This window comes from Teichococcus coralli, assembly GCF_009829925.1.
In the GTDB taxonomy this organism is placed as follows: domain Bacteria; phylum Pseudomonadota; class Alphaproteobacteria; order Acetobacterales; family Acetobacteraceae; genus Pseudoroseomonas; species Pseudoroseomonas coralli.
Genome location: NZ_SNVJ01000009.1, coordinates 55406 through 111597, shown reverse-complemented (window position 1 = coordinate 111597; position 56192 = coordinate 55406). Strand labels below are relative to the sequence as shown.

General features: G+C 71.5%; 47 protein-coding genes and 1 pseudogene (2 of these 48 running past the window's edge). 18 read left to right on the top strand and 30 right to left on the bottom strand.

What is annotated here, in order from left to right:
* Window positions 1-607 carry the 3' portion of a Bug family tripartite tricarboxylate transporter substrate binding protein gene (locus E0493_RS12250; protein ID WP_160937238.1) on the top strand. It extends 371 nt beyond the left edge of the window, so the window shows 607 of its 978 coding nt (coding positions 372-978); its start codon lies beyond the left edge, outside the window; its stop codon occupies window positions 605-607.
* A gap of 25 nt (window positions 608-632) precedes the next feature.
* Window positions 633-1415, top strand: a complete 783-nt coding sequence (locus tag E0493_RS12245; protein ID WP_160937237.1) for an SDR family oxidoreductase — start codon at window positions 633-635, stop codon at window positions 1413-1415.
* On the opposite strand, the pseudogene E0493_RS12240 reads toward E0493_RS12245, so the two are convergent.
* From E0493_RS12240 to E0493_RS12225, 4 genes and pseudogenes are all read right to left on the bottom strand, one after another.
* Window positions 1412-2512, bottom strand: a pseudogene (locus tag E0493_RS12240) (IS630 family transposase). The gene E0493_RS12245 and the pseudogene E0493_RS12240 overlap by 4 nt on opposite strands.
* A 377-nt stretch (window positions 2513-2889) precedes the next feature.
* The gene (locus E0493_RS12235; RefSeq protein WP_160937236.1) at window positions 2890-4344 is read right to left on the bottom strand and encodes an amino acid permease; all 1455 of its coding nucleotides are present in this window, start codon (window positions 4342-4344) and stop codon (window positions 2890-2892) included.
* 108 nt (window positions 4345-4452) lie between these two features.
* A complete protein-coding gene (locus tag E0493_RS12230; protein WP_160937235.1) occupies window positions 4453-5190 on the bottom strand; it encodes a TerC family protein in 738 nt (245 codons plus the stop codon).
* Window positions 5190-6143, bottom strand: coding sequence for a lipid kinase (locus E0493_RS12225; RefSeq protein ID WP_235913737.1), 954 nt, complete (start codon window positions 6141-6143; stop codon window positions 5190-5192). The genes E0493_RS12230 and E0493_RS12225 overlap by 1 nt, the downstream gene beginning before the upstream one ends.
* Window positions 6144-6269: 126 nt before the next feature.
* On the opposite strand from E0493_RS12225, the gene E0493_RS12220 reads away from it, so the two are divergent.
* Together E0493_RS12220 and E0493_RS12215 are read left to right on the top strand one after the other, a co-directional pair.
* A complete protein-coding gene (locus E0493_RS12220; RefSeq protein ID WP_160937234.1) occupies window positions 6270-6989 on the top strand; it encodes a phosphatase PAP2 family protein in 720 nt (239 codons plus the stop codon).
* Between the two features lie 74 nt (window positions 6990-7063).
* The gene (locus E0493_RS12215; protein WP_160937233.1) at window positions 7064-7264 is read left to right on the top strand and encodes a hypothetical protein; all 201 of its coding nucleotides are present in this window, start codon (window positions 7064-7066) and stop codon (window positions 7262-7264) included.
* 30 nt (window positions 7265-7294) lie between these two features.
* Here E0493_RS12215 and E0493_RS12210 read toward each other — a convergent pair whose 3' ends face one another.
* Window positions 7295-8170, bottom strand: a complete 876-nt coding sequence (locus E0493_RS12210) for a LysR substrate-binding domain-containing protein (protein WP_160937232.1) — start codon at window positions 8168-8170, stop codon at window positions 7295-7297.
* A gap of 129 nt (window positions 8171-8299) precedes the next feature.
* Here E0493_RS12210 and E0493_RS12205 point away from each other — a divergent pair, with 129 nt between their 5' ends.
* The 5 genes from E0493_RS12205 (at window position 8300) to E0493_RS12185 (ending at window position 14639) form a co-directional block, all read left to right on the top strand.
* Complete coding sequence (locus E0493_RS12205; protein ID WP_160937231.1) at window positions 8300-9277, top strand: Bug family tripartite tricarboxylate transporter substrate binding protein; 978 nt, start codon at window positions 8300-8302, stop codon at window positions 9275-9277.
* 118 nt (window positions 9278-9395) lie between these two features.
* A complete protein-coding gene (locus tag E0493_RS12200) occupies window positions 9396-10394 on the top strand; it encodes a D-2-hydroxyacid dehydrogenase family protein (RefSeq protein ID WP_160937230.1) in 999 nt (332 codons plus the stop codon).
* Window positions 10391-11209 carry an enoyl-CoA hydratase/isomerase family protein gene (locus tag E0493_RS12195; protein ID WP_160937229.1) on the top strand — a complete coding sequence of 273 codons (819 nt, stop codon included), beginning with the start codon at window positions 10391-10393 and terminating at the stop codon, window positions 11207-11209. Before E0493_RS12200 ends, E0493_RS12195 begins: the two co-directional genes overlap by 4 nt.
* Window positions 11206-13305, top strand: coding sequence for an acetate--CoA ligase family protein (locus E0493_RS12190; protein ID WP_160937228.1), 2100 nt, complete (start codon window positions 11206-11208; stop codon window positions 13303-13305). Before E0493_RS12195 ends, E0493_RS12190 begins: the two co-directional genes overlap by 4 nt.
* On the top strand, window positions 13302-14639 hold the full coding sequence (locus E0493_RS12185; protein ID WP_160937227.1) for an MmgE/PrpD family protein: 1338 nt from the start codon (window positions 13302-13304) through the stop codon (window positions 14637-14639). Before E0493_RS12190 ends, E0493_RS12185 begins: the two co-directional genes overlap by 4 nt.
* Before the next feature lie 87 nt (window positions 14640-14726).
* On the opposite strand, the gene E0493_RS12180 is transcribed toward E0493_RS12185, so the two are convergent.
* The 6 genes from E0493_RS12180 to E0493_RS12155 all read right to left on the bottom strand — a co-directional run bounded on the left by E0493_RS12180 (window position 14727) and on the right by E0493_RS12155 (window position 22232).
* Window positions 14727-15443, bottom strand: coding sequence for a hypothetical protein (locus tag E0493_RS12180; protein ID WP_160937226.1), 717 nt, complete (start codon window positions 15441-15443; stop codon window positions 14727-14729).
* Window positions 15444-15515: 72 nt separating this feature from the next.
* Entirely contained in the window at window positions 15516-17480 is a 1965-nt protein-coding gene (locus E0493_RS12175) for a TRAP transporter permease (RefSeq protein ID WP_160937225.1), read from the bottom strand.
* A 98-nt stretch (window positions 17481-17578) separates the two neighbouring features.
* Window positions 17579-18733 carry a TAXI family TRAP transporter solute-binding subunit gene (locus E0493_RS12170; RefSeq protein WP_160937224.1) on the bottom strand — a complete coding sequence of 385 codons (1155 nt, stop codon included), beginning with the start codon at window positions 18731-18733 and terminating at the stop codon, window positions 17579-17581.
* Window positions 18734-18875: 142 nt separating this feature from the next.
* Entirely contained in the window at window positions 18876-19673 is a 798-nt protein-coding gene (locus tag E0493_RS12165; protein ID WP_160937223.1) for a hypothetical protein, read from the bottom strand.
* A 78-nt stretch (window positions 19674-19751) separates the two neighbouring features.
* Window positions 19752-21479 (bottom strand): acyl-CoA dehydrogenase family protein, encoded by a 1728-nt coding sequence (locus E0493_RS12160; RefSeq protein ID WP_160937222.1) that lies wholly within the window; start codon window positions 21477-21479, stop codon window positions 19752-19754.
* A gap of 87 nt (window positions 21480-21566) precedes the next feature.
* Complete coding sequence (locus tag E0493_RS12155; protein ID WP_160937221.1) at window positions 21567-22232, bottom strand: GntR family transcriptional regulator; 666 nt, start codon at window positions 22230-22232, stop codon at window positions 21567-21569.
* A gap of 141 nt (window positions 22233-22373) precedes the next feature.
* Between E0493_RS12155 and E0493_RS12150 the strand changes: the two genes are divergently transcribed.
* Genes E0493_RS12150 through E0493_RS12130 form a run of 5 tightly spaced genes read left to right on the top strand, consistent with a single transcriptional unit; the run spans window position 22374 to window position 28471 of the window.
* Window positions 22374-23495 carry an ABC transporter substrate-binding protein gene (locus tag E0493_RS12150; protein WP_160937220.1) on the top strand — a complete coding sequence of 374 codons (1122 nt, stop codon included), beginning with the start codon at window positions 22374-22376 and terminating at the stop codon, window positions 23493-23495.
* A gap of 4 nt (window positions 23496-23499) precedes the next feature.
* The gene (locus tag E0493_RS12145; protein WP_160937219.1) at window positions 23500-25230 is read left to right on the top strand and encodes an ABC transporter permease; all 1731 of its coding nucleotides are present in this window, start codon (window positions 23500-23502) and stop codon (window positions 25228-25230) included.
* On the top strand, window positions 25223-26329 hold the full coding sequence (locus E0493_RS12140; protein ID WP_160937218.1) for an ABC transporter ATP-binding protein: 1107 nt from the start codon (window positions 25223-25225) through the stop codon (window positions 26327-26329). The genes E0493_RS12145 and E0493_RS12140 overlap by 8 nt, the downstream gene beginning before the upstream one ends.
* Window positions 26316-27578 (top strand): CaiB/BaiF CoA transferase family protein, encoded by a 1263-nt coding sequence (locus E0493_RS12135; protein WP_160937217.1) that lies wholly within the window; start codon window positions 26316-26318, stop codon window positions 27576-27578. Before E0493_RS12140 ends, E0493_RS12135 begins: the two co-directional genes overlap by 14 nt.
* A complete protein-coding gene (locus tag E0493_RS12130) occupies window positions 27575-28471 on the top strand; it encodes an HpcH/HpaI aldolase/citrate lyase family protein (protein ID WP_160937216.1) in 897 nt (298 codons plus the stop codon). The genes E0493_RS12135 and E0493_RS12130 overlap by 4 nt, the downstream gene beginning before the upstream one ends.
* A gap of 112 nt (window positions 28472-28583) precedes the next feature.
* Here E0493_RS12130 and E0493_RS23370 read toward each other — a convergent pair whose 3' ends face one another.
* The 9 genes from E0493_RS23370 to E0493_RS12085 all read right to left on the bottom strand — a co-directional run bounded on the left by E0493_RS23370 (window position 28584) and on the right by E0493_RS12085 (window position 38402).
* The gene (locus tag E0493_RS23370; protein ID WP_235913736.1) at window positions 28584-29501 is read right to left on the bottom strand and encodes a peptidoglycan-binding domain-containing protein; all 918 of its coding nucleotides are present in this window, start codon (window positions 29499-29501) and stop codon (window positions 28584-28586) included.
* 299 nt (window positions 29502-29800) lie between these two features.
* Entirely contained in the window at window positions 29801-30898 is a 1098-nt protein-coding gene (locus tag E0493_RS12120; RefSeq protein ID WP_160937214.1) for a branched-chain amino acid aminotransferase, read from the bottom strand.
* A 151-nt stretch (window positions 30899-31049) separates the two neighbouring features.
* Complete coding sequence (locus tag E0493_RS12115) at window positions 31050-32288, bottom strand: mandelate racemase/muconate lactonizing enzyme family protein (protein WP_160937213.1); 1239 nt, start codon at window positions 32286-32288, stop codon at window positions 31050-31052.
* A gap of 35 nt (window positions 32289-32323) precedes the next feature.
* On the bottom strand, window positions 32324-33262 hold the full coding sequence (locus tag E0493_RS12110) for a 2-hydroxyacid dehydrogenase (RefSeq protein WP_160937212.1): 939 nt from the start codon (window positions 33260-33262) through the stop codon (window positions 32324-32326).
* 31 nt (window positions 33263-33293) lie between these two features.
* Entirely contained in the window at window positions 33294-34070 is a 777-nt protein-coding gene (locus E0493_RS12105; protein WP_202397092.1) for an SDR family NAD(P)-dependent oxidoreductase, read from the bottom strand.
* Window positions 34067-35182 carry an ABC transporter ATP-binding protein gene (locus E0493_RS12100; RefSeq protein ID WP_160937211.1) on the bottom strand — a complete coding sequence of 372 codons (1116 nt, stop codon included), beginning with the start codon at window positions 35180-35182 and terminating at the stop codon, window positions 34067-34069. The genes E0493_RS12105 and E0493_RS12100 overlap by 4 nt, the downstream gene beginning before the upstream one ends.
* A 54-nt stretch (window positions 35183-35236) precedes the next feature.
* Window positions 35237-36121, bottom strand: coding sequence for a carbohydrate ABC transporter permease (locus E0493_RS12095; RefSeq protein WP_202397091.1), 885 nt, complete (start codon window positions 36119-36121; stop codon window positions 35237-35239).
* Window positions 36114-37064 (bottom strand): carbohydrate ABC transporter permease, encoded by a 951-nt coding sequence (locus E0493_RS12090; RefSeq protein ID WP_160937209.1) that lies wholly within the window; start codon window positions 37062-37064, stop codon window positions 36114-36116. Before E0493_RS12090 ends, E0493_RS12095 begins: the two co-directional genes overlap by 8 nt.
* Before the next feature lie 57 nt (window positions 37065-37121).
* Window positions 37122-38402, bottom strand: coding sequence for an ABC transporter substrate-binding protein (locus E0493_RS12085; RefSeq protein WP_160937208.1), 1281 nt, complete (start codon window positions 38400-38402; stop codon window positions 37122-37124).
* Window positions 38403-38676: 274 nt separating this feature from the next.
* On the opposite strand from E0493_RS12085, the gene E0493_RS12080 reads away from it, so the two are divergent.
* Window positions 38677-39414: a GntR family transcriptional regulator gene (locus E0493_RS12080; protein WP_160937207.1), complete on the top strand. Its 738-nt coding sequence runs from the start codon at window positions 38677-38679 to the stop codon at window positions 39412-39414.
* A 106-nt stretch (window positions 39415-39520) separates the two neighbouring features.
* Here E0493_RS12080 and E0493_RS12075 read toward each other — a convergent pair whose 3' ends face one another.
* Window positions 39521-40636, bottom strand: a complete 1116-nt coding sequence (locus E0493_RS12075) for a Kelch repeat-containing protein (RefSeq protein ID WP_160937206.1) — start codon at window positions 40634-40636, stop codon at window positions 39521-39523.
* A 148-nt stretch (window positions 40637-40784) separates the two neighbouring features.
* On the opposite strand from E0493_RS12075, the gene E0493_RS12070 reads away from it, so the two are divergent.
* Window positions 40785-42431 (top strand): alpha-amylase family protein, encoded by a 1647-nt coding sequence (locus E0493_RS12070; protein WP_160937205.1) that lies wholly within the window; start codon window positions 40785-40787, stop codon window positions 42429-42431.
* Window positions 42432-42608: 177 nt separating this feature from the next.
* Here the strand turns inward: E0493_RS12070 and E0493_RS12065 are convergent, their stop codons facing one another.
* From E0493_RS12065 to E0493_RS12035, 7 genes are all read right to left on the bottom strand, one after another.
* Window positions 42609-43421, bottom strand: a complete 813-nt coding sequence (locus tag E0493_RS12065) for a transglutaminase-like domain-containing protein (protein ID WP_160937204.1) — start codon at window positions 43419-43421, stop codon at window positions 42609-42611.
* A gap of 150 nt (window positions 43422-43571) precedes the next feature.
* Window positions 43572-44636, bottom strand: a complete 1065-nt coding sequence (locus tag E0493_RS12060; protein WP_235913735.1) for a transglutaminase family protein — start codon at window positions 44634-44636, stop codon at window positions 43572-43574.
* A 205-nt stretch (window positions 44637-44841) separates the two neighbouring features.
* Window positions 44842-45768, bottom strand: a complete 927-nt coding sequence (locus E0493_RS12055; RefSeq protein WP_160937203.1) for a BKACE family enzyme — start codon at window positions 45766-45768, stop codon at window positions 44842-44844.
* A 3-nt stretch (window positions 45769-45771) separates the two neighbouring features.
* A complete protein-coding gene (locus E0493_RS12050) occupies window positions 45772-46692 on the bottom strand; it encodes a 3-hydroxyacyl-CoA dehydrogenase (RefSeq protein WP_160937202.1) in 921 nt (306 codons plus the stop codon).
* Between the two features lie 241 nt (window positions 46693-46933).
* Entirely contained in the window at window positions 46934-49441 is a 2508-nt protein-coding gene (locus tag E0493_RS12045) for a branched-chain amino acid ABC transporter ATP-binding protein/permease (RefSeq protein WP_160937201.1), read from the bottom strand.
* 17 nt (window positions 49442-49458) lie between these two features.
* Window positions 49459-50334, bottom strand: a complete 876-nt coding sequence (locus tag E0493_RS12040; protein ID WP_160937200.1) for a branched-chain amino acid ABC transporter permease — start codon at window positions 50332-50334, stop codon at window positions 49459-49461.
* Between the two features lie 90 nt (window positions 50335-50424).
* Complete coding sequence (locus E0493_RS12035) at window positions 50425-51663, bottom strand: ABC transporter substrate-binding protein (RefSeq protein ID WP_160937199.1); 1239 nt, start codon at window positions 51661-51663, stop codon at window positions 50425-50427.
* 125 nt (window positions 51664-51788) lie between these two features.
* Between E0493_RS12035 and E0493_RS12030 the strand changes: the two genes are divergently transcribed.
* Both E0493_RS12030 and E0493_RS12025 read left to right on the top strand, forming a co-directional pair.
* Complete coding sequence (locus E0493_RS12030; protein WP_160937198.1) at window positions 51789-52478, top strand: GntR family transcriptional regulator; 690 nt, start codon at window positions 51789-51791, stop codon at window positions 52476-52478.
* Between the two features lie 152 nt (window positions 52479-52630).
* Window positions 52631-53398, top strand: a complete 768-nt coding sequence (locus E0493_RS12025; protein WP_160937197.1) for an SDR family oxidoreductase — start codon at window positions 52631-52633, stop codon at window positions 53396-53398.
* A gap of 170 nt (window positions 53399-53568) precedes the next feature.
* On the opposite strand, the gene E0493_RS23730 is transcribed toward E0493_RS12025, so the two are convergent.
* Together E0493_RS23730 and bla are read right to left on the bottom strand one after the other, a co-directional pair.
* Entirely contained in the window at window positions 53569-55659 is a 2091-nt protein-coding gene (locus E0493_RS23730; RefSeq protein ID WP_268894115.1) for an ATP-binding protein, read from the bottom strand.
* 469 nt (window positions 55660-56128) lie between these two features.
* Window positions 56129-56192, bottom strand: partial view of a class A beta-lactamase gene (gene bla, locus E0493_RS12015; protein WP_160937195.1) — the end only. 842 nt of this gene lie beyond the right edge of the window; 64 of the gene's 906 nt are visible here — the last part of the coding sequence; its start codon lies beyond the right edge, outside the window — the gene reads right to left on this strand; it ends in the stop codon at window positions 56129-56131.

Below are 56192 nucleotides of genomic sequence, written 5' to 3'. Positions count from 1 at the left end.
CGCCGACGTGCTGAACATCCTCGTGGTCCCCGCCGACCGGCCCTGGAAGAGCCTGCCCGAGCTGATCGCGGCGGCGCGCGCCAGGCCGGGGGCGCTGAACTACTCCTCGTCCGGCATCGGCGGCGCCGGGCATCTGGGCGGCGCGCTGCTCGACCACCTCGCCGGCATCCAGACCGTGCACATCCCCTATCGCGGCGGCGGTCCGGCCATGACCGACCTGGTGAGCGGCAAGGTGGACTTCTCCTTCGCCACCGCCCCCACCGCCCTGCCGCTGATCGAGGCCGGCAAGATCCGCGCGCTGGCCGTGCCCACCGCCCGCCGCAGCACCCTGCTGCCCGACGTGCCCGCCGTGGCCGAGACGGTGCCCAGCTTCGAGGTGGCGAACTGGTATGCCATGCTCGGCCCGAAGGACCTGCCGAAGCCCATCGTCACCAGGCTCAGCGCCGCCCTGCAGGAATGCCTGCGCGAGCCGGCGCTGGCATCCGACCTGGCGCAGCACGGCGCCGAGGCGCGCCCGTCCACGCCCGAGGAACTGGCCGCCTTCCTGAGGAGCGAGACGGAGAAGTGGCGCCCGATCCTGAAATCCTCCGGCGCCAAGGCGGAATGAACGGCGAACTGAAAGCGAGCGAGCAATGGACCTGCAACTGAACGGCCGCGAGGCACTGGTGATCGGCGGCTCCTCCGGCATCGGCCTCGCCACGGCGGCGATGCTGCTGCGCGAGGGCGCGCGCGTGGCCATCGCCGCGCGCGACGCCGGCCGCCTCGCCGCCGCCGCCGAGCGCCTCGCCGCCGAAAGCGGCGCCATCCCCGAGACCGTCCGCTGCGACCAGGCGGATCCCGCCCAGGTGGCGGCGCTGGCCGCGCGCTACGAGGGGCGGCCGCTGCACGCCCTGGTCTGCGCCGCGGGCGGCAGCCACCGCTCCGCCTTCGAGGCGCTGACCGACGAGCAGTGGCTGGCGAACTACGAGCTCAACATCCTCGGCACGGTGCGCGCCGTGCGGGCCATGCTGCCCGCCCTGCGCCGCGCCGGCAACGCGCGGGTGGTGCTGCTTGGCGCCGTCTCCGCGCGCCAGCCGACGGCGCACCAGGTCGTCTCCAACACCCACAAGGCGGGCCTGCTCGCCCTGGCCAAGACGCTTTCCCTGGAGCTGGCGCCGGAAGGCATCGGGGTGAACAGCGTCTCGCCGGGCCGCGCGCTGACGCCGCTCTGGCAGAGTCGCGCCACCACCATGGCGCGGGACGAGGGCATCACCGAGGAGGCGGTGCTCCAGCGCGTCGCCGCCGACATCCCGATGGGCCGCCTCGGCGCGCCGGAGGAGGTGGCCGCCATGGTCGCCTTCCTGGCCGCGCCGGTCTCCGCCTATGTCACCGGGCAGGCCGTGGCGGTGGATGGCGGGCTGCAGCGCGGCGTCTAGTGTCCTGATTCCGTAGTTCCTCCGACCTGTTGGGAGCGGAGGCAGAAGCGCTGGACGGCGGCGAGAATGTCGTTGGCAGATTTGGTCCAGCGGAAGGGCTTGGGGTCGGCGTTATGGGCGTCGATGAAGGCGCGGATGTTGGCCTCAAGCTGGGCGGTGGAACGGTGGACGCCGCGCCGGAGCTGGCGTTCGGTCAGGAGGGCGAAGAAGCGCTCAACCTGGTTGATCCAGGACGCGCCGGTGGGCGTGAAGTGGACGTGCCAGCGGGGGCGCTTGGCGAGCCAGTCTCGGACCGGCTTGGTCTTGTGAGTGGCGTAGTTGTCCATGACGAGGTGAACGTCGAGGCTTGGCGGCACGGCGGTCTCGACCTAGTCCAGGAATTTCCGGAACTCGCTGGAGCGGTGCTTCGGGTAGCAGCGACCGATGACGGCGCCCGTGGCAACGTCGAGGGCGGCAAACAGGCTCGTGGTGCCGTGGCGGGTGTCGTCGTGCGTGCGGCGCTCGGCCTGGCCGGGGCGCATGGGCAGCAGGGGCTGGGTGCGGTCGAGCGCCTGGATCTGAGACTTCTCGTCCACACACAGCACCAAGGCGCGTTCGGGCGGGCTCATGTACAGCCCGATGATGTCACGCACCTTTTCAACAAAGAGCGGGTCGTTTGAGAGCTTGAAGGTCTCGCTCCGGTGCGGTTGCAATCCGAAGGCGCGCCAGATGCGGTGGATGGTCGACGGCGCATAGCCGACCGCCTTGGCCATGGAGCGCAACGACCAATGCGTGGCCCCGGCCGGGGGCATCTCGAGCGTCCGGCGGATGGTGTCGGCAATCTCGTCATCCCCGATCCGGCGCGGCGTGCCCGGTCTTGGCTCGTCGAGCAGTCCGTCCAGCCGATGCGCGGCGAAGCGGCGGCGCCACTTGCCGACCGTGTTCGCGTCGGCGCCAACCTCGGCGCAGATCACCTTGTTCTCCCGCCCTGCCGCCGCAGCCAGCACGATCCGAGCCCGCCGAGCCATCGCCTGACCGGTCTTGTGGGCCCGCGCCAGCGATTCCAGCTGCCGCCGTTCGGCCGCACTCAGCGCAATCGACACCGCAGGTTTGCCCATCGCCGCCTCCTACGACCATTCGCATGATCGTAGGAATTTCTCGATCAGGACACTAGAGCATTTTCCGTTCGCTCTGGCTCGCGGGAAATGCTCTAGCCGTTTGTTTTGACGAGCATCTTTACCCGTCCCGACGATGCCAGCGGAACGGGAGCTGCTCTAGCCGGAAGGGCGCCGGCGCGCGGCCGGACCCTCGACCGGCGGAGGCCCCCCCCCTGTTCACCCGGACGGGCAGCCGGATGGAACCCCGGCCCCGCGCCTCCGTCACCGGCCGATCAGGAGCAGATCCCGATCGGGCGGAATCATTCGATCGGGTGAAGATGCGCGTCAAAACAAATGGCTGGAGCGTTTGACGTGAGCCGAAGCGAGCGGAAACCGCTCTAGCGCGGCGGCTGCCGCAGCGCCGAATGGTGCCGGCCATAGAGGGCGTAGATCACCAGGCCGATGGCCATCCAGATCACCAGGCGCAGCCAGGTGTCGAGCGGCAGGCCCGCCATCAGCAACAGGCTGAAGCCGATGCCCAGGGCCGGCACGACGGGAACGCCCGGCGCCCGGAAGGGGCGCGCCATCTGCGGCTCCCGCCGGCGCAGGTAAAGCACCGCGCCACAGACCAGCACAAAGGCGAACAGCGTGCCGATGCTGACCATCTCGCCCAGGATGCCGATCGGCACCGCCGCGGCGATCGAGGCCACCACAAGGCCGATCATCATCTGGCTGGCCCAGGGCGTGCGCAGGCGGGGATGGATGCGCGCGAAGACGGGCGGCAGCAGCCCATCCCGCGCCATCGTGAGGAAAATGCGGGCCTGCCCGTAGAGCAGCACCAGGATCACCGTGGTCAGCCCGGCCAGCGCGCCGAGCTTGATGAGGCCGGAAAGCCAGCCCAGCCCGATCACGTCCACGCCCTTGGCGATCGGATCGGCCACGCTCAGCGCGGGATAGGGCACCAGGCCCGTGAGCACGCCTGCCACCAGCACGTAGAGCACCGTGCAGACGGCCAGCGAGCCGAGGATGCCAATCGGCATGTCGCGCTGCGGCGACGCCGTCTCCTGCGCCGCCGTCGAAATGGCGTCGAAGCCGATGAAGGCGAAGAACACGACGCCGGCGCCGCGCAGCACGCCGCTCCAGCCGAAATGGCCGAACTCGCCGGTGTTGGGCGGCAGGAAAGGATGCCAGTTGGCCGGCGTGACATAGGCCGCGCCGATGATGATGAAGAGCAGCACGACAGCGAGCTTCACCACCACCATCGCGTTGTTCAGCCGCGTCGACTCCCGCGTGCCGAGGATCAGCAGCGCCGTCAGCGCGAGCACGATCAGCGCCGCGGGGAGGTTGAGCAGCGCCACCGCTTCCGTGCCGTCGGCCAGCCGCACGGTGCTCCCGGCCGCCTGCGTCAGCACGGGCGGAAGATGCAGGCCGAGGCCGGCGAGCAGGCTGCCGACATAGCCGGACCAGCCGACCGCGACGGTGGCGGCCCCCATCGCGTATTCCAGGATGAGATCCCAGCCGATGATCCAGGCCATCAGCTCGCCGAGCGTCGCGTAGGTGTAGGTGTAGGAGCTGCCGCTGACGGGAATCATCGCCGCCAGTTCGGCGTAGCACAGCCCGACAAAGGCGCATGCGATGCCGCCGAGCACAAAGGAAAGCACCAGTGCCGGCCCGGCATACTGCGCGGCCGCGGTGCCGGTGAGCACGAAGATGCCGGCGCCGATGATGGCGCCGATGCCCAGCGCCGTGATGCTGAGTGGGCCGAGCGCCCGCCTCAACCCGACTTCGCCGGTATCGGCCGCCGCGATGATCTCGGGAATGCTCTTGCGTGCGGTATAGGCCGCCTTGTCCATCGGCAGACTTTCTGGTGCCGGGCCGGATGCCCGGCCGGGTAATGCCGCCCGGGCAGGCCCGGTTGCGTGGGCCGCGCCGCCGCAACCGGGCGCGGCACCGGCCCGGGCCTAGCCGGGCCGCCGCTTCGCCCGCCGCACCAGGATGTTGAGGCCCTCCACCAGCGCCGAGAAGGCCATCGCGGCATAGATGTAGCCTTTCGGCACATGCGCGCCGAAGCCTTCGGCGATCAGCGTCATGCCGATCATCAGCAGGAAGCCGAGCGCCAGCATCACCACCGTCGGGTTGGCCTGGATGAAGCGGGCCAGCGGATCGGCCGCCAGCAGCATCACCGCCACGGCCGCCAGCACCGCGACCACCATGATCGGCACGTGCGGCGTCATGCCCACCGCCGTGATGATGCTGTCGATCGAGAAAACGAGGTCCAGCGCCAGGATCTGCGCGATGGCGGCGCCGAAGCCGAGATGGGCGCCCCTGCCGGCGAACATGTCGCCCTCGGCCGGCGGGTCCACGTTGTGGTGGATCTCCTTGGTCGCCTTCCACACCAGGAACAGCCCGCCGGCGATCAGGATCAGGTCGCGCCAGGAGAAGCCATGCCCGAAGGCCTCGAAGACCGGCGCGGTCAGCCGCACGATGATGGCGATGGTGCCGAGCAGCGCCAGGCGCAGCACCAGCGCCAGTCCGATGCCGATCCGCCGCGCCCGCGCCTGCCGCGCCGCCGGCAGCTTGTTGGTGATGATGGAGATGAAGATCAGGTTGTCGATGCCGAGCACCACCTCCATCGCCACCAGCGTCGCCAGGGCGATCCAGGCCGCCGGATCAGCGGCCAGGACGAGCAACCCCTCCATCAGGCGGCCTCCATCCCCGGGATCACTGCGGGCGCATAAACCCGCGTGGCGCGTGGCAGCAGGCGGAAATGCGCGGGCGTATGGGTGTTGATCTCGCCATCGGTGTTCACCGGCATCGGCCTGCGGGTGCGCACCTCGCATTCGGTGGTGGGAAAGGCGCGCACGTCCCGCCACTGCCCATGCGTGCCCCGCCTGAGGTAGGGCACCAGCGCCAGCAGCCGCCAGCGATGGGTCAGCTCCAGGCTGTACACGTCGAGCTTGCCGTCATCCGGGCGCGCATCGCTTTGCACCGTCATGCCGCCCCCGTAGTGCCGCCCGTTGCCCACCGCCACCTGGATGGTCCGCACCTTTTCCGTCGCGCCGTCATGGGTGAGCCAGGCGGTGAAGGGGCGCACCTCCCGCAGCAGGCGGAACGCGGCCAAGGCGTAGCCCAGCTTGCCCCAGCGGCGCTTCTCCTCGCGCCCCAGCCGCTGCGCCAGCGTGGCGCTGAAGCCGATGCTGGCCACGTTGAAGAAGGGCTTTCCGTTCACCTCGCCGAGGTCGATGGTCCGCAGGTGCCCGGCGGCGATCACGCCGGCCGCCGCCGCCAGGTCGGGCTCGATGCCCAGGCTGCGCGCCAGGTCGTTGGCGGTGCCCAGGGGAAGGATGCCGAAGGGCAGGCCGGTCTCCATCAGCGCCGGCGCGGCGCCGTTCAACGTGCCGTCCCCGCCCCCCAGGATGACGGCGGCGAAGCCCTCCGCCGCGCGCGCGCGGATCACCTCGGCCGCGCCCTGCTCCGGCGAGCAGCGGTGCTCGACCAGCGTCCAGCCCGCGCCGCGCAACACCTCCAGCGCCTCCTCGAGGGCCGCGTTGCCGTTGCGCGCGCGCTCGTTGACCACCAGCAGCGCGCGGCGGCTGGCTCCCGCCGGCACCGGCTCCACCATGATGGCCGCGTCGCCTGCCCTGTCGTTCATGCCGCTCCCTTCTCCCGTCCCGCGGTCGCGCCGCTGTGAAACACGTGAAGTGCGGGAGAGATGCGGGCCACTTCGCAACCCCGGCAAGAAAGCTGCGTCTCTGCCTTGTTGCACTTGGAATCCGGCATGCTCCTTCCTTCCTTCCTCAAGGGCCTTGTCCATCGCTTCAGCTGGGGCCAGTTCGTCACCCTGGCCGCGCTGTCGGTCTGCGCCGGCGGCCTTTGGGCCTTCGCTGCCCTGGTGGACGAGACCTTGGAGGGCGAGACCCGCGCCTTCGACCAGGCCGTCCTGCTGGCGCTGCGCCATGCCGGCGACCCCTCCGAACCGCTCGGGCCGCTCTGGCTGAAGATCATGATGCGCGACTTCACGTCGCTCGGCAGCTACGCCGTGCTGCTGCTGATCGGGCTGCTGGCGCTGGGCTACATCCTGATGCTGCGGAAGTGGCTTTCCGCGCTGCTGCTGGTGATCTCCTTCGCCGGCAGCATGGTGCTGAACAACTTGCTGAAGCAGGGCTTCGACCGGCCGCGGCCCGAGCTGGTCTCGCATCTCGCGGACGTCTACACCGCCAGCTTCCCCAGCGGCCACGCCATGCTGTCCGCCACCTGCTACCTGACGCTCGGCACGCTGCTCGCCGGCGTGACGCGGTACCGGCGCCTCAAGGCCTACATCCTGGGCTGCGCCATCGCCATCGTCCTCGTCATCGGCATCAGCCGTGTCTATCTCGGCGTTCACTGGCCGACCGACGTGCTGGCCGGCTGGGCGCTCGGCGCCGCCTGGGCCATGGGCTGCTGGCTGCTGCTGCGCGCCTGGCTGGGCTACCGTGCGCTGCGGCAGCGGCGGGGCTGAGCCGGCGCGGGCGCAACCTGGAGGGGGAGGTGGAGGTTGCCCTGGGTGTCACCTCACGGAAACAGAGGGAGGCCATGCCCTACCTGATCAAGCTCATCTCCCCCAGCGGCGCCGTGCTCTACGGCGCCCGCCAGCAGGAAGGACAGCGCGCAGGGGTCAGCAGCGCCACCGCCGCGGAGCGGTTCGTTTCCCGCAAGGTCGCCGAGGAGGCGCTGTCGCAGCTCCGCCGCGAGCCCCGCTTCCAGGGCTATTCCTTCGCCGTGATCGAGCCCTGACGCGGCGGGCATAGAGCATCCCCTGCCGCGCTAGTCCCGCACCGCCTCCGCCAGCCAGTCCCGGAAGGCCAGCGCCGCGGGCCGCGGTGCCGGCGGCAGGATCAGCCAGTAGTGGTCGCCGCTCGGCACCGCGCCCGGCGCGGCGCCCTGGGCCATCGGCACCAGCCGGCGGCGCCGCACCTCCTCCGCCACGAAGGCTGGCGCGCAGATCACCGCCCCCAGCCCCTCCATCGCCGCCTGGATCGCCAGGCTGGTGCTCTCGAAGAGCAGCGGCGGCGTCGCGGCGCTCCGCCCCTGCGCCGCCAGCCAGATGCCCCAGTCCTGCGGGCGCACCCGGCTGCCCAGCAGCCGCATCTCGGCGAGGTCGCGCCGGTGCCGGGCCGGGCCGGCCAGCGCCGGCGCGGCGAAGGGCGCCACCAGCAGCGGCTGCAGCCGCAGCGCCCCGGGCGCCGGCGGACTCGCCGCCGCGGCGCTGCGCACCGCCGCATCCACCCCCTCGCGGGCGAAGTCCACCAGCGCCGTCGAGGTCGCCAGCTCCACCTCCAGCCCAGGATGGCGGGCCCGGAAGTCCGGCAGGCGCGGGATCAGCCAGCGCAGCGCCCAGGTGGTGTAGGCGCGGATGCGCAGCGGGGCCGGGCGCGCGTCCAGTGCCGCCGTCGCCGCCCGCAGCCGCGCGAAGGCGGCGAGCACCTCGCCCGCGTAGCGCTCGCCCGCCTCCGTCAGCGCCACCGCATTGGCGCCGCGCCGCAGCAGCGCGACGCCCAGCGTCGCCTCCAGTAGCCGCAGCCGCTTGCTGACGGCCGGCTGCGTCACGTTCAGCGCCGCCGCCGCCGCGGTCAGGCTGCCGGTCTCGGCGACCAGCGCGAAGGCGCGCAGCGCGCCGAGCGGGGGCAGGGTTTCCTCCATGGGCACAGACTAACCTGAGGTTGGGGTAGTGCAAGAATTTCTCCCTGGGCCGCCGGGGCACCCCGCCCCATCCTCCGCGCCACGCAAAAACCGGCCCGCCACGAGGCCGGCCCTCGGAGGAGTTCGCCCATGCGCCGCCGCACCGCCCTGATGCTGCCGTCCCTGCTGCTGCCCGCGCTCGCCGCCGGCAAGGCCCGCGCCGCCGGCTTCCCCGACCGCCCGCTGCACATGATCATCCCCTTCACCGCCGGCGGCAGCAACGACATCGTCGGCCGGCTGGTGGCCGAGCACATGTCCGACCGGCTGGGACAGACCATCGTGGTGGAGAACAAGGGCGGCGCCGGCGGCCTGATCGGCACCGACCTCGTCGCCAAGGCGGAGCCCGACGGCTACACCTTCCTGCTCGGCGGCAGCGGCAGCTTCCTGATCTCCTCGCTGGTGCAGCCCAACGTCCCCTACGACATCATCAAGGACTTCACGCCGATCGGCTTCATCGGCAACGCCCCGAACGTCATCACCGTGAACCCCAAGGTTCCCGTGCACGACATGAAGGAGCTGCAGGGCTATGCCGCCAAGGCGAAGCCGCCGATGTCCTTCGCCACGCCCGGCGTCGGCACCACCGGCCATGCGCTGGGCGCGATGATCGCGCAGGTGCTGGACGTGCCGATGGAGTTCATTCCCTATCGCGGCACCGGCCCGGCGCTGACCGACGTGCTGGCCGGCCGCGTGGACATGATCACCAACGCGGCGGCGCCGCTGAAGCCGCATATCGAGGACAAGCGGCTGCGCGCCATCGCCCTGGCGGCGCCGAAGCGCTCCGCCATCCTGCCCGACCTGCCTACCACGGTTGAGCAAGGCTTTCCCGGCGTGCAGTCCGCCACCTGGTACGCGCTGCTTGGCCCCGCCGGCATGCCGCCGGATCGCGTGAGCAGACTGCACGCCGCGCTCAACGAGACCCTGGCCGACCAGGTCGTGCAGAAGCGCATGATCGAGGAAGGCGTCGAGATCGAGCCGAGCCCCACCCCGGCCGACTTCGCGAAGTTCCTGCTGGAGGACCGCCAGCGCTGGAAGCAGGTGGTGGACCGCGCCGGCATGAAGGTCGAGTGACGGCGATGCGCCGGCTCCCGGCATCTGTTGGCGGGGTCAGGGGGGACCGCGGTGTTCCCGCGGGCACCCCGGCGGGGTCCAGGGCCGGCGCCCCTGGCCTGCCCTTGGAGGATCGCGCATGACCGCCCGCCCACCCCTCCGCCGCATCGCCTTGCTGGACGATTTCGGCGACGCCGCCCGCGCCTCCGCCGACTGGTCCGGCCTGCCGGTCGAGGTCTTCACCGACCACGTCACCGGCCCCGCGCTGGCCGAGCGCCTGCGCGGCTTCGACGCCGTGGTGCTGATCCGCGAGCGCAGCCCCTTTCCGGCCGAACTCGCCGAGGCCCTGCCCGACCTGCGCCTGGTGGTCACCACCGGCATGCGCAACCGCGTGCTGAACATGGACGCCTGCCAGGCGCGCGGCATCGCCGTCTGCGGCACGCCCTCCTCCGCGGCGCCGACGGTGGAACTGGCCTGGGGGCTGATCCTCGGCCTCGCCCGCCGCATCCCCGCACAGGAGAACGCGCTGCGCCAGGGCCATTGGCAGGCGCACCCGCCGGGACTGGAACTCGAAGGCGCCACGCTCGGCGTCGCCGGCCTCGGCCGCATCGGCGTGAAGGTGACGGCCATTGCGCTGGCCTTCGGCATGAAGGTGCTGGCCTGGAGCCCCAACATGACACCCGAGCGCGCCGCCGCCGCCGGCGCCGAGCTGGCCGGCAAGCTGGACCTCTTCGCCCGGTCGGACATCGTCAGCCTGCATCTCGGCCTCGGCCCCAGCACGCGGGGCATCGTCGGCGCGGCGGAGCTGGCGGCGATGCGGCCCGGCGCCCTTCTGGTGAACACCTCGCGCGGCGCGCTGGTGGACGAGGCCGCGCTGCTCGCCGCCCTGCACGAGGGCCGGCTCGGCGGCGCCGCCATCGACGTCTTCGAGCAGGAGCCGCTGCCCGCGGACCACCCGCTGCTGGCGGCGCCCAACACCCTGCTGACGCCGCATCTCGGCTACGTCTCGGCGCGCAACTTCCGCGCCTATTTCGAGGGCGCCACGGCCTGCCTGCGCGCCTGGAACGCCGGCGCCGCGCTGCCGAACCCGCTGAACGCGGCGGCCGGCGCCACAACCGCACAGGACCCCCACGCATGACTTCCGACCAGCCGGCGAGCGACACCATCCTGCTGAGCGTGGATGGCCCCGTCGCCACCCTGACGCTGAACCGCCCCGAGCGCCGCAACGCCATCGACGACGCCATGCGCGGCGACCTGATGGCCGTGCTGGACCGCGTCTCGCGCGACGACGCCATCCGCGCCGTGGTTGTCACCGGCGCCGGCAAGGGCTTCTGCGCCGGCGGCGACGTGCGCGGCATGAAGGAGCGCCTCGCCGCGCCGCATGGCCAGATCGCGCTGAACGGCTGGCGCCGGCAGCAGCGCACGCACCACGCCATCGCCATGCTGCACGCCCTGCCCAAGCCCACCATCGCGGCGGTGAACGGCGCCGCCACCGGCCTCGGCTGCGACGTCGCGCTGGCTTGCGACTTCGTCATGGCCGGCGCCTCCGCGCGCTTCGCCATGAGCTACGTGCAGCGCGGCCTGATCCCCGATGGCGGCGGCATGTACTTCCTGCCGCGCCGGGTCGGCCTCGCCCGCGCCAAGGAGCTGATCTTCACCGGCCGCACGCTGGAACCGGAGGAGGCGCTGAAGCTCGGCGTCGCCGACCGCGCCACCACTGACGCAAGCCTGCTCGACGACGCCCGCGCCTGGGCCGCCGAACTCAGCCAGGGCGCCCCCGCCTCGCTCGCCCTGGCCAAGTCCATCCTCGACCAGACCTTCGAGCTCTCCGTCGAGCAGGTCTTCGCCATGGGCAGCCAGGCGCAGGCGATCTGCTACAGCAGCCAGGAGCACCTGGACTCGGTCGCCGCCTTCCTCGCCCGCAGCGAGGCCAAAAAGGCCGGCCGCGCATGAACGCCGTCACCACCGACAGCAACGCGCTCCAGCGGCTGCTGCGCCCGCAGAGCGTCGCCGTCATCGGCGCCTCGGCCGACCCGTCCAAGATGACCGGCCGCCCCGTCGCCTATCTGCAGAAGCACGGCTTCTCCGGCGCCATCTGGCCGGTGAACCCGCGCGCGGCGGAGATCGGCGGCCTGCCCTGCTTCCCCGACGTCGCCTCCCTCCCCGGCGCGCCGGACGCCGCCATCGTGCTGCTCGGCCCCGAACGCGCCGAGGCCGCGGTGCGTGACCTCGCCGCCCACGGCTGCGCCGCCGCCATCGTGCTGGCCAGCGGCTATGGCGAGGCCTCGCCCGAGGGCGCCGCGCGTCAGGCGGCGCTGAAGCAGGCCGCCGGGACCATGCGCATCCTCGGCCCCAACACCATCGGCCTGGTCAACCTTTCCGATGCCATCACCCTCTCGGCGACCGGCGCGCTGGAGATCGGCGGCCTGCCGCGCGGGCGCCTCTCCGTCATCTCGCAGAGCGGCGGCATCCTGGGCTCGCTGCTCTCGCGCGCCGCCGACCGCGGCATCGGCCTCGCCAAGCTGATCGCCACCGGCAACGAGGCCGACCTCGACAGCACCGACTTCCTCGACGCCCTGCTGGACGACCCCGAGACCGACACCGTCGCCCTCTACCTCGAAGGGCTGCGCCGGCCGCAGGCCTTCCGCGTGGCGGCGCGGCGGGCGGCGGCGCTCGGCAAGTCGGTCGTGGTCTACAAGGTCGGCCGCTCGGAATCCGGCGCCCGCTCCGCCGCCTCGCACACCGGCGCCCTGGCCGGCGCTGACCGCGCCTATGACGCGCTGTTCCGCCAGTGCGGCGTGATCCGCGCCGAGAGCTTCAACGACCTGCTCGACATCCCCGCCGCCCTGGCCCCCGGCCGCCGCGCGCAGGGCAAGCGCGTCGCCGTGCTGACCTCCACCGGCGGCGCCGGCACCCTGCTGGCCGACAACCTTGGCCTCGCCGGCTTCGCTCTCCCCGTGCCCGCCGCCGCCACCGACGCCCGCCTCGCCGCGCTGCTCGACGGCGACCAGGCCGCGACCGGCCGCAACCCGGTGGACGTCACGCTCGCCGGCCTGCGCCCCGACCTGTTCCGCGGCGCCATCACCGCCCTGCTGGAAAGCCCGGAATACGACGCGCTGGTCACCGTCGTCGGCTCCTCCGCCCTGGCGCGGCCGGACATCGTCGCCGACGCCATGCTGGAATGCCAGCGCACCAGCGAGAAGCCGATCCTCGCCTATGTCAGCCCGCACGCACCGAATATCGTGCGGCTGCTGAACCAGCAGGGCATCGCCGCCTTCGCCACGCCGGAAAGCTGCGCCGCCGTGCTCACCGCCCTGCAGCCGCGCCCCCTGCCGGAAGAGTCCGCCCCCGCCGCCCCGCCGCCCGGCGCCGCCGAGATGCTCGCCGCCCTCCCCGCCGGCCCGCTGAACGAGGCCGAGAGCAAGGCGCTCTTCGCCGCCTTCGGCGTGCCCGTCGCGCGCGAGATCGCCGTGCCCGACGCCGCGGGCGCCGCCCAGGCCGCGCAGAGCCTCGGCGGCGAGCTGGTGCTCAAGATCCTGGCCCGCCACATCGCCCACAAGAGCGAGCTGGGCGGCGTGCGCGTCGGCCTGTCGCCGGAGGAGGTGCCGGCCGCCTGCGCCGCCATGCAGGCGCGCGTCGCGGAAGCCGGCCTGCCGCCCGCCGAGGGCTTCCTGGTACAGGAGCGCGTGCGCGGCGGCGTCGAGATGATCCTCGGCGTGCACCGCGACCCGCAGCTCGGCCCGATGCTGCTGCTCGGCCTCGGCGGCGTCACCGCCGAGCTGTTCGAGGACACCGCGCTGCGCCCCCTCCCCGTCACCCGCCCCGAGGTGGAGGCCATGCTGGAGGAGCTGCGCGCCATGAAGCTGCTGCGCGGCTTCCGTGGCGCCGCGCCGGCCGACATCCCGGCGCTGGTGGATGCGGTGCTGGCCTTCGCCGCCATGGCGATGGCGGCCGGCGAGCGCCTGCAGGAAGCGGAGGTGAACCCGCTCTTCGTGCTGCCCGCCGGCCAGGGCGTGCGCGCCGCCGACGGTCTGGCGGTGCTGGCATGAGCGCGGCGGCGAACCCCCTCCTGGCGCTCGCGGAGCACGCCGCCACCTGGCGCGCCCGCCCCCTGCCGCCGAACCTCGCGCACCACGCCCGCCGCGCCCTGGTGGACTGGTTCGCCGCCCTGCTCCCCGGCACCGGCCGCGCCCCGGCCAGCCTGATGGCCGTCGCCCTGGCCGCCGAGCGCGGCGAGGGCGGCGCCCTCTGCTACACCGACGGGAAGCGCGGCGCCCCGCGCCACGCCGCGCTGCTGAACGCCGCCGCCGCGCACACGGTGGAGTTCGACGACATCCACCGCGATTCCGGCCTGCATCCCGGTGCCCCCACGGTGGCCGCCGCCCTCGCCGTGGCGCAGGACCGCGGCCTGGCGATGGAGCACCTGCTCCGCGCCCTCGTCGCCGGCTACGAGGTCGGCTGCCGCATCGCCCTCGCCGTGCAGCCCAGCCACTACCGCCACTGGCACACCACCGGCACCGTCGGCACCTTTTCCGCCGCCACCGCCGGCGCGCTGCTGCTCGGCGCCAACGCGACACAGATGGGCAATGCCCTCGCCACCGCCGCCACCATGGCCGGCGGCCTCCAGCAGGCCTTCCGCGGCGAGGGCATGAGCAAGCCGCTGCACCCCGGCCACGCCGCCGATGCCGGCCTGCTCGCCGCCCGCCTCGCGGTGGCCGGCGTCACCGGCGCGCCCGACGTGCTGCACGGCCCGGTCGGCTTCGCGGCCGCCACCAGCGACAGCACCGGCGACTGGGCCAAGGCCCTGGACGGGCTGGACCGAGACTTCGCCATCGCCGCCATCACCTTCAAGAACCATGGCTGCTGCGGCCACATCTTCCCCGCGCTCGACGGGCTTGGCGCGCTGCGCGCCGCGCACGGCTTCGGCCCGGAGGATGTCGAAAGCATCCATGTCGGCGGCTACCGCGCCACGCAGGAACTCTGCGACCGGCCCAACGCCGCCACCGAGCAGGAAGCCCGCTTCAGCGTGCAGCACTGCGTCGCCGCGCTGCTGCACCTGGGCGGCGTGCGCCTCGCCGCCTTCACGCCCGAGGCCCTGGCCGACCCGACGCTGCGCGCCACCATGCCCAAGGTGAGCGTCAGCATCGCCCCCGATCTCGCCGACGCCTATCCCCGCCGCCGTGCCGCCTACCTGCGCGTGGCGCTCCGCGACGGCCGTGTGCTCACCCACACCCAGCCCAACCGCAAGGGCGATCCCGAGGACCCGCTCTCCGACGACGAGCTTTCCGGCAAGTTCCGCGAGCTGGTCACGCCGGTCCTGGGCGCGGCGGAGACGGAGGCGCGGTTGGATGCGCTTTGGCAGGGCACGGCGCTGCCGGGCTGAACGGGGGAAAAAGGCCGGGGGAAAGAATTCCCCCGGACCCCATCTTTTTTCTGTTCGTTTGCCAGGACTGGCGAAGCAGCCCAGCATCTACTCAGCCATGTTCCGCGTCAGGCCAAATGCGCGCAGCGGATCGGTGGGATCCAGCAGGATGACTCTGTTGAACGGCTCCCTTACCGAGAAAATTTCGCGGACAGTCTGCTGATCGTCCTCTCGCAGACCGGTGCCGATATAATCGGGCAGGATCAGCCACCAAGCCGGATACCTGCTGCGGAATGCCGCAATTTTATTGGCCTTCTCAAGGAGACGAAGCTCAAGATTCCGGATGATTTCGGCGACCACGACACCCCCAGACTGACTGTCGTCGTATCCTGCGGGGACAAAGAAATCGGCATGCTTCCCAGATGCCGGAAATACATCCAGCTCGAAGTTTTCGATTGTCCGCAATGAGAAGGCGCGGCGCTGATCATCCTGCATGAAGTTCTGTAGAATTCCTCCGAGCGTCGGACGCAGGTTTTTCCAGTCCGGGATGGGCCTAGAGAAATGCCATGAAACAAACCAACTTTGGCCTGAGGAAGGTCCAAGCGACGTGAGAAGCCTGTACATTCGGTCGCCAAGCGGAATGGCGGTCTCCTCAAGGCTCCTGTCCCTATCTCCCTGTCGGTATCGTTGACTCAGGCGCGTGACCTCAACGGCGACGTGCCCATCAAGCAGGAAGTCGGGTGGCACGTTGCCATCGGGTTCGTACAGAACATCGCTGGACAGCGAAGTCAGATAGCGGAAGGCCAATTTCTCATCCGGCTTCACGCACAATCATCCTTTCCGGAGGGTGGCCGCCTCTCTCCTACTGACAGAAAAAAGATGGGGGTCTGGGGGAATTCATTCCCCCGGCCTTCCCCCCGCCATGGGTGTCGCAACCGGCCGCAGCATCAGCGCCGCGACGATGGTCACACCCGCCAGGCCGATGCCGATCAGGTCCGTCACCCCCTCCGGCACCAGCAGCAGCAGCCCAGCGAGGCCGATGCCGGCGCGCGCCCAGGCCGGCAGCCGTCCCAGCCCGTAGAGGTGCCCCTCGAAGGCGGAGGCCAGCAGCAGGATGGCGGCCAGCGCCGTCGCCACCGCCTGCAGGATGACCGGCAGGTCGCCCTTCAGGATCAGCGCCGGCTGGAACACGAAGAGCACCGGCAGCAGCATCAGCAGCAGGCCGACGCGCAGCGCGGTGAAGCCGGTGACCATCGGGCTGGCCTTGGCGATGGAGGCGGCGGCGATCGCGGCCAGCGCCACCGGCGGCGTGATGAAGGAGACCACGCCCCAGTAGAGCACGTAGAGATGCGAGGCCATCGGGTCGAGCCCGGCCTGCACCAGCGCCGGCGCCAGCGTGATGGCCAGGAAGATGTAGCAGGCCGAGGCCGTCATCCCCATGCCCAGCACGAAGCTCGTCACCGCGCCGAAGAACAGCAGCAGCGGGATGCTGCCGCCGGCATAAAGCACCAGCTCGCGCGAGAAGGAGTTGGCCACCCCCGTGACCGAAAGCGCGCCGATGATCAGCCCGATGCCGGCAATCAGCGCGACGAGGTGCGCGACGGTCCGCCCCGCCTCCACCACCAGCCCGGCGAAGCGGCTCCAGTTGAACCCCGTCTGCTTCCGCCTGAGCACCGCGACGGCGAGCAGGAACAGCGCCACCCAGAAGGGCGCCTCCGCCTCGATGCGGAACATCAGCAGCATCAGCGTCAGCGCGACGATGGCGAGCAGGTAGTACCAGCCGCCCTTCAGCACCGGCAGCAGGGCCGGCACTTCCTCGCGCGGGACGCCGCGCAGGCCGTGGGACACGGCGTAAAGGTCGGTCTGCAGGAACAGCGCGAGGTAGTAGAGCACCGAGGGCAGCGCCGCGGCCACCACCACGTCGCCATAGGGCACGTTGAGGAAGTTGGCCATGATGAAGGCGGCGGCGCCCATCACCGGCGGCATCAGCGCGCCGCCCGTGGAGGCGCAGGCCTCCACCGCGCCTGCGTAGTGCGGCGCGTAGCCGCAGCGCTTCATGGTGGGGATGGTCAGCGTGCCGGTGGTCAGCACGTTGGAGGTCGGGCTGCCGGAGAGCATGCCGAACAGCGCGGAGGAAACGACGGCCACCTTGGCCGGCCCGCCGCGGCTGGTGCCCATCAAGGCCAGCGCGAAGTCCATGAAGAACCCGGCGCCGCCCGTCGCCGCCAGCACCACGCCGAAGATCAGGAAGCCGATCAGCGTGTCCGCCACCACCTGCATCGGGATGCCGATGACGCTCTCGGTGCCGAAGACATGCTCCTGGATGGTGGCCGGAAGGTCCAGCTCGACCCCCCAGAGGAAGCCCGGCATGTGCCCGGCGAAGAGGGGAAAGGCACCGAAGATCACGCAGGCCAGGAACAGGATGAGCTCGCCCGTGCGCCGCGTGCATTCCAGCACCAGCAGCACGAAGAGGCCGGCCAGTGCCGCCGCCCAGTCCGGCGCCGTGGCGCTCCAGCCGCGGAGCTGGATGGTCAGCGCCTCGCTGCCGAGCCAGATGCCGAGCGCCAGGATGGCGGCGGCCAGCCCCCAGTCGTACCACGGCACGCGCGCCTTCGCGCCCTTGCCGCCGGGGAAGGCGAGAAAGGCAAAGGCGCCGAACAGCCCGATCAGCGCGTAGTAGTAGGCCGTGCTGATCGGCCGGAAGCCGAAGAGCCCGAGGTTGAAGATCTGGTTCACCGCCATCAGCAGACCGATGGCGGAAAGGCCGAAGGCCGCCCAGAAGGCAGCGCCGCTGGCGAGCCGTCCGGCCTGCGCCTCGGGTTCCTGCGGTGGTGGCGGCGTATCGGGCAGAGCGGCGCCCATGCGGTTGGCTCCCGAGCGATGGCGGGGGCCGGGGCGGCACTGCCACCCCGGCGGAGTGGCCCGGCAGGGGTGGCGCCCCGCCCGGCCGCCTCCGGGCTTCAGAGCGACGCGATGGCCTTGGCGCGCACGGGCATCCAGGCCTTCTCGAAGGCCTCGCCGCTTTCCTTCCCGCCCGGACCGGCCATGAACTCCTTCCAGGCCGCCTGCAGCGCCTGGTGCCGCTTCAGCGTCTTGTCCTGCCACCCCTGGTGCGCGTCGGACCAGATGCCCGCCTTCTTCAGGTAGCGGATGGCACCCTCATGGAAGGCGGCATCCATGGGCGGCGTGCCGGCATCGCTCATCTTCCAGCGCGTCATGATGGCGCTGACGTCCTTGTAGAGGTCGAAACCCTGGTCAAGCGCCTGCATCATGGCGAAGACCTCGTCCGGGTCGGCGTCGGCGTTCACCGTCACCATGGGGTAGCGATAGCCCATGACGTTGACCGGGTTCTGCTCGGACATGCCGGCACCAATGGTTTCGGCGAAGGGATCGACGAACGGCACCGCCTTGCGCGCCGCCTCCCAGCCCTTGGCGTTGTTGGGGTCGAGCTGCACCCAGGAGATGCCGCGCGGGCTCGCCTCCAGCTCGCGCAGCACGGCCGCGGCGGGGGCGGCGCCGGCGGCATCCGCGCGGCCCTCGATCAGCGCGCGCAGGCTGGCGCCGTAGGAGGGGAACTGCACGATCTCCATGTCGTTGAGCGTCAGCCCGGCGAAGGCCAGGATCGGCTCGATCTTGATGTTGACCGAGGAGTTGGCGGGCACATAAGCCAGCCGCTTGCCCTTCAGGTCCTCCGGCTTGGTGATGCCGCTTTCCTTGGTGGCGGCGATGGAGAAGGCGTTCTTGCGGCCGCACAGGGCGCGGAAGTCCTGCGGCCCCCATTGCGGATCGGCGTACTCGTAAATGCCCTCGACGGCGAAGTAGAGCTCGTTGGCCAGCCAGGCATGGCTGGCGCGGCGCTGCTTCAGCGGCAGCACGCGGCCGATCGAGGTGCCGGAGGGCTGCAGCCGCACCCGCGTGCCATAGGCCTTGCCCATCGCGTCGGCAATGGCCGAGGCCTCGACATAGCCGGTGGAGCCGACGTCATAGACCGACCAGATCTGCGTCGCCGGCAGGTGCTCGATCTTCTTCGTCTGTGCGGCGGCGCTGCCGATCAGCGCCGGGCGCGCCAGCAGCGCGGCGCCGCCCAGGGCAAGACTCTGGCGTCGGGTAATCATTTCTGGACCGCTCCCCTTGTTACTTTTTTGCAAAGCTCTACCGGGCATCTGCGACAATCGTCGCCCCGCGCGGCAGGCTTCCGGATTGCGGCGCCCGTGTCAAACGCAAAGCAGCGCCGGGCGCGGCCGCGGCCGCCGCGCCTCAGCCCCGCCGGCTGGCCGCGCGCAGAAGCAGGCCGAGCACCGCCATCTCGGCGATCAACTGCCCCGCGAAGGTGTCGAGCGCCGCCAGCACGGCGCCCCGCTGCGCCGCCGGAAAATCCGGCGGCGGCCGCAGCGCCGGCAGCATCCGGCCGGACAGCGCGCGCGCCTCGGCCAGCAACGCGTCCCGCCCCTGCGGCAGGGTGCCGTCCGCCATCAGCGCGGCGCAGGTGGCGTGCAGCGGCGGCAGCAGGTCGGGCCAGAGCGCCAGGTGGCGATAGAGGCTCGGCACCGCCTCGGCAACGGCCGGTCCGTGCAGTGCGGCAAGCTCCCGGACCTGCGCCCGCACCGCCGGCGCCAGCCTCTCCAGCTGCGGCATGGGCGGGGTTGGCGGCAGCGGCGGCGGCGCGGGCGCGGCCTCCGGCGCCTCGCCCCCGCCCGCCGCCTCGCCGGCCAGGATCCGGCGCAACGCGGTCAGCAGTTGCAGGTTGGTGCAGTTGCCGCGGTTGTAGATCTCCACAACGGCCCGCGCCTCCTCCGGCAGCACCGGCAGGGCCGCGACGCCGCCGCCGCCTGCGCGGAGCGCCGCCGCCTCCAGCCGCGCGGTGCCCTCCGCCAGCAGCGCCGAGCCGGCCACCGGCCGCACCGCCGCCCAGGCCCAGGGCAGCACGCCAGGCAACGCCGCGAAGTGCCGCCAGATCAGGTTGACCACGGGAATGCCCGCCGTCGCGCGCAGTTCGGCATAGATGCGGGCAACCTCGCCACCCGCCTCCGCCTCGGCCACCTCGGGGAACGGCATGTCGGCATCTCCTCGCTGTTTGTTACGCGCCCTGCGCGAAGCGCTGTTTGTTACGCGCCCTGCGCGAAGCGCTGTTCGTTATGCGCCTTGCGCGAAGCGCGGCTGCCCCGCCGCCGGATCGGCCAGCAGCGCGGCCGGCAGCGGCATCGCCTCCTCCGCCGCCAAGGGGTCGCGCGGCAGCACGCGGTGGCGCATCACCATCCGCGCCAGCGCCAGCCGCGCCGCGCCGGGCTCGGGCGGCAGCCGCGCCGCCTCCCAGGCCATGGCGGCGGCGGCGGTGAGGTTGTAGAGCGCACTCGCCGCCTGCCGCGCCAGCGCCGCATCGCCCTCGGCGGCCTCAGCCAGCCGCAGCGCCCGCCGCAGGGCGGAAGGCAGTTCCGGCAGCGCCTGCGCCACGCCCTCCATTCCCTGCAGATGCCCCTCCAGCGCCGCCAGCGAGCCCTCGCGCCGCGCCGCGCGCAGCACGTCGAGCGCGACGATGTTGCTGGTACCCTCCCAGATGGAGCCGAGATGCGCGTCGCGCAGCAGCCGCGCGTCGGCGAATTCCTCGATGTAGCCGCAGCCGCCGCGCACCTCCATGGCATCGCCGGTGACGCTGCGCGCGTCGCGGCAGGCGCGGAACTTCAGCAGCGGCGTCAGGATGCGCAGCAGCGGATAGGCGCCCGCCTCGCCGCCATCGCTGCGCGTCAGCGCCGCCGCGGCCTGGAACACCATGCTGCGCGCCGCTTCCGCCCGCACCAGCATCTTGCAGAGTTGCCGCTGCATCAGAGGCATCTCGACAAGCCGCTTGCCGAAGGCGACGCGCCGATGGGCGATGAACAGCGCCTCCGTCACGGCGCGGCGCATCATGCCGGCGGCGCGCACGCCGTTGGAGAGGCGGGAGTTGTTCACCATGTCGGCCATCTGCCGCATGCCCGCGCCCGGCTCGCCCACCAGCCAGGCCGTGGCGCCCTCCAGCGCGATCTCGCCGCTGGCCATGGACCTGGTGCCCAGCTTGTCCTTCAGCCGGACGATCCGGTAGCTGTTGCGGCGCCCGTCCGGCAGGTCGCGCGGCAGCAGGAACAGCGAGACGCCCTTGATGCCCGGCGGCGCCTCCTCCGGCCGCGCCAGCACCATGGCCAGCGCCGCGTCCGGGTTGCTGCAGAACCACTTCTGCCCGCTCAGCGCCCAGCTTCCGTCCGGCTGCCGCGCGGCGGTCACGCCGGTGGCGGCGATGTCGCTCCCCGCGCCCTGCTCGGTCATGAACATCGCGCCCTGCGCCAGCGCGTCGAGGTCCTGCGTGGTCAGCGCCTCCCGGTAGCGCTCCACCAGCGCCTCGTCGCCGAAGCGGCGCAGCGTGCGGGTCAGGCTGTCGGTCATGCTGACCGGGCAGCAGAGCCCGAACTCGGCCTGCACGAACAGATAGGTCAGCGCATACTTCGCCGCCGCCGGCAGCGGCTCCGGCCAGCCCAGCACGCCGCCGCGATGCGACATCGCCGCCAGCCCGAACGTGCCGAAGGCCAGCTGCTCCATGGCGCGATAGGCCGGGTGGTAGGCGATGCGCTGCACGTCCTCGCCGCGCCGGGTGCGGTGGTGCAGCACCGGCGGGTTGCGGTCCGCCTCGGCCGCCAGCGCCGCCAGCTCGCCGCCCGCCAAGGCCCCGAGACGTGCCAGATGCGGTTCCAGATGCGCCCGCAACCCGGGCGGCAGATAAAGCCCGAGCAGCGCGCCCAGCATCGGATCGGCACGGTAGAGGTCGAGGCCGTGGCTGTCGGGAATGGCCTCCGCGCCCGCAGGCGGCGCGGCGGCGACGGGGCGCGGATGCATGGCGCGTCTCCTCGGGCGGTTTCCGGTCGCTCCCTGGCCACTCTTCGCGCGGCGGTCTGCGGGCGCGCCGGCACGATAGGCCGCCCCTCAGCGCGAGGCCACCCCCTCCCCTTCCGTGTCCAGCGCCGGATCATTCGCCGCCGAGCCCAGGATATGCACCCGCACGCTGGCCGCCAGCGCCGCCGCGTCGCGCGCCCGCAGCGCGGCCAGGATCTCGCGATGCCCCTCGGCGCTGCGCCGCAGCGCGCGCGCCGAGGGCCAGAGCACCAGCGGCCAGAGCCGGGCACGGTCACGCGTCTCCGTCGCCACCTCCACCAGCGCGCGGTTGGGCGCGAAGCCGTAGAGCGTGTCGTGGAAGTCGAGGTTGGTGGCGCTCTGCTCGGTCATGGTGCCCTCGGCCACCGCGCGGTCGAAGGCGTCCGCCTTGGCTTCCAGCAGGCGCAGCGCCGCCGCGTCGATATGCGGCAGCGCGCTCACCGCCGCCTCCGCCTCCAGCAGCGCGCGCACCTCCAGCATGGCGCGCAGCCGCGCCCGGTCCGGTGTCGCGACGCGGAAGCCGCGGTTCGGCACGTGCTCCACCGTCCCTCGCAGCGCCAGCTCCGCCAGTGCCGCGCGCACGTCGAAGCGCGTGGCGCCCAGCCGCTCCTCCAGGTCCACCTGCCGCAGCCACTCGCCCGAGCGATGGGCGCCGGCGCGGATGGCGGCCGCGATCTCGGCGGCGAGGTGGCGCTTGGGGCGGGCGGGTCGGGCCATGCGGTGATCGTTCCCCGGCTGAAAGGGGGTTGCGCCGGGGACGGACCCCGGCCTAGCGTATTGGCGCCAATAATTGCGCCAAAGCGCGCCGGGGTCGAGGCCTGAAAGCGCCGCCGGCCCTGACAGGGAAGGAAACGCAGCATGATCCGGATCGGTCGCCGCACCGCCTTGGCCATTCCTGGCCTGATCCTGGCGGACCGCGCCCTTGCCCAGGGAGCCGGTGCCCCCGCCAGCTACCCGCAGGGCTACCAGGACGTCGTCAGCGCGGGCGAGAGGGAGGGCAGCCTCCTCGTCTATTCCATCATGTCGGCCGAGAACTGGCGGCCGGTGCTGGAGGGCTTCAGCAAGCGCTACCCGAAGATCAAGGTCGAGACGCTGGACCTGCCGAACTCGCGGGAGGTTTTCGAGCGCTATCTCGCCGAGCGCGGCACCAACAGCCGCACCGCCGACCTGCTGGCCACCGCCGACCCCTCCGGCTGGATCGAGTTCCAGCGGCGCGGCGAGGTGCTGCCCTACGAATCCCCCGAGGCCGCCGCCTGGCCCGCCTGGTCCAAGCCCTGGCCCGGCGTCTATACCGTCTCCTCCGACCCGCTGGTCTTCATCTTCAACAAGATGCTGGTGCCGGAGGCGCAGCAGCCCAAGAGCTTCGCGCAGTTCGTGCAGCTCGCGCAGGAGAACAAGAGCCGCTGGCGCAACAAGATCACCAGCTACGGCGCGCACAACGGCGGCTTCGGCTACTCGGCCAATTTCGGCTTCGTGCAGAAGCACGGCGACCAGGCCTGGGAGTGGTTCAAGGAGCTCGCCCCCGTGCAGCCGCGCTGGGAGCGCTCCGGCGGCCCGATGACGGAGAAGGTCACCTCGGGCGAATACGTCGCCGGCTGGTTCGTCTCCGCCATCACCTTCTGGCCGCGCCTGGACGATCCGGCGCGCGCCCGCATCCTGGGCTGGAACTTCATGAATGACGGCCAGCTCGTCATCCTGCGCGGCATGGCCATCCCGAAGGGAGCGAAGAACGTCAACGCCGCCAAGCTGATGATCGACTACCTCGCCTCGCCCGAGGGCCAGGCCGCCTTCGGCCGCGGCGGCCTCACCCCGGCGCACCCCGCGGTCAAGCCCGGCAGCGGCATCCGCCACACCTACAGCTCCATCGCCGAGGCCGTCGGCGGCGAGCAGAACATCGCCTATATCGACTACAAGCCCGAGATGCTGGAGCAGTACCAGCCCTTCATCGAACGCTGGAAGCAGGTCTACGGGGTGAGCTGAGCCGATGGACGCCGCCCTGCCGCGGGCGGAGGCGGCGCCCGCCCCGCCGCCCGCCTTTCCGCGCGAAATCCCCATCCAGTACGGCACCGCGCTGCTGGTCCTTGTGCTGGTGATCGCGCCGCTGCTGCCGGTGCTGCTGCAATCGCTGCTCGACGGCGCCCTCTACGAGAAGCACTACAACCTCACCCTCGGCAACTTCCTCCGCCTCGCCCGCACCGACGGCTTCGGCCTGGTGCTGCTCAACACCGCCATCCTGGCCGGGCTCACCACGCTGGTGGCGCAGGGCGTCGGCACCGTGGCCGCCATCCTGTTCGGCCGCACCGACCTGCCCTTCTCCCGCCTGCTCGGCGAACTTTTCCTCTGGCCGCTCTACCTCTCGGCGCTGGTGCTCTCCTTCGGCTGGTACGCGGTCTATGGCCCCTCGGGCTACCTGACGCTGCTCTGGCCCACGGAGTGGCTCGGCGACGCGCCCTGGAACCTCTATTCCTTGGGCGGCATGGCGGCCATCGCCGGCGTCTCGCAGGCGCCGCTGGCCTACATCTACTGCCTCTCCTCGGCGACGCTCACCGACCCGACGCTGGAGGAGGCCGCGCGCGTCTCCGGCGCCGGAACCGGGCGCACGCTCTGGCGTGTCACCCTGCCGCTGATGAAGCCGGCCATCGCCTACAGCGCCGTGCTGAACTTCACCATCGGCCTGGAGCTGCTCTCGGTGCCGCTGATCTTCGGCGACCCCGCCGGCATCACCGTGCTCACCACCTTCCTGTTCAACAACGGCGTCTCCTCGCCGCGGCCGGACCATGGCCTCGTCGCCACCGCCGCCGCGCTGATGCTGGTGGTGGTCTGCTTCCTGGTCTGGCTGCAGAACCGCATGCTCGGCAACACGCGCCGCTTCATCACCCTCGGCGGCAAGGCGACCCGCCCCCGCCCCTTCCGCCTCGGCGCGCTGCGCTGGCCGCTCTTCGCCCTCACCGCGCTCTACATCCTCGCCACCGTCGTCGCGCCGATCGGCATGCTGGTGCTGCGCGCCTTCACCAGCTTCCTTTCGCCGATGATCCCGATCTCCGAGGTGCTGACCCTCGGCAATTTCGCCAGCATCTTCGACTATCCGGTCTATTCCCGCGCCGTCTGGAACTCCTTCGTGGTCAGCCTGGTCGGCGGCGCGCTGGCGACGGCGCTGATCGGCCTCGTCGCCGTCATCGTCCACCGTTCGGAGTTCCGCTTCCGCGGCGCGCTGCATTATCTCGCGCTGTTCCCGCGCGCGGTGCCTGGCGTCGTGGCCGGCATCGGCTTCTTCTACGCCTTCGCCCTGTTGCCGGGGCTGGGGGCCATCCGCAACTCCATCTGGATCCTGGTGATCGCCTTCACCATGCGCTTCATCCCGACCGGCATCGGCGCCGTGGCGCCCATGCTGCTGCAGGTGAGCCCGGATCTCGACCGCGCCGCCCGCGTGCAGGGCGCCGACTGGTGGACCACCAGCCGCCGCATCGTCCTGCCGCTGATGCGCCCGGCGCTGGTCGGCTGCTTCACCGTCCTCTTCATCTCCTTCTTCAAGGAGTACTCCACGGCGATCTTCCTCTTCGCGCCCGGCAGCGAGGTCATCGGCACCGCGCTGCTGCAACAATGGGTGCAGGGCGAGGTCGGCATGGTCGCGGCGCTCGCCACCATCCAGGTGGCGGTGATCGCCGTCTGCGTCGCCGCCGTGCGCGGCCTCTTCGGGGTGAAACTGCATGGCTGACCTCCTCATCGAGGGCCTGACCAAGCGCTTCGGCGGCGTCACCGCCGTGGACAATGTCAGCCTCCACGTCGCCGACGGCGAGTTCGTCACCCTGCTCGGCCCTTCCGGCTGCGGCAAGTCCACCACCCTTGCCGCCGTGGCTGGCCTGGACCGCGCCGATGGCGGCCGCATCCAGGTGGGCGACACCGTCTATTTCGACGCCGCGCGCGGCCTCTACCGCCCGCCCGAGGCGCGCAGCTGCGGCCTCGTCTTCCAGAGCTACGCGCTCTGGCCGCACATGACGGTGGCCGACAACGTCGCCTTCCCCCTCACCCTCCGCAAGGTTCCCGGCCCCGAGCGCAAGCGCCGCATCGAGGAGGTGCTGGCCCTGGTGGAAATGGAACGCTACGCCGCCCGCTACCCGCACGAACTCTCGGGTGGCCAGCAGCAGCGCGTCGCCCTCGCCCGCACGCTGGTCTATCACCCCGCCATCCTGCTGCTCGACGAGCCGCTCTCCAACCTCGACGCCAAGCTGCGCGACCGCGCCCGCGCCTGGCTCGGCGAGCTGCGCACCCGCCTCAGGCTCACCACCATCTACGTCACCCACGACCAGATCGAGGCGCTGGCGCTCTCCGACCGCATCGTGGTGATGAACGGCGGCCGCATTGCCCAGGTCGGCGCGCCGCAGGAGATCTACGACCATCCCGCCGACCCCTTCGTGGCCGACTTCATCGGCACCACCAACTTCCTCCCCGCCCGCGTGCTCACCGGCGCGCCGGAGGGCGGCAAGGCGGTGCTGGAACTGGCCGACGGCCAGCGCCTGGAGGTGCGGGCCGAGCGCCCCGCCACCGCCGGCAGCCGCGTCACCCTGGCCTACCGCCCGGAGCAGATGCGGATCGCCGCAGAGGGGGCGACTGGCGCCACCGATGGCGGCGCCGTGCTGCGGACGCGGATCACCAGCCGCGCCTATGTCGGCGGCCTCTGGCAGGTCGGGCTCGACCTCGCCGGCGCGCCGCTGCGCCTGGAGACCCGCCAGCCCCCGCGCGGCGAGGAGTTGCACCTGTGGCTGCCCCAGGCGGGCGGCATCCTGTTCCGAGGAGGCGCCGATGCCGCCGCTTGACACCCCCGGCGAGGGCCTGCCCCGCGCCGACTACACCCCCGGCGTCCGTGGCCCGCTCTCCGGCGTGCGCGTGCTCGACCTCTCGCGCCTGGTCGCCGGCAACACGCTGACCCAGCACCTCGCCGATTTCGGCGCCACGGTGGACAAGGTGGAGCCGCGCGACGGCGACACCCTGCGTGGCTGGCGCGTCAAGGGCGTCGAGACCGCCTGGAAGGTGCATGGCCGTGGCAAGCGCAGCCTCTGCCTCGACTTCCGCCACCAGGACGCCATTCCGCTGATCCGCCGCCTCGTCCCCGGCGCCGCCATGCTGGTGGAGAGCTTCCGCCCCGGCACGCTGGAGGCCATGGGCCTCGCCCCCGAGGAGCTGCTGCGCCTGGAGCCGCGCCTCGTCATCGTCCGCATCTCCGGCTGGGGCCAGGACGGCCCCTATTCCCGCCGCCCCGGCTTCGGCACGCTGGTCGAGGGCTTCGCCGGCTTCGCCGAGATGAACGGCTTCGCCGACCGCGAGCCGGTGCTGCCGCCGATGTACCTGGCCGACACCATCGCCGGCCTCACCGGCGCCTTCGCCGCCATGGCGGCGCTCCGCGAGGTGGAGGTCAACGGCGGCCAGGGCCAGGTGATCGACCTGCCCCTGCTCGACCCGCTGTTCACAGCCCTCGGGCCGCAGGCGGCCAACTACCGCCTCACCGGCAAGACCAAGCCGCGCACCGGCAGCCGCTCCACCGGCGCCGCGCCGCGCAACGTCTACCGCACCTCGGACGATGGCTGGGTCTGCCTCTCCGCCTCCACCCAGGGCATGGCCGAGCGCGTGCTGCGCTCGATCGGCCGCGCCGACCTGGTGGACGACCCGCGCTTCCGAACCAACGAGCAGCGCGTCGCGCATGGCGAGGAGCTCGACGCCATCATCGGCGCCTTCGTCGGCCAGCGCACGCTCGCCGAGAACGTCGCCTTCTTCGAGGAGGCCGAGGTCACCATCGGCCCGGTCAACGACATCACCCGCTTCATGGCCGACCGCCACGTCAGGGCCCGCGCCCTGCTCGCCGAGTACCCGGACGAGGACATGGGCCGGTTCCCCATGCACGCCGTCTCCTCGCGCCTCTCCGGCACGCCCGGCGCCATTCGCGCCCCGGCGCCGCGCCTCGGCCAGCACAGCCGCGAGATCCTTTCCGGCCAGGGCCTCACCGAGGCCGAGATCGAGGCGGCGCTCGCCTCCGGCCTTGTTTCCGCGCCCCAGGAGGCCACCCCATGAAGCCCGCCCCGCACCCCGTTTGGCGCTCCGGCCTCTTCGTCCCCGTCAACGTCGAGCGCTTCCTGGCCAAGGCCGGCGAGCGCGGCGCCGATGCCATCCAGCTCGACCTGGAGGACAGCATCGCCCCCGCCGACAAGCCCGAGGCCCGGCGCAAGGTGGAGGCGGCCGTCGAGCGCCTGCGCCGCGAGGCGCGCTCGGACATCCTGGTGCGCATCAACCAGCCGCTCGACGATGCGGTGCGCGACCTGGAGGCCGCCGTGCTGCCCGGCGTCGCCGCCATCATGGTCACCAAGGTCGAGGGGCCCGACCATCTCCGCCTGCTGGACGAGCTGGTCTCCCGGCTGGAGCAGAAGCGCGGCCTCCCGGAGGGCGGCATCCGCTTCCTCGGCCTGATCGAGGCGCCCGGGCCGCTCGCCCAGGCCCATGCCATCGCCCGCGCCACGCCGCGCCTGGTCGGCCTCTCGCTGGGGGCCGAGGATTACGCCACCGCCATCGGCGGCGAGCCCACGCCCGAGGTGCTGCTGATGCCCAAGCAGCAGATCCTGCAGGCCGCCACCGCCGCCGGCCTCATGCCCATGGGCACCATCTCGACCGTGGCCGACTATTCCGACATCCCCGCCTATACCGAGGTGGTGCGCCGCTCGGCGGCCTTCGGCTTCGTCGGCGCCTCGGCCATCCATCCCGCGCAGATCCCGGCGCTGAACGCCGGCTTCAGCCCCTCGCCCGAGGCCGTGGCCCGCGCCGAGCGCATCGTCGCCGCCGACCGCGAGGCCGCCGCCCAGGGGCGCGGCTCCTTCGCGCTGGACGGCAAGATGATCGACATCCCCATCGTCCAGCGGGCGGAAAGGCTGCTGGCCCGGGCGAGGGCCATCGCGGCGCGGGAAGGAAAGTAGGATCGCTGCGGCGAAACTGGCTGCCCGCCTGAAGCGGGCAAGCGCGCATCTGCGCGGACCAGGCGGTTCCTTCCTCAGGAAAAAGCACGGCCTAGTCGGCGCAGATGCCGGCTCAGGGCACCTTCACCTTCTCCGCGGCGAGGCGCGTCAGGATGCGCAGCATCGGACTTCCCTTCGGACTGCCGGTGACGGGCAGCCCGTTCGCCTTTTCGAAGCCCTCGATAGCTCCCCGCGTCATCGGCCCAACCACGCCGTCGCTCTTTCCAGGATCATGGCCCGCCGCCCGGAGATAGTCCTGGAGCATGCGGTAGTTTCCCTTCTGCACCTCGACCACGAGCTGGTTGTACATATCGTCCGCGAGCTGCTTCCGCTTCTCCTCATCCCGATTGAAGATCATCGTGTAGCCGCTCTGCCCGGCTTCCATGATCTTCTTGGCAGCCTCCGCGGCATCCCCCGTCACGACCAGGATGGTGCCGATCGCACCCACGGCAACGCTTGCGACCTTGATGCGGTGCCGTACCTTCGTGGAGCCGGGGTGGACTTCGACCACCTCAAAGGAAAGATAGGACGTTCCTGCCGTGTAGCGGCTGGTGAACGGGTTCTGCCAGAAAAGCCGCAGCTCCTCCTCCGTGATGCGGAAGACGCGGTGCGTCTGGTCTAAGAAGACGAACGGGGCCGAAGCTTCGCCCCGCAATGTGCTTTCCACAGCAGCGCTGAGAAGCCCATCGAGGCGGTGGACGATCGTGGCGACGAGGCCAAGCTCCAGGGCGATGCGGCCGGTCGAATGCGCCACATCAGCGACGTGCGAGCCCGCGGCGAATTCCTGCCCGCGCCGGACCGCGAATTGCAGCGTATAGCCATGCTCAAGCTCGACATCGACCGGCATCTCCGGCGAAAACCACGCAGCCGGGCTCTGCGGCATGAAGAGCCTGTCCGCAAGCTGCGAGGCATCGACGACCAGATCGACGGTTCCGGGAAGCGCGATAGCATCGCTGGCCAGGTTTGCGGTCGCCCCATGGCTCTCACCCATCGTGTCCTCCCAGATCAGCGACGCCTGTTTGTTTTGATTCCGAATCAATACTGTGGCGGCTCTCCGCCTGCAACATCCGCGGCCACTGGCGGCATCGGCTTTCCTTCGCGCTGCCGGCGAGGTGCCTTCATCGCCGTGACGCGCGCGGCTGGCAGGAGCGCCACGTACAGCCCGCGCCTCGGGCGATCCCGGGGATCGAGGCGAGGCTCGGGCCATGAAAAAAGCCCGGGAAGAACATCTCCCCGGGTCCAATCTTGCTGCTGCGCGGCCGCGGGCCGCCGCGTCGGCCAGTCCGGCCCTCAGGCCGTGACCGGCGCCTTGACCACGCTGGTCCAGCCATGCGGGTCCGGCGCACGGCCGTACTGGATGGCGGTGATGGCGTCATAGAGCTTCTGCGTCAGCGCCCCGGTCTGGCCCTGGCCGATGCGGATCGTCTCGCCCTTGTAGCCCAGCTCGCCCACCGGCGAGACCACCGCCGCCGTGCCCGTGCCCCACATCTCGCGCAGGGTGCCGTCGCGCCCGGCCTGCATCACCTCGTCGATGCTGACCTTGCGCTCGGACACCTTGTGGCCCCAGTCGCGCAGGAGCTGCAGGATGGAGTTGCGGGTCACGCCGTCCAGGATGGTGCCGGCCAGCGGCGGGGTGATCACCTCGTCGCCGATCCGCATCATGATGTTCATGGTGCCGACCTCGTCGATCCACTTCCGCTCGACGCCATCCAGCCACAGCACCTGCGTGTAGCCGGCGCGCTCGGCCTCCTGCTGCGCCGAGAGCGAGGCCGCGTAGTTGGCCGCCGTCTTGGCCTCGCCGAGCCCGCCCTGCACCGCGCGCACATGCGTGTCGGTGGCCAGGATGCGCACCGGCTTCACGCCTTCCTTGTAGTAGGCGCCCACCGGCGAGCAGATGACGAAGTAGGTGTAGCTGTGCGCCGGGTGCACGCCGAGCATCACGTCCGTCGCGATCACCGTCGGGCGGATGTAGAGCGAGGTGCCGGGCGACGAGGGCACCCACGCATGGTCGGCCGCGACAATTGCTTCGAAGGAGCGGCGCACCAGGCCAGGGTCCATCTCGGGGATGCAGAGCGCGCGGGCGGACTTGTTCAGCCGCTCCGCATGCCGCTGGGCGCGGAACAGGCGAATGGCGCCGTCGGCGCCGCGAAAGGCCTTCAGCCCGTCAAAGATCGCCTGGCCGTAGTGCAGCACCGAGGTCGCGGGGTCGAGCGTCAGCGGGCCGTAGGGCACCACGCGCGGGTCGTGCCAACCCTTCCCCTCGATGTAGTCCATGACGAACATATGGTCGGTGAAGACCTTGCCGAAGGAGAGCGAGGCATCCGCCGGCCGCGTGTTGGGGGTACGGGTCCGGGTCAGGCTGATCGGCGTTTCGCTGGGTGCGGTCATGGCGCTTTCGCTCGCAGTTTTGTTGCGCGTTGCCCCCATCCTACCGCAATAGCCGTTCGCCTTGGAGCCCTCGCACTTAACATTCCACCCATGCGCCCTGGTTCTGATAGGTCAGCCTTGCTGCCGGTTGCCGGCGTCCGGGACGCACCTGTCACCGCGGCGGGGAGCCCGGGGGAGCAGTGGGCGGCGGCGCCCCCTGGCCGACATCCTGGTGCCGCGGCGGCCGCGCCTTCACCGCGGCCTCGTTCACCTCGATCCCCCAGCCCGGCCCCTGGGGCAGCAGCATCATGCCGTCCTCGATCACCGGCGCGCCGGTGAAGAACTCGTCCCGCCAGGCCACGCTGTCGATGTCGATCTCCATCACCCGGAAGTTCGGCACCGCCGCGCAGAAATGCGCGCTCATGACGCTGGAGAGATGCCCGTAGAAGTTGTGCGGCGCGACGTTCATCTCATAGACATCGGCCATGGCGGCGATCTTCAGCGACTCCCAGAAGCCGTTCCAGACCACGTCGATGATCGCCACGTCCATCGCATAGGCCTCGAAGAACGGCTTGAAGTCGCGCCGCTCGCAGAGGGTCTCGCAGGAGGCCACCGGGCAGGGCGCCGCGCGACGGATCAGCGCCAGCGAGGCCGCGTCATGCGTGTCCACCTCCAGCCAGGCGAGGTTCACCGGCGCCAGCGCCTCGGCGATGCGGATTGCCCCCTCGGTCTTGAAGTGGAAGTTGATGTCCAGCATCACGCCCATCTCCGGCCCGGCGCCCTCGCGCAGGGCCATGGCCGTGTCATGGGCGGCGCGCAACACGCGCGGCTCCCAGTTCAGTTCCGGAAAGCCCGGCCCGTGCCCGAAGCCGGGCCGGTAGCTCGCCAGCCCGCCCTTGCCGTCCGGCATCAGCGTGTTGGTCTTGAGCCCACGGAAGCCGCGCCGCCGCACCTCCTCCCCGAGCCGCGAAAGGTCCTCGTAGCTGCGCACCTGCGGCACGCCGGTCATCGCCTCCGGCCAGCGCGCGCGGTAGCTGCCGCAATGCGACCAGTAGACCGGGATGCGCTCCCGCACCGCGCCCCCGAACAGGGCGTGAACCGGCACCCCCAGCGCCTTGCCCTTGATGTCGAGCAGCGCGTTCTCGATCGCCGCCAGGGCCTGCCGGTTCAGCCCGCCGCGCGACTGCACGGTCTTCACGTGCAGCGTGCGGCCGATCCACTCCACCCGCATCGGGTCCATGCCGATGATGGCGGGCGCCAGCGCCTCGATCACCTGGGTGAGCCCGGCGCTGCCGAAGTCCTGGTTGTACTCCGACCAGCCCACGACCCCGTCGGCGGTGGTGATCTTGAGGAAGGAGAAGGTCCGCCATCCCGCATCGCAGGACATGGTCTCCACGCGCTCGATCCTCATGGCGTTCCTCCCCCTTTCCCGTTGTTGCGCCGGGCTCAGACCACGGCGGTCGGCGGCTCCCGCCCGTCGAAATGCGCCGCCAGGTTGGCCAGCACCAGCTCGCCCATGGCGATCCGCGTCTCGAAGGTGGCGCTGGCGCGGTGCGGCTGCAGCACGACGTTGTCCATCCGCCACAGCGCCTCCGGCACCTTGGGCTCGTCCACGAAGACGTCGAGCCCCGCCCCGGCGATCCGCTTGCCCTCCAGCGCCGCCACCAGCGCCGGCTCGTCCACGATGCTGCCACGCGCCACGTTGATCAGGATGCCCTCGGGCCCGAGCGCCTCCAGCACCGCCGCGTTGACCACCCCGCGGGACTGCGGGCCGCCGGCCGCCGCCACCACCAGGATCTCCGCCCATTCCGCCAGCGCCGCGAGATCGGGCACCCGCCGGTAGTGCACGCCCGGGATTTCCGTCACGTCGGTATAAGCGATGGGCATGCCGAAGCCCTCCGCCCGCTTCGCGACGGCGCGCCCGATCCGCCCCAGCCCGACGATGCCGAGCTTCTTCCCCGTCACCTTGCGCGCCAGCGGCAGCCCCTGCCGCCCCCAGAGCCCCTGCCGCACGTAGCGGTCGGACTGGCAGATCTGCCGCGAGGTCGCCAGCAGCAGCGCCATGGCCATGTCCGCCACGTCGTCGGTCAGCACGTTGGGCGTGGTGGTGACGCGGATGCCCTGGGCGCGCGCGTAGTCGAGATCCACCGCGTCGGTGCCGATGCCGTTCACCGCGACGATGCCGAGATGCGGCAGCCGCTCCATCAGCGCCCGGCTGGCCCCCGTGACGCCTCCCGTCACGATGCCGCGAACGCGGGGCCCGACCTCCGCCAGGAAGGCTTCCTTGTCCCCGGCCTGGGCCAGGCGATGCACGGTGTAGTCGGCATCCAGCCGCGACTCCAGTTCCGGCATCATCGCGCCGATCAGCAGCACCTCAGGCTTCATCGCTCATTTCCTTCCCATGACCCGTGGCGACTCAGCGCGAGCCGCCATTGACCATGAAGCATTGCTTGGTGATCAGCCGGCTGTCATCCGAGGCGAGGAACAGCGCGAGCCGGGCGATCTCCTCCGGCTCGATGGCATCGGGAATGCATTGCCGCGCCCGCATCTCGGTGATCCGCCGCGCGTCCTGGAACCACAGCGCCCGCTGCCGCGGCGTGATCACCATGCCCGGCGCGATGGCGTTCACCCGGATGCGGTCCGGCCCGACCTGCCGCGCCAGGGAGTTGGTGAAGCCCACCACCGCCGCCTTGGCCGCGCTGTAGGCCTGCATCTCCGCCGCCCCGTTCATCCAGGCGACGGAGGACATGTTGATGATCGAGCCCCCGCCCAGCTCCCGCATCTGCGGCACCACCGCCTGCGCGGCGAAGAAGGCATGGCGGAAGTTCACCGCCATCATCCAGTCGAAGCTCTCCTCCGTCACCTCGGCGAAGTCCTGCCGCTGGTCGTTGGCGGCGTTGTTCACCAGCACGGCGGCCGGCCCGCGCGCCTCGCGGATGCGCGCCATGGCCGCCTTCAGCGCCGGGATGTCGGTCAGGTCGCAGGGCACGAAGAGCGGCTCCGCCGCCCCCTCGGCGGCGAGCGCCTCGGCCAGCGCCGCCCCCTCCTCCGCCTGCCGGTCCAGGAAGGCCACGCGCGCCCCCTGCCCGGCGAAGCCGCGCACGAAGGCGGCGCCGATGCCGCTCGCCCCGCCCGTCACGATGACGAGCCTTCCCTCGATCCCCGCGTAGCGCGAGGCGCTCACCCCCGTCATGCGATCAACTGCTCCGTCGCTGGGTCGAAAAGGCAGATGCGGCGCGTGTCCACCGCGAAGCGCGCGGCGCCGCCCACCACGGGGCGCACATCCGGTGCCACCCGGCCGAGCACCGGCTCGCCGCCGAGCCGCATCATGACGATGGTCTCCGCCCCGGTCGGCTCGGTCATCTCCACCGGCGCCTCCAGGGTGGAGAAGCTGCCCTCCTCCGCCCCGAAGCGCCGGCCGGCCTCGGCGATCGCCTCCGGCCGGATGCCCAGCACCACCTCGCGGTTCCGCCAGCCCGGCGGCGGCCCGCCCTCGGCCGGCAAGGTCAGGCGAATCTCGTCCGGCCGCCCGGCGCCGATCACCGCCACCGGCCGCTCACCCCCCACCAGCCGCGCGGCCACCGTGTTCATCGGCGGCGCCCCCATGAACCGCGCGACGAACAGGTTGGCCGGCCGGTTATAGACCGTGTCCGGATCGGCGAACTGCTGCACCGCGCCCTGGTGCATCACCGCGATGCGCGTGGCCATCGTCATCGCCTCGATCTGGTCATGCGTCACATAGACCATGGTGGCGCCGATGCGCCGGTGGAGCTGCTTGATCTCCATCCGCATCTCGACGCGCAGCTTGGCGTCGAGGTTGGAGAGCGGCTCGTCGAACAGGAACAGCAGCGGGTCGCGCACCAGCGCGCGTCCCATCGCCACGCGCTGCCGCTGCCCGCCCGAGAGCTGCGCGGGCTTGCGCTCCAGCAGCGCCTCGATCTGCAACAGCCGCGCCGTGCGCGCCAGGGCCTCGGCCTGCTGCCGCTTCGGCACGCCGCGGCACTCCATGCCGAAGGTGATGTTCTGCCGCACCGTCATGGTCGGGTAGAGCGCGTAGGACTGGAACACCATGGCGATGTCCCGGTCCTTGGGCGGCACCCGCGTCACCACCCGCCCGGCGATCTCGACATCCCCCGCATCCGGCTGCTCCAGCCCGGCGACGATGTTGAGCAGCGTGGACTTGCCGCAGCCCGAGGGCCCGACCAGCACGATGAACTCGCCGCTCTCGGCCGCGATGTCGATGCCCTTCAGCACCTCCTGCGCCCCGAACCGCTTTCGCACCCCCCGGATCACCAGCGCGGACATCCGGCTTCCTCCTGTTCTCTGGTGGACCGATTCACGGCAGCGCCGACCGGGCCACTACTTCACCGCGCCGGCTGTCAGCCCACGCAGGAAGTACTTTCCCCCAAACAGATAAACCAGCAGCGTCGGCAGCGCGGCGAGCAGCACCGCCGCGCTCTGCACCCCGTATTGCGGCGCCTCGCTGACCGAGACGCTGAGCGCGATCAGCGCCGCCGTCACCGGCTGCTGCGGGCCGGAGGTGAAGGTCACGCCGTAGAGGAACTCGTTCCAAATATGCGTGAACTGCCAGATCACCGTGACGATCAGGATCGGCGGCGAGAGCGGCAGCACGATGCGCCAGAAGATGCGGAAATACCCGGCGCCGTCGATCCGCGCCGCCTTCAGCAGCTCGGCGGGGATGGCGACGTAGTAGTTGCGGCAGAACAGCGTGGTGAAGCTGATGCCCTGCACCACATGGATCAGCACCAGGCCGGAGATGCTGTTGGTCAGCCCGAGCTCGCGCAGCACCAGCACCCAGGGGATCAGCTTCATCTGCTCCGGCAGAAAAACGCCGAGCGTCACCAGCCCGAACACCCAGTTGTCGCCGCGGAAGCGCCACAGCGCGACCGAATAGCCGTTCAGCGCGCCGAGCAGCGTTGAGATGATGGTCGCCGGCACCACCAGCAGGAAGGAGTTCCACATGTAGGGCGCGATGCCGGCGCAGGTCTGCGCGATGCAGTAGCTGCCCCAGGCGCGGCTGAAATTGTCGAACGCCAGCTCGCGCGGCCAGCCGATGACGGAGGTGGCGCCGATATCCTGCGCCGTGCGCACCGAGTTCAGCACCACCACCACCAGCGGCGCGAGGTAGAAGACCGCGAACACCGCCAGCACGGCATAGACCACCCCGCGCCCGAGCGGGTTGCGCGCCCCCGGCGCCAGGGCGGCCGCCTTCGCCTCAGCCATGCCGCGCCTCCCGGCGCTTGCGCCAGCGCGCATAGGCGAAATAGGGCAGCAGCACGACGAGGAGCGAGAGCAGCAGCATCACCGCCGCCGCCGCGCCGCGCCCGAGCAGCCCGCGCTGGAACATCAGGTCATAAACCACGAGCGTCGGCAGTTGCGTCGCCAGCCCCGGCCCGCCGCCGGTCAGCGCCCGCACCAGGTCGAAGGTCTTGATGGCGAATTGCAGCAGGATCACCAGCACGGCGATGAAGATCGGCCCGATGCAGGGCAGCACCACCCGCCGGTAGATCCGCCACGGCCCGGCGCCGTCGATCTGCGCCGCCCTATAGAGGTCGGCATCCACCGAGCGGATGCCGGCCAGGAACAGCGCCATGGCGAAGCCCGAGGCCTGCCAGGCGCCCGCGATGACGATGGTGTAGATCGCCATCTCCCGGTCCACCAGCCAGTCGAAGCGGAAGCCCGCCCAGCCGAAGCCGCGCACCAGGTGCTGGATGCCGATGCCCGGGTTGAGCAGCCAGGCCCAGACCGTGCCGGTGACGACGAAGGAAACCGCCATCGGGTAGAGGAAGATGGTGCGGAACAGGTTCTCCGCGCGGATGCGCTGGTCGATCAGCACCGCCAGCAGCAGGCCGAGCGCCGTGGTCAGCAGCACGAAGCCGCAGCCGTAGATCACCAGGTTGCTGTAGGCGATCTTCCAGTTCCGCGAGTTCAGCACCGAGACGTAGTTCTGCACCCCCACCCAGTCGTATTCCGGCAGCAGGGTGGAGGGCGTGAAGGAAATCCAGGTGGTGTAGGCGGTGAAGCTCACCACGTGCAGCACGCTGACCAGCAGCGGCGGCCAGAGCACCAGATGCGGCGCAAGGCGGCCGAGCCAGCCACGCCAGCGCGCCGGCGCCGGGCGTGCCAAGGGTGGCACCCCGGCCACGGCGGCGGTGCCGGCCGGCATCGCCGCCTCCCCCAGGCCGGGGCGAGGCGGCAGGGAATCGGCCTCCGCCCGCATGGCTCAGCGCGCGCTTTCCACCGCCTCGGCCAGCCGCTGCCGGCCCTGCTCGGGCGTCACGGCCTTGTTGTGCACGTACTCCGTCAGCACGTCGATCATCGCGGCGGTGAGCTGGTTGGACTGCGCCATGTTGTGCGCCAGGCTGAGCACCGCCTGATTGGCCTTCACCGACTCGTTCAGCGAGCGCGCCGCCTCCCGCTGCCCTTCCGACCAGCCCTCGCCCGAAAGGTCCATGTCCGTCCGCACGGGGATGGAGCCGGTGGTCTTCGAGTACATCTCCTGCACCCGCTTGCTCATCACCAGCTTGGCGAACAGCTTCTGTCCGGCCTGCAGGTCCGGCTCCTTGCTGCGCCAGAAGATGAAGGCGTCGGCGTTCAGCACGAAGGCGGGCTTGCCGTTGTCCACCGGCGCCTGGCCGATCATGTAGTCGCCCGCGTCGAAGCCGTTGTGCCGGATCACGCCCTGCGCCCAGCCGCCCATCATCAGCATGCCCATCTCGCCCTTGATGAAGCGCGGCAGGAACACGCTGTAGTGCTGCCCGGCGACGGCCGGGTCCATCCAGTTGGCGAAGCGGCGCAGCTGCTGGAAGGCGGCCAGCACCTCCGGCCCGCGCAGCGCGTCGTCGTCCAGCTCCATGATGGCCTTGCGGTAGGCGGCGGGGCTGATGCCGGCCAGCGCGATCTCGAACTTCATGCCGTCATCCCAGCGGATGCCGCCATTGGCCACGGGCGTGATGCCCTCCGCCTGCATCTTGCCGGCCAGCGCGTTGAACGCCTCCCAGGTGGTCGGCAGCTCGGTGGCGCCCACCCTGGCCATCGCCTTGCTGGAGACGAAAAGCGTGTTGGTGCGGTAGATCTGCAGCGGCAGCGCGATCCACTTGCCCTGCGGCTTGTGCAGCTTCGCCAGGTCCGGCGCCACCACCTCCTCGTAGCCGGCGGCCTTCACCTCCTCCGTCAGGTCCACCGTCGGCGCGATGCGCGACCAGGCGGCGATCTCCGGCCCCTTGAGCTGCGAGGCCGCCGGCGGGTTGCCGGCCAGGATGTCGGCGCGCAGCTTGTTCATCATCTCCGTGGTGAAGCCCGGCACCGGGCTGTGCTGCCAGACGCCGCCCTCCTGCTCGAAGACGCGGCCGAGCGCGGTGATGGCGGCGCCGTCGCTGCCTGCGCTCCATTGCGAGATCAGCGTCAGGCGCGGCTTCACGCTTCCCTGGGCGCGCGCGAGGTGCGGCGCGGCGAGCAAGCTGGCGGCACCCGCCATCAGGCCGCGGCGGTCAATGGTGAACATGCTTCCCTCCCCTTCGGCCGACCTGCCTCGCGGCCGGCGGTGCTGGTCACGCGGAGCGGCCCGCCGGCGGGCGGGCCTCGGGGTGTCACGTCCCGGAGGTGTTTCTGGTCATGGCCGTCTCGTCTCCCTGGCGGCCCCGTGGCGTCGCCGCGCCGGGGCTGGTCCTTGTTTCTTGTTTCGTTGCGAGGTAGATTTGATCATATCGACAATCGGGTCAAGGCCGGAATGACCCCGCCCGGGGGTGGCCCCTGGCCCGCGCAGCAAGGACGCTCCCGTGCCCAGCGCGCCCCTGCCCGACGCCGCGGAAGCCGACCCCGCCCTTGGCCGCACCATCTACCAGCGCGTCCATGAGCGGCTGCGCAACGACATCCTCGCCGGCCGCATCCCCCCCGGTGGCCGGCTGAAGATCGCCGAGCTCGCGCGGCTGTATGGCCTCAGCCAGATGCCGGTGCGCGAGGCGCTGCAGCAGCTCCAGGGCGAGGGGCTGGTCATCCTTTCCCCCAACCGGGGCGCCCGCGTGCGGGCGATGGACGCCGCCTTCATCCGCAGCCTGTTCGACATCCGCGAGGCGCTGGAAGGCTTTCTCACCCGCCAGGCCGCCACGCGCGTCACGCCCGCGGTGATCGAGCAGCTGCGCGGCATCCAGCGCCGCTACGACGCGGCGGTGGAATCCGGCGAGCTGCGGGCCTGCAGCGCGCTGAACCGCGCCTTCCACGAGGCCATCCTGCGCGCCGCCGGCAACGCGGAAGCGATCCGCCTGCTCAACCAGCACACCGCGCTGATCATCGCACTGCGCGGCCGCGCCGGCTACGCGCCCGGCCGCCTCGCCGCCATCCGGCAGGAGCACTGGGCGCTGGTCGAGGCGCTGGCACGTGGCGACGGCGCGGCGGCGCAGCGCATCCACGCCGCCCATGTCCGCCGCGCCGCCGCGGACATGCTGGCCATGTTGCGCGCGACCGCACCGGCCGGCTGCGATGCCACCCCGACTGCACGGCGCGCGGCGGGCGGATGAACGCGTCGCGGCCGCCGGCGAGGGGAGGTGCGTGGAGGAGCATCCTGTCAGAACGCCGCGCCGACCTCCGACGCGCCCGCTGGTTCCGCGGCGGCGATGCCGACCCTCAGCCCAGCGTGAAGGCCTCGTGCACCGCCGACTGCACGGCGCCGCCGAGCACCGCGCCACCGCCCGCCACATGCACCCAGTCGCCGATCGCCACCGCCGCCACCGCGTGGCGCGGCGTCGGCATCGGCGCATGGCTCATCCAGGTGTCGGCTTGTGGATCATAGCTTTCCATCTGCCCATAGACGCGCGCCTCCACCGTCCGCCCGCCCTCGATGATGCCGCCCTCGCCCCCCATGCAGAAGAAGCGGTCGCGATAAGCAACCATGCCGTGCCCCGAGCGCGGCGTCGGCAGCGGCGCCCGCTCCTCCCAGGTGTCGCGCTGCGGCAGGTAAACATGGTGCAGCCCGGTGTTGTACTGGAAGGTGTTGAACCGCCCGCCGGCGACATGGATGCCCCCCTCATGCGTCACGCAGCCGACATGATCGCGCGCGCCGGGCAGCGGCCGCCGCAATGCCCATTTGTCGGCCGCCGGGTCGTAGACCTCGTGCCAGCCGATGCTCGCCCGCTCGCTCGCGGGGTCGGTGGCGCCGCCGATCAGGTGCAGCGCGTCGCCCAGCATCACCGCCGCCGCCGCGCCGCGCGGCCGGGGCAGCGGCGCGATGGCCCGCCAGCGGTCCTCCGCCACGTCATAGGCGAAGGCCTTGTCGTCGCAGGCCCGGTTCTGCTCGACGAAGCCGCCCAGCGCATAAACCACGCCGCGATGCGCCACCACCGCCACATGGTTGGCCCCGCGCGGCAGCGGCGCCGCATCGTACCAGCGGTCCTGCGCGGGGTCATAGACGGTGTGATAGGCGCGGTTGACCCGCCCCTCCCCATAGCCGCCCACCACGTGCATGCGTCCCTCCCAGGCGGCGGCCCAGGCCATCTCGCTGCGCGGGATCGGCATCTCGGCACGGCCTTCCCAGCGCCCCGGCGGCCCCGGCGGCGCCGGGCTCGCGATCACCCGCTGCGCCTCCTGCTGCTGCGTCAGGTGGTGCGGCGCGCCGCCCTGCGGCAGGGAATGGAAGCGATCCGGCGAGGGCGGCAGCGGCCGCAGCCCCGGCTGCTGGGCATGGCTCGCCGCCGGCGCCCCCAGCAGGGCGGCCCCGGCACCAAGCAGATGGCGGCGCCTCATCTCGTCTCCCTCCCGCAACGGACGTGCCGACGCTAGCGCAGCGGGCGGGCCGGAGGGAAACCCTCTTTTCCCGCCTTCTTCTCCCGCTCCGACAACGCTTGCGCCGCTCAGGCGCTATAGCGGTTGCACAGGCAGGGAGCCGCCCCCGATGCTCAATCTCTGGTACAAGAACGCCGTCATCTATTGCCTCGACGTCGAGACCTTCATCGACTCGAACGGCGATGGCGTGGGCGACTTCCGTGGCCTGGCCGACCGCCTCGACCATATCGAGGCGCTCGGCGCCACCTGCCTCTGGCTGCTCCCCTTCCATCCTTCCCCGAACCGCGACAACGGCTACGACATCACCGACTACTACAACGTCGATCCGCGCCTCGGCACGCTGGGCGACATGGTGGAGTTCATGCAGGCGGCCCAGGACCGCGGCCTGCGCGTCATCGTCGATCTCGTGGTCAACCACACCTCGATCGACCATCCCTGGTTCCAGGAAGCGCGGCGGGACCGCAACTCGCCACGCCGCGACTGGTACGTCTGGTCCGACACCAAGCCCAAGGACGCCGACAAGGGCATGGTCTTTCCCGGCGTGCAGGAAAGCACCTGGACCTACGACAAGGTGGCCGGCGCCTGGTACATGCACCGCTTCCTCAAGCACCAGCCCGACCTCAACATCACCAACCCCGCGGTGCGCGAGGAGATCCAGCGCATCATGGGGTTCTGGCTGCAGATGGGCGCCTCCGGCTTCCGCATCGACGCCGTGCCCTTCCTGATCGAGTACCGCGACCAGCAGGCGCCGAAGGGGCGGCGGGACCCGCACCGCTACCTCAACGAGATGCGCGAGTTCCTGTCCTGGCGGCAGGCCGAGGCCATGCTGCTCGCCGAGGCCAACATCCCGGACAAGGAGGTGGACGAGTATTTCGGCGACAACGACCGCCTGCACATGATCTTCAACTTCCTGCTCAACCAGAACACCTTCCTGGCGCTGGCGCGCAAGACCGCCGCTCCGGTCACGGAACGGCTGAAGGCGGCGCCGCCGCTTCCGCCTTCGGCGCAATGGGCCACCTTCCTGCGCAACCATGACGAGGTGGACCTCGGCCGCCTCTCCGACGAGGAACGCCAGGAGGTCTTCGCCGCCTTCGGCCCCGAGCCGGGCATGCAGCTCTACAACCGCGGCATCCGCCGCCGCCTCGCGCCGATGCTCGGCGGCGACCCGCGCCGGCTGGCCATGGCCTACAGCCTGATGTTCTCCCTGCCCGGCACGCCGGTCATCTGGTACGGCGACGAGATCGGCATGGGCGAGGAGCTTTCCCTGCCGGATCGCCAGCCCGTCCGCACGCCGATGCAATGGAGCGACGAGGCCAATGCCGGCTTCTCCGACGCACCGGCCAGGCGGCTGGTGCGCCCCATCGTCACCGGCGGCACCTTCGGGCACAAGCGCGTCAACGTCACGCAGCAGCAGCAGCAACCGGATTCCCTGCTGCAGCACATGCAGCGGCTCACCCGCATCCGCCGCGCCTGCCCGGAGATCGGCTGGGGGCAGTACGAGGTGCTGCCCAGCAAGGAAGAGGGCATCCTGCTGCTGCGCTACGCCTGGCGGAACAACGCCCTGCTGATCGCCCACAACTTCAGCGACCGGGCGCTCTCCACGCCGCTCCGGCTGGGCAAGGACATCTCGCGCGTCGTGCCGCTGCTCAGCAGCGACGGCGACAACCTTGTGGGCACCACGCTCGACCTCGACGCCCCGCTGGAGCTGGAGCCCTACGGCTTCCGCTGGTTCCGCCTCGGTCCGCAGCGTCGCTGACGCGCGGGAGGGGCGGCGAACCGCGCCCCTCCCCTAGTCTCGGAAGCCCATCCGGCCGCCGCCTTCCGGCTCGCGCGCGGGCCTGCCGCCGGGCTCCGCCGCGGCGGACACCCGGCCAGCGCGAGCGATGCCGAAGGCCGCCCGCGGCGGTCGCGGGCGGGGCGCGGCGCGCCGGCCTCAGCCGCCGGCCAGCTCGTCCGTCACCACCTCGAACCGCGCCAGGGTGCTGGCGCCGAAGCTGGTGGAGAGCGCCACATCCGTCGCGTCCCGCCCCGTGGCCATCAGGATGCGGCCGATGCGCGGCGTGTTGTGCCGCGCGTCGAAGGTGTGCCAGCGGCCGCCCAGATAAGCCTCGAACCAGGCGCTGAAATCCATCGGATAGGGCACGGCGGGCACGCCGATGTCGCCGAGGTAGCCGGTGCAGTAGCGCGCCGGGATGTTCATGCAACGGCACAGCGTGATGGCCAGGTGCGCGAAGTCCCGGCACACGCCCACCCGGCAGGTGAAGCCGTCCGAGGCGGAGCGGGTGCGGTCCGCCCGCTGGTAGTCGAAGGTCAGATGGTTGTGCGCGAAGTCGCAGATCGCCTGGACCCGGCCCCAGCCGGGCGGCGTGCCGGCAAACTGCGCCCAGGCGAAGTCGGCCAGCTTGTCCGTGTCGCAGTAGCGGCTGCCCAGGAGGTAGACCAGCACCTCGTCCGGCAGGTCCTGCACCTCGTGCTGCACGGCATCCGGGGCCACGGCGTCGGGCAGGCCGCTGTCCTGGACATCGAACTGCGTGGAGATCGTGGTCACCCCGGGCGGCGCCATGATGCGGGTGCAGATGTTGCCGAAACTGTCCTGGTGGCTGCGCGGCTGCACGGGACGGTCGAAGTGCAGCGCCTCGTCGGTCAGCAGGTCGCGGGTGCGCGAGGGGTGCAGGCTGAGATACAGCAGCATCGGCGTGGGCTGGGGGCAGTCATAGGCGAGGGTAAAGCCTGCGCGGATCTTCATCGCCTCTCTGGATCGCCTTTCTGGGGGCGCCATGGAGCGCCGGCTGGATGTGGGAGCGTTTCTTGTCGCAGCGCAACGCTCCCCCCGGCCGCGTGGTTGCTGCACTGCCGCAATCTTCGGGCAAGGACGATGGAAACGTGAAGAAGGCGCTCAGCCCGCCTTGCCGGCCTCCCGGCGCCGCGAGCCCGGCGGCGCGGCTCCCGGCGATGCCGGGGGAAGCGGCAGGCGCGCCGCCGGACCGCCAGGCGTGGAGGCCGTCTCCGCCGCCGCTTCCGGCAGCGTCTCCGGCAGCATCTCCGGCAGCGTCTCCGGCAGCGTCTCCGTCACTGGGCCGGGCGCGCCGCCCTCGGTGGTGACGTTGACCTGAACCCGCATGCCGAGGCCATCCTCCGCCGCGCCGTGATAGCTGCCGTGGAGCGGCACCGCCTGCTCCGGCGTGCGCGCGACGGCCACCCGGATCAGGTCGCGGTTGCCGACGATGCCGTTGGTCGGGTCGAACTCCACCCAGCCGGCACCGGGCAGGTAAACCTGGCACCAGGCATGGGTCGAGCCGCCGCCGAGCGTGGTGGAGCCGTCGCGGTCCGGCACATAGACATAGCCGGTGACGAAGCGGGCGGCGAAGCCCAGGTGGCGCACCGCCTCCATCATCAGCAGCGCGAAGTCGCGGCAGGTGCCGCGCCGCAGCTGCAGCGTCTGCAGCGGCGACTGGGTGCCGGGCTCGGTGCGGCGGCCATAGGAGAAGCTCTCGCGGATGGCGTAGCACAGCGTCATCAGCAGGTGGCCGGTCTCGGTCGGGCGGCCGGGGCGGACGAACCGCCGCGCCCAGCGCGCCACCTCGCCCGCCGCGTCCGGATGGTGCGGCGCCATGGTGCGCATCAGGTCCGGCAGGTCCTCGGGGTCGTAGGCGAAGGGGTAGGTCAGGGCTGCGGCGTCGGTGCTGAGCGCCGGCCCATGCTGCGGCGTGTGCTCCAGCCGGATGCGGGTGTCGAAGGTCAGCGTCTCGGCCGGCCGGTCGAAGCGCAGCAGCACCACGCAGTTGCCGAACACGTCGTGGACCCAGCGCTGCTCGGCGGGCCGCGGCTCCACCGCCAGCGTCGCCTCCAGCAGGCGCTGGTCGTGGCTGTCGCGCGGGCGGAACATCAGCCGGTGCTCGCCGAACCGCACCGGGCGGGCGTAGCGGTACTCGGTGAGGTGGCGGACGTTGAACAGCGTCATGCGCGGAGACGCGCCATGGCGGCGGCGGCGGGCAACAGGCAGGCTGGGCGCATCGGCGGCGGCTCCGGCTCGTCCGGCCCGGCGGGGGCGCATCGGACAGGCCGCCGGGACATCCCCGCAATGCCGCACCGTGGCGGCGTTGGCAAGCGGGGCGATCCGGGCGGGGCGATCCGGGCGGGGCCGCCCGGCCCCGCCCGCCCGCGCCTCAGAAGCCGACCTTGTCGCCGCCCTTCAGCGACAGCATCTCGCGCGCCTCGTCCGGAGTGGCAACCTCCAGTCCCAGCCCCTCGATCACCTGCCGCGCCAGCCGCACCTGCTCGGCATTGGATTCCGCGAGCTTCCCCGGCCCCGCCCAGAGGCTGTCCTCCAGCCCGACGCGCACATTGCCGCCCATCGCCGCCGCCATCGCCGCGATGGGGAGCTGGTTGCGCCCGGCGCCGAGCACGGACCAGCGATAGTCGTCGCCGAACAGCCGGTCGGCGGTGCGCTTCATGTGCAGCACGTCCTCGGGATGCGCGCCGATGCCGCCCTGCAGGCCGAACACCGTCTGCACGAAAAGCGGGCCCTTCACGATGCCCTGGTCGAAGAAATACTTCAGGTTGTAGAGGTGCGCCGTGTCGTAGCACTCGAACTCGAAGCGCGTGCCGTTCTCCGCGCAGGTCGTCAGGATGTACTCGATGTCGGCGAAGCTGTTGCGGAAGATGATGCCCTTGTCGGAGAGGTAGTCCTTCTCCCACTGGTGCTTGAAGTCCTTGAACCGGTTCAGCATGCCGAACAGGCCGAAGTTCATGCTGCCCATGTTGAGGCTGGCCACTTCCGGCTTGTGCGTCGCCGCCGGCCGCACCCGCTCCTCGATGGTCATGGTGGGCGCGCCGCCGGTGGTGATGTTCACCACCGCGTCGCAGCGCTGCTTGATCACCTGTAGGAAGGGCGCGAAGCCCTCCGGCGTCTGGTCCGGCCGTCCGTCCTCCGGGTTGCGCGCGTGCAGGTGCACGATGGCCGCCCCCGCCTCCGCCGCGCCGATCGCCGCCTCGGCGATCTGCTGCGCCGTCACCGGCAGGTGCGGCGACATGCTCGGCGTGTGGATCGCGCCCGTCACGGCGCAGGTGATGATGACCTTCCGCTTGGCCATGGTTCAGTCCTCCGCTTGGGAATTCTTGTGCGCCCGCAGCGCCGCCAGGCGCCGGTCGCGCCAGCGCATCCGCGCCGCCGGGTCGCCCGCCGCCGGCCATTGGTCCAGGATGCGCTGCGTCGCCGGCTCCTCATAGACCTCCGGCTTCGCCGGGTCGGCCGCCAGCCGCTTGTAGAAGCCGGTGTAGCGCGCGCAGTAGTCGGGAATGCCCCCGGGCGCGTTCAGCTCGATGGTGGCGAAGGGCCCCATGAAGGACCAGCGCAGCCCCAGCCCGTCCTTCACCGTGGCGTCGAGGTCCTGCGGCGTGACGTAGCCTTCCGAGACCAGCCGGAAGGCCTCCGCCAGCAGCGCGCCCTGCAACCGGTTCAGCACGAAGCCCTCGATCTCCTTCCGCACCGTCACCGGCACCTGCCCGATGCCGGCATAGATCTCGCGCGCGCGCTCCATCACCTCGGGCGCCGTCCAGGGCGCGCCCGAAAGCTCCACCAGCGGGATCAGGTGCGGCGGGTTGACGGGATGCGCCACCAGGCAGCGCGCCCGCCCCTTCAGCTTCTCCGTGAAGGTCGAGGTGCGGATGGCCGAGGAGGAGGAGGCCAGGATCGCCTCCGCCGGCGCCAGCGTGTCGAGCGCGTTGAACAGCGCGATCTTCACCTCCAGCCGCTCCGGCCCGTTCTCCTGCACCAGCTCCGCGCCTTCCGCCGCCTCCGCCAGCGACCCCGCCGCCCGGATGCGCCCCGCGGCGGCGTCCGGATCGTCGCACAGCCCCTGCGCGCAGAGGTCGCGCAGCCCCTCGGCGCAAAGCCCCACCGCCGCCCGCGCAACGCCCTCGCCGGTGTCGTGCAGCGCGACGTCCCAGCCGGCGCGCGCGAAGATCATGCCCCAGGCGCGGCCGATCAGCCCGGCGCCGACAATGCCCACCTTCATGCCCTTGTCCCCCGTTTGCCCGCTCCGGGGAGGGCGCCGCCCTCCCCGGCCCCCTCCCGCCGGGGTGACAGTGTCACCCCGGACCCCTCCATCAAAGGCCTTGGCGACGCCGCGCGCCGGAGGTCATCGACCTCCTGCGAACCCGGCCGCAGCCCGCGTTGCCCAGACTGCCAGAAACCAGACTGCCAAAAAAAAGAAGGGGGCCTGGGGGAATTCATTCCCCCAGCCTTCTCTTCCCTCCTCACAGCCACAGCACCTTCCGCCGCAGCTCCAGGTCCTCGCGCAAGGCGCGGCTTTCCCCCGTCCAGGCCACCGCGCCGCGTTCCAGCGCCACCGTGCTGTCGGAGAGCGCCAGCGCCAAGTCGAGGTTGTGATCCACGATGATGATCGAGATCTCCCGCCGCAGCTTGTCGAAGGCCTCGAACAGTTCCTCCGTCACCGCGGGCGAGAGCCCCTCGAAGGGCTCGTCCAGCAGCAGCAGGCGGGTGTCGCCCGAGAGCGCGCGGGCGACGGCCACCATCTGCTGCTCGCCGCCGGAGAGCGCGTCGGCCGGCGTCTTCCAGCGCTGCTTCAGGCGCGGGAAGAACTCCAGCACCTTCTCCTCGTCCCAGTGCTGCCCGGCGCCGGTCAGCCGCTTGAGCCGTCCCAGCGCCAGGTTCTCCGCCACGCTCATGCCGGCGAAGAGCCCGCGCCCCTGCGGCGCGAAGCCGACGCCACGGCGCGCGATCTGGTCGGCGCTGAGCCCCGCCACCTCATCCCCGGCGAGCTGCATTGAGCCGCTGGCCGGGCGCGTGATGCCCATGATGGACTTCAGGAGCGTGGACTTGCCCGCGCCGTTGCGCCCGAGCAGCGCGGTGATCTCGCCCTGCCGCACCTGCATGGTCACGCCCTGCAGGATATGGCTCTTGCCATAGAAGGTGTTGATCCCCTCCAGCTTCAGCAGCGGCGTCTCCACCACCGCCGAGGCGCGCGGCTTGGCGGCGATCGCGCTGGCGCCGGAGCCCAGATAGACCTCCTGCACGCGCGGATCGGTGCGCGCGTCCTCCACGGTGCCGTCCACCAGCACCTCGCCGTCGTTCATCACCGTCACCCGGTCGGCGAGGGCGAAGACGCGGTCGATGTCATGCTCGACCAGCAGCACGGGGATGTCGGCCGAGACACGCTTGATCAGCTCGCCGACGCGCGTCCGCTCGGCGGTGGCGAGCCCGGCCAGCGGCTCGTCGAGCAGCAGCACGCGCGGCCTCGTGGCGACGGCCACCGCCATGTCCACCAGCCGCTGCCCGCCGTAGGAGAGCGCCCCCGCCTCCGCCCGCTCGATGCCGGCGAGCCCCATCCAGCGCAGCAGCGCGTCGGTGTCATCGGCCATGTCGGGGTAGCTGTGGGCGCTGCGCCAGATGCCGAAGCGCGCCGGGTGCCGCGCCTGGATCGCCAGCCGCAGGTTCTCGGCGATGGAAAGGTCGGGAAAGAGGTTGGTGATCTGGAAGGAGCGCCCGATGCCGGCCTGGGTGATGTCCTCCGGTGCCAGCCCCGTCGCCTCCTTGCCATCCAGCATGACGCGGCCCTGGTCGGGCGGGAACATGCCGGAGAGCAGGTTGAAGGCGCTGGTCTTGCCGGCGCCGTTCGGCCCGATCAGCGCGTGCAGCGTGCGGTCGCCGACGGCGAAGCTCACGCCCTGCACGGCATGGATGCGCCCGAACCGCTTGCGCAGCCCTTCCGCCGCCAGCACCGGCCCGCTGGCCGTGCCCGGGCGGACGAAGCGCGGCGGCACCGGCTCCGGCCTCTCGGTGCGGCGGGCGGCCATGGCGGCGCCCTCCACATGCTTCTTCTGGAACGGCGCCAGCAACCGCCGCCCGACGCCCACCAGCCCGTCCGGCGAGAAGACGATGAAGCCGACGAAGAGCAGGCCGAAGAACAGCAGCCAGTTCGGCGTGTAGATCGAGAGGAACTCGCGGAACAGGATGTAGAACAGCGCGCCCAGCGCCGGCCCGAGGAAGCTGCGCATGCCGCCGATCACCACCATCGCCAGCAGCTCGCCCGAGAAGGCGATGGCGATCGGCTCCGCCGAGGCGAAGCGGTGGTTGTAGGCCGAGAGCACGCCGGCCAGCCCCGTCACGCTCGCCGAGAGCACGAAGGCCAGCAGCTTGTAGCGGTCGGTGCTGTAGCCGATGAAGCGCGCCCGCTGCTCGTTCTCGCGGATCGCCACCAGCACCGTGCCCGCCGGCGCGTGGTGGAAGCGCCACAGCAGGAAGACCACGCCGAGCGCCACCGCGGCGGTCAGGATGTAATAGGGCAGCATGTCCTGCAGGACGGCGTAGCGGGTGATGCCGCCGAAGCCGTTCTCGCCGCCGGTCAGCGACGTCCAGCGGAAGGCGATGGTGTAGAGCATCGCCGTCAGCGCCAGCGTCAGCAGCGAGAAATAGACGCCGCGCCGGCGCAGGATCAGCGCGCCCGCGACGGCGGCCAGCGCCGCCACCACCAGCACCGCGCCGACCGCCGGCAGGATCATGTCGCCGGGAAAGAGGTAGCGCTGGATGATGCCGACGGCATAGGCGCCGATGCCGAACCAGGCGCCATGCCCGAAGGAGACCAGGCCGGTATGCCCGACCAGGATGTTCAGCCCCATCACCGCGATGGCGTAGATCACCACGTCGGTCGCCGAGATCAGCGTCAGCCCGAAGAGCGGCAGCACGAAGGGCAGCAGGATGACCGCCGCCAGGGCGACGAGCAGGGAACGGATGTCGCTTCGCATACCATGTCCCCCTGGGGTCACTCGAACTTGGCGATGCGCTCGCCGAACAGGCCGCGCGGGCGCAGCAGCAGGACGAGCAGCATGAGGAGATAGACCGAGGCCTCGGTGGCCGGCGGGAAGTAGAAGGCGGCGATGCCGCGCACCACGCCGACGATGATGGCCGCCACCACCACGCCCCAGAAGGAGCCGAGGCCGCCGATGACGACGACGACGAAGGCGAAGGTCAGGATCTCGGCGCCCATGGCGGGGTGCACGCCGGTGATCGGCGCCAGCATCACCCCCGCCAGCGCGGCGAGCCCGACCGCGATCGCCACCACCGCCGACATGTAGGGCGCGAGCGAGATGCCGAGGGCGCCCACCATGTCCGGGTTCTGCACGCCGGCACGCACCACGCGGCCGAAATAGGTCCGCTGCAGCAGCAGCCACAGCCCGAGCACGCAAAGCGCCGCGACGCCCAGGATCATCAGCCGGTACTGCGAGAGCAGGAAGTCGCCGATGAAGACCTGCCCGCGCAGCGCGGTCGGGATCGAGAAGGGCACCGGCGCCGCGCCGTAGATCATGCGCAGCGCCTGCTCCGCCACCATGGCGAGGCCGAAGGTCAGCAGCAGCGAGAGGATCGGGTCGGCGCGGTAGAAGCGGCGCAGCAGGAAGCGCTCGATCACCATGCCGAGCAGCCCCACCAGCACCGGCGCCGCCACGAAGGCGCCGCCGAAGCCGATCGAGGGGGCCAGCGTGACAGCCAGGTAGGCGCCGATGGCATAGAAGGCGCCGTGCGCCAGGTTGACGATGCCGCCCAGGCTGAAGATCAGCGAAAGCCCGAGCGCGATCAGCAGGTAGTAGGCGCCGATCAGCAGGCCGTTCAGGACCTGCTCGAACAGAAAGACGAGTTCCAAGGCATGGCCTCCCGGACGAGGGCTCCTGCGGCACGGGGGCGCGCGCGCCAGCGGCGTGGCGCGCGCGCCCGGTTCGGCGTCAGGCCGGGCTCAGCTCGGGAAGGTGCAGGCCGCCTCTTCCGGCGTGGAGGCGATGGCCTCCAGGCTCTCGTCCGGGCCGGGGATCGGCCCGGAGGAGGTGAAGATGTCGTAGGGGTCGGTCTGCTTCTCCGGCGGCAGCGCGGTGATGGCGTACATCGGCGTCATCAGCTGATGGTCGCGCGCCCGGAAATAGCTCTCGCGCCCCTTCAGCACGTCGAACTTGGCGCCCTTCTCCAGGTGCGCCACCACCTGCATCGGATCAGTGCTCTTCATGTCGTTCATCGACTTGGCGATGATCTTCACCGCGTTGTAGTCGCCCCAGGCCTGGTTCTCCGGCGGCTTGCCGAAGCGCTTGCGGAACTCGGCGGTGAACTTCTTGGCCTCGGGGTTGTCGATCAGGTGGTGCCACATGGTCGGCCATGTGCCCAGGAAGTTGCCCTTGCCCGCGCCCCAGGCCAGGGCCGTGTCGAAGCCGAACCCCGCCACCGGGAAGCGCAGCCCGTATTCGGAATACTGCTTCAGGAAGTTGGTGATCTGCGCGCCCGCCAGGTTCACCACCACCACATCCGGCCGCGCCTGCCGCAGCTTCAGCAGGAAGGGCGAGAAGTCGGTCAGGTCGGTGGGCACCAGGTCCTCGTTGGCGATGCTGCCGCCGTTCTGGTCGATGAAGCGCTTCGCCACCTTCAGCAGGTCATGCCCGAAGGCGTAGTCCGCCGTCAGCGCATAGGCCTTCTTGCCCTTGATCAGCCCCTTCTCCACCAGCGCGCGCCCGACGGCCTTCACGTACATCGAGTTCTGGCCCTCGACGTGAAACATCGTCTTGCGGCAGTCGCTGCCGCGCAGCGCGTCGGAATTGGCGCCGGTGTTGATGAACAGCGCCCGCTCGCGCTGCACCACCTGGCCGATCGCCAGCGCCGAGGCCGAGTTGATCTCGCCGACGATGCAGGAAACCTTGTCGCGCTGGATGTAGCGTTCCGCCTTGGCGCTCGCGGTCTGCGGATTGACGCTGTCCTCGTAGAGCATCTCCAGCTTGCGGCCGTTGATGCCGCCTGCGGCGTTCACCTCCTCCGCCGCGAGCTGCGCGGCCTGCACGGCGAACTCGCCGAGCGGCCCGAGGAAGCCGGTGCGCGGCGTCAGGTGGCCGATGCGCACGACGTCGGACTGCGCGTGGGAAATCGCCGGGGCGGCCAGCACCGCGGCGGCGCCCAGCAGCGCGCCGCGCCGCGTGATGCGGGGAAGCTCGGTCATCTCGTTGTCCTCTCCTCGATCGGCGGGGCCTGTGTTCGGCCCCTTGGCCGTGATCCGATCCCTTGTCGTGATCTGTGATCACAGGCAGACTTGCCGAACCGCACCGGATTGTCCAGAGGGAATGCGTGAACCACGCCCTCACCACCCTGCCGCTGCTGGAGCGCCGCACGCTGACGGATGCCGCCTATGCGCACCTGTCCGACCTGCTGGTGTCCGGCCGCGTCGCCCCCGGCGAGAAGCTTTCCCTGCGCGACGTCTCGGAGGCGCTCGGCGTCTCCGTCATGCCCGTGCGCGAGGCGGTCAGCCGGCTGATCGCGGACCGCGCGCTGGAAGTGGCCCCCAACCGCGCCGTGCGCGTGCCGGTCATGACGTGCAGCCAGTTCCGCGAGCTTTCCATTGTCCGCGCCGAGGTGGAGGGCTGGGCCGCCGCGCTGGCCGCCACCCGCCGCGGCGCCGCGGAGCTTGAGGGCATCATCGCCGCCGAGGCCGCCCTGCACCGCGGCGATGCCGGCGCGGATGCCGCGGAGGCCGTGCGGCTGAACCGCGACTTCCACTTCGCCATCTACGCCGCCGCCGGCCTGCCGACCCTCACCGCGATGATCGCGGGCCTGTGGCTGAAGGCGGGGCCGGTGATCAACCTCGACCTGCGCCACTCGCGCGACCGCCTTTCGGCCGGCCACATGCTGCGCTGCCATGCCGCCGCGCTGGCCGCCATCCGCGCCGGCGATGCCGCGGCCGCGCGCGCCGCCATCGCCGAGGACATCACCCGCGCCGCCGACTTCATCATCGAGCGCGGCGGCCTGCCACGGGGGTGAAAGGCGGGGGGCAGGAATTCCCCCGGACCCCCATCGCTTTGCTTCGCGTTCCCCGCGTGGGAGTTCCGCGCGGCGCCAGATTGGCAAAAGAAAGCAGGGGGGGGGGGGACTTCATTCCTCCGGCCTTCCCTGAGGGAAGGAAACGGACAGTCATGGATCTCGAACTGAACGGCACCCGCGTTCTCGTCACCGCCGGCGCGGCGGGCATCGGCCGCGCCATCGTCGAGGCCTTCGCCGCCGAGGGCGCCAAGGTCTTCACCTGCGACGTGGACGCGGCGGGCCTCGCCACCCTCCCCGCCGGCGTCGGTCACCGCCGCACGGACGTGGCCGACCGCGCCGAGGTCGCCGCGCTGTTCGATGCCGCCCTGGCCGGGCTCGGCGGCCTGGACGTGCTGGTGAACAATGCCGGCATCGCCGGCCCCACCGGCAGGCTCGACGAGATCAACCCGGAGGACTGGGACCGCTGCCTCTCGGTCTGCCTGACGAGCCAGTTCAACTGCGCGCGGCTGGCCATCCCGCATCTGCGCAAGAGCGCCAACCCCAGCATCGTCAACCTGTCCTCGGCGGCCGGCAAGTTCGGCTTCGCGCTGCGCGCGCCCTACGCGGCGGCGAAATGGGGCGTCATCGGCCTCACCAAGTCGCTGGCGATCGAGCTTGGCGCGGACGGCATCCGCGTCAACGCCATCCTGCCCGGCCTGGTCGCCGGGGACCGCCAGCGCCGCGTGCTGGAGGCCAAGGCGCAGCAGCGCGGCGTCGGCTTCGCGGAGATGGAGCGGCTCGCCTTCTCCTTCACCTCCATCAAGGAATACGTCACGCCGCAGCAGCTGGCGGACCAGATCCTGTTCCTCGCCTCGCCGCGCGGCCGCACCATCTCCGGCCAGGCCATCAGCGTGGACGGCGACACCCGCATGCTCTCCTGAGCACCCGGCCGCCCGCCGCCGCGCCGGCTCAGGCGGCGGCGGCAGGTCCCTGGATCCGCGCCGGCTCAGGCGGCGGCGAAGACCGTGGATCCGCGCCGGCTCAGGCGGCGGCGAAGACCGTGGATCCGCGCCGGCTCAGGCGGCGGCGAAGACCGTGGATCCGCGCCGGCTCAGGCGGCGGCGGCAAGGCCCTGGATCCGCGCCGCCAGCGCCGTCATCGTGAACGGCTTGGCGAGCACGTTCAGCTCCGGCTGCGGGCGGCCATCCTCCCCCACCGCGGTCTCGGCATAGCCGGTGATGAAGAGCACCCGCAGCGCCGGCCGCAGGCGCCGGGCGGCCGCCGCCAGCTGTCGCCCGTCGAGGCCGCCGGGCAGGCCGATATCGGTCACCAGCAGGTCCACCCGCGCGCCGGCGCGCAGCACCTCCAGCCCGGCCTCCGCATCGGCCGCCTCCAGCGCCACATAGCCGAGGTCCTGCAGCACCTCGGCCACCACCATCCGCACCGCCGCCTCGTCGTCCACCACCAGCACCGTCTCGCCACCCGGCGCCCGCGGCATCGCCCCGCGCTCCGGCCGCGGAGCCTCGCCCTCCGCCTGCCCGTGGTAGCTGGGCAGGCAAAGGCTGACCCGGGTGCCCTCGCCCGGCCGGGACTGGATCCGCGCCTGCCCGCCGGACTGCCGGGCGAAGCCGTAGATCATGGAGAGCCCGAGGCCGGTGCCCTCCCCCGCGGGCTTGGTGGTGAAGAAGGGGTCGAAGGCACGGGTCGCCACATCCGGCGCCATGCCGGTGCCGGTGTCGGCAACCCAGACCAGCACGTAGTCGCCGGGCGGCAGGCTCCAGGTCCGCGCCTCCCGCGCATCGATCTCCTGGTTGGCCGTGCCGATGGTCAGCCGTCCGCCGGACGGCATCGCGTCGCGCGCGTTGATGCAGAGGTTGAGGATGGCGTTCTCCAGCAGGTGCGGGTCGCAGAGTGCGGGCCGGAGCCCGGCCGCCAGCGCGGTTTCCAGCGCGATGCCCGGCCCGCTGGTGCGCGCGATCAGCTCCACCATCCCCTGCACCAGGCGGTTGGCGTCGGTCGGGCGGGGGTCGAGGGCCTGCCGCCGGGAAAAGGCGAGCAGCCGGTGGGTCAGCACCGCCGCCCGCCGCGCCGCCTCCTCCGCGGTGCCGAGGTAGCGCTCCAGCCCGTCGGTCCGCCCCTGCGCCATCCGCCCGCGCAGCAGTTCCAGCCCGCCGATGATCCCGGTCAGCAGGTTGTTGAAGTCATGCGCCAGCCCGGCGGTGAGCTGCCCCACCGCCTCCATCTTCTGGGCCTGCACCAGCGCCTCCTGCACCTGCGCCAGCTCGGCGCCGCGCGCGGCGACCCGCTGCTCCAGCAGCGCGTTCATCCGCCGCTGCGCCCGGCTGCGTCCGCCGACCACCTGCGCGCTGCGCAGCGTGAGCGCGGCGAGGCTCAGGCTCAGGATCGCCACCAGCGCGGCGGTGGCCATCTCCGGCGCCAGCCAGCCGGCCTGCACGGCGCGCAACTGCAGCCAGCCGAGGCCGGCCGGCGCCAGCAGCACCACCGGCAGCAGGCGGCGAAGGACGGCGCCGCCCCCGCCCGCCACCGCCAGCGCCCCGAACTGCCAGGGCCGCGACAGCAGCGTGCCGAGGGCGAGCGCGGCCAAGGCCAGTGCGGTGCTCAGCGCCATGCGGGAGAAGGGGCCGTCCTGCCGCACGGCCGTCAGGTGATAGGCGTAGCCAAGCAGGCCGACCAGCGCGATCAGCAGCCCGGCCAGCGCGGCGAGCCGGGAGGCGTGGCACAGCCATGGCCGCCGGGCATTCTGCAGAAGGAGGCCGAGCGCGATGGCCAGGATGCCCGCCGCAGTGGCGCCGGCCATGCCGGCATCCGGCGGCAGCGGCCCGAACAGCAGGTCCTGCGCCAGCGCGTCCAGCCGCCAGGGCGAGGGCAGCACGCCTTCCAGCAAGCCGCCCAACCCGACCATTCCGGCCAAGGCGGCGAAGCTCCGGCTGGCGCGCGGGCGCGCCATGCCCGGAAGGCCAAGCCAAAGGGCAAGCCCCAGCAGCAGGATGCCGATCGCCGTCAGGGCGACCATGGGCGGCTGCGCCGGCGCCAGGCCCGACCGCAGGGGCCCGTGCAGGCTCCATCCGGCCAGCACCAGGAGACCCAGCGCAACGGTGCTTCCCGCCACGATCCGGGAGAAGCGCCGGCCGCCGCGGCGCGCCTGCGTCCCGGCGGACCGGAGCGCGCGAAGGCGGATCATGCCCCGTCCTGCACCCGGTCGCGCAGGCCTCTCCCGGTCCGTCTGCGCCACCGCAGGATCTGCCTTGGAAGCCGCTGCTGCGAAGGCGCCTGCTTCAGTGGGGAGGCCGTTGTCACTCGGGTGCGGGTTGCCATGCTGCCGGGAAAAAACGCCGGCAGCGGCCAGGGTTGCGCTTGGCATTCGTGGAAATGTCGCGCGGCCGGAACGGGAAGCCCCCGCACGCCCCGCCGGCCGGATGCCCCGGAAGGCCCGCGCCTCCGGCTGACCGGCTTCCGCGAGGCCGGGCGCAGGGAGTTCGGACCCTCCGCCGCCGCTCCGCATGGCCCTCATGGCGCAGGTCCCCCAGCGGCGGCGCGGGAAGGCACCGCCGGCTTCCCGTCCCGGCCATGGCACCGGGCGTCCGGGGCATGCCTGCGGCACCGCCCCGCGCCCCTGTCAGCCCGGCGCCCCTTTCAGCCCGATACCCTTGTCAGCCCGGCGCCCGCGGGACCTGGCCCGCCACCGCGGCGGCCACCGCCGCGCCGACCTCCGCC

What these genes read in the sequence shown, in the direction of transcription:
- E0493_RS12245 (WP_160937237.1), top strand. Translation starts at nt 633, where the DNA reads ATGGACCTGCAACTGAACGGCCGCGAGGCACTGGTGATCGGCGGCTCC.
- E0493_RS12235 (WP_160937236.1), bottom strand. Translation starts at nt 4,344, where the DNA reads ATGGACAAGGCGGCCTATACCGCACGCAAGAGCATTCCCGAGATCATC.
- E0493_RS12230 (WP_160937235.1), bottom strand. Translation starts at nt 5,190, where the DNA reads ATGGAGGGGTTGCTCGTCCTGGCCGCTGATCCGGCGGCCTGGATCGCC.
- E0493_RS12225 (WP_235913737.1), bottom strand. Translation starts at nt 6,143, where the DNA reads ATGAACGACAGGGCAGGCGACGCGGCCATCATGGTGGAGCCGGTGCCG.
- E0493_RS12220 (WP_160937234.1), top strand. Translation starts at nt 6,270, where the DNA reads ATGCTCCTTCCTTCCTTCCTCAAGGGCCTTGTCCATCGCTTCAGCTGG.
- E0493_RS12215 (WP_160937233.1), top strand. Translation starts at nt 7,064, where the DNA reads ATGCCCTACCTGATCAAGCTCATCTCCCCCAGCGGCGCCGTGCTCTAC.
- E0493_RS12210 (WP_160937232.1), bottom strand. Translation starts at nt 8,170, where the DNA reads ATGGAGGAAACCCTGCCCCCGCTCGGCGCGCTGCGCGCCTTCGCGCTG.
- E0493_RS12205 (WP_160937231.1), top strand. Translation starts at nt 8,300, where the DNA reads ATGCGCCGCCGCACCGCCCTGATGCTGCCGTCCCTGCTGCTGCCCGCG.
- E0493_RS12200 (WP_160937230.1), top strand. Translation starts at nt 9,396, where the DNA reads ATGACCGCCCGCCCACCCCTCCGCCGCATCGCCTTGCTGGACGATTTC.
- E0493_RS12195 (WP_160937229.1), top strand. Translation starts at nt 10,391, where the DNA reads ATGACTTCCGACCAGCCGGCGAGCGACACCATCCTGCTGAGCGTGGAT.
- E0493_RS12190 (WP_160937228.1), top strand. Translation starts at nt 11,206, where the DNA reads ATGAACGCCGTCACCACCGACAGCAACGCGCTCCAGCGGCTGCTGCGC.
- E0493_RS12185 (WP_160937227.1), top strand. Translation starts at nt 13,302, where the DNA reads ATGAGCGCGGCGGCGAACCCCCTCCTGGCGCTCGCGGAGCACGCCGCC.
- E0493_RS12175 (WP_160937225.1), bottom strand. Translation starts at nt 17,480, where the DNA reads ATGGGCGCCGCTCTGCCCGATACGCCGCCACCACCGCAGGAACCCGAG.
- E0493_RS12170 (WP_160937224.1), bottom strand. Translation starts at nt 18,733, where the DNA reads ATGATTACCCGACGCCAGAGTCTTGCCCTGGGCGGCGCCGCGCTGCTG.
- E0493_RS12165 (WP_160937223.1), bottom strand. Translation starts at nt 19,673, where the DNA reads ATGCCGTTCCCCGAGGTGGCCGAGGCGGAGGCGGGTGGCGAGGTTGCC.
- E0493_RS12160 (WP_160937222.1), bottom strand. Translation starts at nt 21,479, where the DNA reads ATGCATCCGCGCCCCGTCGCCGCCGCGCCGCCTGCGGGCGCGGAGGCC.
- E0493_RS12155 (WP_160937221.1), bottom strand. Translation starts at nt 22,232, where the DNA reads ATGGCCCGACCCGCCCGCCCCAAGCGCCACCTCGCCGCCGAGATCGCG.
- E0493_RS12150 (WP_160937220.1), top strand. Translation starts at nt 22,374, where the DNA reads ATGATCCGGATCGGTCGCCGCACCGCCTTGGCCATTCCTGGCCTGATC.
- E0493_RS12145 (WP_160937219.1), top strand. Translation starts at nt 23,500, where the DNA reads ATGGACGCCGCCCTGCCGCGGGCGGAGGCGGCGCCCGCCCCGCCGCCC.
- E0493_RS12140 (WP_160937218.1), top strand. Translation starts at nt 25,223, where the DNA reads ATGGCTGACCTCCTCATCGAGGGCCTGACCAAGCGCTTCGGCGGCGTC.
- E0493_RS12135 (WP_160937217.1), top strand. Translation starts at nt 26,316, where the DNA reads ATGCCGCCGCTTGACACCCCCGGCGAGGGCCTGCCCCGCGCCGACTAC.
- E0493_RS12130 (WP_160937216.1), top strand. Translation starts at nt 27,575, where the DNA reads ATGAAGCCCGCCCCGCACCCCGTTTGGCGCTCCGGCCTCTTCGTCCCC.
- E0493_RS23370 (WP_235913736.1), bottom strand. Translation starts at nt 29,501, where the DNA reads ATGGGTGAGAGCCATGGGGCGACCGCAAACCTGGCCAGCGATGCTATC.
- E0493_RS12120 (WP_160937214.1), bottom strand. Translation starts at nt 30,898, where the DNA reads ATGACCGCACCCAGCGAAACGCCGATCAGCCTGACCCGGACCCGTACC.
- E0493_RS12115 (WP_160937213.1), bottom strand. Translation starts at nt 32,288, where the DNA reads ATGAGGATCGAGCGCGTGGAGACCATGTCCTGCGATGCGGGATGGCGG.
- E0493_RS12110 (WP_160937212.1), bottom strand. Translation starts at nt 33,262, where the DNA reads ATGAAGCCTGAGGTGCTGCTGATCGGCGCGATGATGCCGGAACTGGAG.
- E0493_RS12105 (WP_202397092.1), bottom strand. Translation starts at nt 34,070, where the DNA reads ATGACGGGGGTGAGCGCCTCGCGCTACGCGGGGATCGAGGGAAGGCTC.
- E0493_RS12100 (WP_160937211.1), bottom strand. Translation starts at nt 35,182, where the DNA reads ATGTCCGCGCTGGTGATCCGGGGGGTGCGAAAGCGGTTCGGGGCGCAG.
- E0493_RS12095 (WP_202397091.1), bottom strand. Translation starts at nt 36,121, where the DNA reads ATGGCTGAGGCGAAGGCGGCCGCCCTGGCGCCGGGGGCGCGCAACCCG.
- E0493_RS12090 (WP_160937209.1), bottom strand. Translation starts at nt 37,064, where the DNA reads ATGCCGGCCGGCACCGCCGCCGTGGCCGGGGTGCCACCCTTGGCACGC.
- E0493_RS12085 (WP_160937208.1), bottom strand. Translation starts at nt 38,402, where the DNA reads ATGTTCACCATTGACCGCCGCGGCCTGATGGCGGGTGCCGCCAGCTTG.
- E0493_RS12075 (WP_160937206.1), bottom strand. Translation starts at nt 40,636, where the DNA reads ATGAGGCGCCGCCATCTGCTTGGTGCCGGGGCCGCCCTGCTGGGGGCG.
- E0493_RS12070 (WP_160937205.1), top strand. Translation starts at nt 40,785, where the DNA reads ATGCTCAATCTCTGGTACAAGAACGCCGTCATCTATTGCCTCGACGTC.
- E0493_RS12065 (WP_160937204.1), bottom strand. Translation starts at nt 43,421, where the DNA reads ATGAAGATCCGCGCAGGCTTTACCCTCGCCTATGACTGCCCCCAGCCC.
- E0493_RS12060 (WP_235913735.1), bottom strand. Translation starts at nt 44,636, where the DNA reads ATGACGCTGTTCAACGTCCGCCACCTCACCGAGTACCGCTACGCCCGC.
- E0493_RS12055 (WP_160937203.1), bottom strand. Translation starts at nt 45,768, where the DNA reads ATGGCCAAGCGGAAGGTCATCATCACCTGCGCCGTGACGGGCGCGATC.
- E0493_RS12050 (WP_160937202.1), bottom strand. Translation starts at nt 46,692, where the DNA reads ATGAAGGTGGGCATTGTCGGCGCCGGGCTGATCGGCCGCGCCTGGGGC.
- E0493_RS12045 (WP_160937201.1), bottom strand. Translation starts at nt 49,441, where the DNA reads ATGCGAAGCGACATCCGTTCCCTGCTCGTCGCCCTGGCGGCGGTCATC.
- E0493_RS12035 (WP_160937199.1), bottom strand. Translation starts at nt 51,663, where the DNA reads ATGACCGAGCTTCCCCGCATCACGCGGCGCGGCGCGCTGCTGGGCGCC.
- E0493_RS12025 (WP_160937197.1), top strand. Translation starts at nt 52,631, where the DNA reads ATGGATCTCGAACTGAACGGCACCCGCGTTCTCGTCACCGCCGGCGCG.
- E0493_RS23730 (WP_268894115.1), bottom strand. Translation starts at nt 55,659, where the DNA reads ATGATCCGCCTTCGCGCGCTCCGGTCCGCCGGGACGCAGGCGCGCCGC.